Genomic DNA, 57,292 nt, shown 5'->3' on the forward strand with positions numbered 1-57,292 from the left:
ACCTCGGAGGCCTTCCACTTCAGCACGTCGCGCAGGATCAGCACCGCGCGCTGCCGGGCGGGCAGGTGTTGCAGCGCGGCGATGAACGCCAGCCGGGTGCTCTCCCGCGCACCGACGATCGCCGCCGGATCGGTGTGCGCGTGGGTGATCATGGCGTCCGGGATCGGCTCCAGCCACGGCACCTCGGGTAACTCGACCAGCTCGTCGCCCGGGATGTCGCTGGGCCCGCCCAGGCCGGTCGGCAGCGGCCGCCGCTTCCGGTTCTCCAACGCGGTCAGGCAGGTCGTGGTGGCGATCCGGTAGAGCCAGGTGCGCAGCGACGAGCGGCCCTCGAACCGGTCATACGCACGCCAAGCGCGCAGGTAGGTCTCCTGCACGAGATCCTCGGCGTCGTGCACCGAGCCGAGCATCCGGTAGCAGTGCGCCAGCAGTTCCCGCCGGTACGGGTCGGCCTGCGCGACGAAATCATCGGTGACCACGGTGGTGGCAGCCATACCTACGCCCTTTCGGCTCTCTGTCCTGCGACTTTAGAACGCCACCGACCGCTCGCGCGAGCCCCGCCAACGCTCACCAGGACAGTAACCGAGGTCACCGACAGAACCGGAGATCAGCAGCGGCCTTCGCGCCAGTAGCCCATGAACGCGACAGCCTGCTTGGGGATGCCGTAGTCGTTGACCAGCATCCGGCGCAGTCGTTTGATCACGGCCGCCTCGCCGGCCAGCCAGCCATAGAACCGCCCGGGCGAGGCAGAGGTATCGGGGACCTCCCACAGCAGCGAGGTATCCACGTTGATGTCGTCGAGTTCGGCTACGTCGCCGCGCGCTCGCAGGTGCAGCTCGTCCAGTGCCGTGGCGACGCCCGCTTCCAGCAGCCTTCCGTGTGGCACCGTCGCGCGGCGGGCAAACCAGCGCACCTCGACGCCGTCGGGCACGGTCCACTCCTGACGGTCATGCTCCTCGGGCACCTCCAGGCAGACGATGCCCCGCGCGCTCGGCGGCAGAGATTCGACGATGGCGGCGACGGCGGGCAAGGCGGTTTCGTCGCCCGCCAGCACCAGCTGACGGGCCGACGCGGGTGGTGCCCATTCACAACCCCACATGCGACCGGTGCCCGGCCGGTCGGGGCCGAGCAGGCCGATCTCGTCGCCCGGCCGCGCCGTCGCCGCCCATGTGGAGGCCGGGCCGCCGTGGCCCGGGCCGCCGTGCAGCACGAAGTCGACATCGAGTTCCGCGGGCTCGGGTCGGTAGGCGCGGACCGTGTAGGTGCGCAGGTGCGGCCGGATCTCTTCGGGCTGCGCCAGCCACCGCTGGTACCAATCGGGCCCGTCCGGGAAATCCGCCAGGGTGCGGCCGGGTTGCGGCAGCGCCAGCTTGATCCGTTGGTCGGCCCCGCCCGCGCCGAACGAGCGCAGGCACTCCGCGGCGAAGGTCAGCCGGACGAAGGTGGGGCCGAGCCGGTGCACCCGTGCGACCTGGACGGGGAACAGCCGATAGGCCGGCTTGTGCTCGATCGTCTGCCCGGTCCGAGTCGTTGCCATCCGAAACCTCCCGAAGTCAGTTGCTAGGTTAGCCTAGCCTTACAAAATTGGGGAGGTTGGTGTGCGTCACAAGATCCGAGCCGCTACCGCGCTGCTCGTCGCCGCCGGTTCGTTGACGGCGCGCGCTTCGCCCGGTCCAGGCGACCAGCGCGGTCGGCACGCTGGTGCCAGCTATGCCAAGATCATGAGCGAGTTGGCCGACCGACTGGAGGCGCGGCTCGCCCGCTGGGTCCGGGTCCGGGATTTGGTGTCCTAAGAGGACACTTGGGCGATTTCCATTGATTCGCGGCTGGGTCGGCTACCGGTCTGTCAGCGCATGGCGCAGCGCGGTGGTCACCGCGTGCCGGTTGTCCACGTTCATCAGGTGGCCGGCGTTGGGGATCTCACGGTACGTGGCGTGGGGGAGGGCGTCGAGGAGGATGTCCGCCGCTTTGCGCGGACAGAAAGCGTCGTTCTCGCCACCGATCACGGTCACCGGACAATTGATCGCCGCCAGCTCTGGGGTCAGCGGGTTCCCGCGCAGGCCCGCCATCGCGGTTGCCGCGTTGGCATAGCCGCGGCCGTCGCCGATCGCCTCCCCGCGCTTCGCTACCAGTTCGGCGATGTCCACTGTGGAGTCGGTCACCATTGCGCTGGTGTCCTCGCGCAGCGATTCCAGCACTTCTCCCGGATCCGTGGCCTGCTCGGCCCGCCGGAGGTAGAACTCGGCGGCGGTCCGCCCGACGACCGAGGACGTCCCCAGGACGACGACGCCCGTGACCAGGTCCGGTCGTTGCGCCGCGGCCGAGAGCACCACTGTGCCGCCCAGCGAGAACCCCACGCACACCGCTGGTCCGGAAACCTCGGAAAGGAAGGCGACCAGGTCGTCGCGCAGCTGGCCCAGGGACCCCTCGGCTTCGCCGAGCGTGCTGTTGCCGTGTCCGCGCAGGTCGTAGGCGTACGTGCGATGGTCGGCGAACTCTTGCTGCTGATGCCGCCAACTGCCGTGGTCCTCGGCAAGGCCGTGCACGAACACCACGGCGGGGCCGCAACCATTGGTGCAGTAGTGCACTTGGACGTCATTCAGCACGGCCGTCGCGGTCTGCAAGCCCATCAACTCCCGGTGTCGGTTACCGTGTCCGATTCTGCGGCCCGCGCGCGCCGTGGTCCAGTCGCGGATCCAGGAATTCCAGGACGATTTCGGCTTATTTCGGCGGGCTTTTCGAGACCATGCCGTGGCTCGCGTCGAGCTCGTGGACGTCGAGGTCGGGGCGCTGCGCGGTCAGGTAGTCGCGCGGTGGGGACGCTGTTTCAGCCGCAGGGCCGGGTGTGGAAGCGGGCGGCGAGTTCGCTGCGGGAGCGGATGCCGAGCTTGGCGTAGATCCGGGTCAGGTGGAACTGCACCGTCTTCACCGATACGAACAGCTCGACGCCGACCTGCTTGTTGGTCAGGCCCGCCGCCACCAGCTTGGCCACCGCCTGCTCCTGGGGCGTGAGTTCGGTGAGGTCGACGCCGACCCGCTTCGGATGCAGCCCGCCTGCCTTCAGTTCTCGGTCGCAGCGCACCACGTAGGTCGTCGCACCCAGCGCCGCGTAGCCGTCCCGCGCTCGTCGCAGGACGACGTCGGCTTCCTTGCGTTTCCCGGCCCGGCGCAGGGTTTGGCCGTAGGCGAAGTGCACCCGGGCGCGTTCGTAAGGCAGCGGCAGCGTTCTGAGGTGTGCGAGGGAGGCTTCGAAAGACTTCTTCGCAGCGTCGACATCGCCGGTCGCGCCCAGGATCCGGCCGCGTACGTAGCCCAGCCGGGCCAGCGCCGACCGATGTCCGCGCTCGACCGCCAACGCTTCGTGCGGCGCCAGGAACTCATCCGCCTCGGCCACCCGGTTGGTCATGACCAGCGCGTTGCCGTAGACGTCCGGCCACGGCCAGAACCCCGGCTCGTCCACGCCCTGCCGGGGCCACAACTGGGCCACCGGCTCCAGTGCGCGCAGCACGCCTTCGTAGTCGGATCGGGCTTCGGCGAAGTGCGCCCGAGCCATGCACGCCGGGATCACCATGATCTCGTAGTTGTGCGTCGACGCCGAGCCCAGCCGCAGATGGGCTTGCGCCGCGTCGAAATCCCCGCGCAGTGCTTGAATCTGCGCGCCCGTCCAGTGCACCAGCGGTCGCACGAGTTCCAGGCCGGTTTCGGCCAGCTGCACGGCCGCGCGGTTGACCGTTTGCAGCGCTTCGTCCCAGGAGCCCAGCGCGAAGTCGGCGCGCGCCAGCCATGCCTGCGCCCACAGCGAGATCCGCAGGGCACCCATCCGGTATTCGGTGGGCACCGCGATCTCCAGTTCGCGGCGCGCGGTCAGCGGGTCGTCCAGCGCCAGGTCCAGCCAGCCCTTGCCCATCCGCACCCGCTGCGACTGCGCGCCTTGGCTCACCCGCGCCACCAGGTCGTGGTAGGTGTCCTTCGCCTGCTGGATCCGCCCGGTCGCGGCCAGGCCCAGACCCATGATCGCCTCCGACTCCACCGCCGCCGGGTCCTGCGGATCGGCCAGCGTCACCGCGCGCTGCCCCCAGGCGACCAGGTCGGGGCCATGCCAGCGGCTCAGCGAGTGCAGCACCCGCCGCTGGCAGATCAGCGCGGCCGTCTCCGGCTCGCGGCCGGGCCGGCACGCCCCCCATGCTCGGGTCAGCAGCAGCTCGGCCTCGGCCGGGCGGCCCCGCTGGATAGCCAGGTAACCGAGCACGGCGTCGCGCAGCGGGCCGGCCGGAAAGCTCTCGATCTGCGCCGAGAACGCGCTCGCCTGCCCGAGATCCCCGGCGCCCACCAACGCGTCGACCGCGCGGACCAGGCGGTGCTCGCGGTCTGCCTTGGCCGGGCTGAGCCGACTGGCGTCGATCAGCGCTTGTCCGGCCACCGACCATGCGCCGAGCCCGGCCTGCCGGGCGGCGAAGTCATCGAGTTCGTCGGCCAGCGCGGCATCCGGGGCCGGGGCCTGCGCCACCAGGTGCTTCAGTCGAACGGAGTCGTCCTCGGCCAGCTGCGCCGCCGTGCCGTGCAGGCCGTACCGCACCAGCGGGGGCACGTCGTGGTAAATCGCGGCGTGCACCAACGGATCCGGAAACGCCAACGTCATCATGCCGTGGCCCGGCACGGTGTCGACGAGACCGCTCGCGCGGGCCTCGTCCAGCGCCGCGACGGGGTTATCGATGCCGGCGAGTCCGGCGGCTGCCGCGACCGGCACGGTGCCGCCGAGCACCGCAGCCGCCTCGACCAACTTACGAGTCGCCGCGGAACACGCGTGCAACCTGCGGATGACGTCGGCGGCCACGGCCTTGGGCGCGGGTAACCCCGGGTGCCATCCCGACCAGCTCTCCGGCGGGAGCTCGTCGAGCAGATCCCGGATGTGGCGGGGATTTCCACCGGTGTGCGCGGCGAGTTCGTGCGCGGTAGGCACATTCAGGTCGCGCCCGGCGTACACCATCGCCAGCGTCCGCACCTCGGCCGGTGCCAGCGGCCCGACGGGCACGATCACGCCGTGCCGCACCGCGGCGGGCAGCTCGCGCGCGATCAGGATGATCAGGACCTGCTCCGTCGTGAGCCGGCGGAAGACCGACAGCAACGCGCGCAGCGACTCGATGTCCGCCCACTGGGCGTCGTCGACGACCACGATGCCGGGCCCGGCATCGCACCAGGCGAGCAATCCGGCGGCGTCCCGAGGCGCCTCGAATCCGCGCAGCAATTGGTCAATCACGCCGAAGGCGGTCGGCTGCTCCCACGGCAGGCCGACCGCCCGCGCCACGCGGGGCCGGCGTTGCAGGGACAGGAAGTGCTCGACCACGGCGGTCTTGCCGATCCCGGCCGGGCCTTCCAGCACCGCGAAACCGGGCGGCCGCGCGAGCAGCCGGTCCAGGTCGGCCAGCTCGCGCTGCCGGCCGACCAACTCGGCGTGCCCGGTCATTTGTCCAATCTAGTTCGCCGCAGCGCGCTCATCCGAGGTCGCCGCCGGCGACCGGGAGCACGGTCCCGGTGATGTAGGAGGCATCGGGGGAGGCGAGGAACGCGATCGCCGCCGCCTGCTCTTCCAGCGTGCCGTAGCGCCGCATCAGCGACGAGGCGACGGTCTGGTCCACGACCTCGCGATACCACTGCTTCTCTTGGTCGGTCTCGGCCGCCGGCCCGCGCGCGATGCGGCGCGGCGGCGCGTCGGTCCCGCCCGGCGCGGTGGCCACCACCCGGATCCCGTACTCCGCGGCTTCCACGGCAAGGGCCGTGGTCAACGCATTGACTCCGCCTTTCGCCGCCGCGTACGGCACCCGGTTGACGCCGCGAGTGGCCACCGAGGAGACGTTCACGATCGTGCCGTGCCGCTGTTCGACCAGGTACGGCAGAACAGCCCGGCAGCACCACAGGGTCGGCAGCAGCGACCGCCGGATCTCCGCCTCGATCTGCGCCGGCGGGTAGTGCTCGAAGGGCTTCGCCCAGATCGTGCCGCCAACCGTGTTGATCAGCACGTCGATGCCACCATGCAATTCGTGGCTGCGGACCATCGCCGCTTCCGCCCCGGTGAACCGCTCCAGGTCGGCGATCACGGCGTGCGCCTTGCGGCCACCGGAGATCAGCTCCCCGGCCACCTCGTAGACCAGCTCGGCCCGGTCCACCAGCACGACCTCGGCGGATTCGGCGAACAACCGCTCCGCCACCGCTCGGCCAATGCCCTGCGCGGCCCCGGTAACGACCACCGCCAGGCCCGCGAAGCGACCCGCGCTCACCGGCCCACCTCCGCCGCGACAGTGAACTTCTCGGTGTAGAAATTCGCCGGGTTGAGCCCGGACTCCCGCAGGTGGCCGCGCACCGCCTCGACCATCGGCGGCGGTCCGCAGAGGTAGACGTCGACCTCGCCGCCGTGCAGGACCTCCGGCGTGAGCAGGCCGGTCACATAGCCCTTGTTGGGGGCGCTGCTGGTTTCGTCGGCGACGCAGTAATCGAAGCTGAATCGCGGAATCGCCTCGGCATATGCGCTCAGCTTGTCCAGCTCTACCAGGTCGGTATCGCTGCTGACGCCGTAGATCAGGTGTACCGGATGCGTCACTTCGGCGTCGGTTAGCCGTTCCAACATGGACAGCAGCGGCGCCAACCCGGTGCCACCGGCCAGCATCAGGACCGGGCGGATCAGATCGCGGAGGAAGAAACTCCCCAGCGGGCCGGCGAATTCGAGCCGGTCGCCGACCTCGGCACGGTCGCCGAGGTAATCCGACATCGCCCCGCCCTCGGTGATGCGGACCAGGAACGACACCGCCTTCTCGGCCGGTCCGGTGCGAAACGAATACGACCTGGTCGCCTCGGTGCCGGGAACGGTCACGTTCACGTACTGGCCGGGCAGGAACGCCAGCTGATCGCGATCGTCGAGTTCCACCGTGAGGGCAGCCGTGCTGGCCGACAGCCGCTGGAGCTCGATGATCGATCCGGCGTGCGTGGCCGCTCCGGTCTTGGCGAACGCCGAGGTGGCCGGGATCTCCAAGACCAGGTCGCTGTGCGGCGTCATCTGGCACGGCAAGGCGAAACCCTCGGCCGCCTCGTCGTCGGTGAGCGCGTCCTCGATGTAGTCGCCGCCGTCGTAAGCGCCGGAGACGCAACGCGACTTGCAGGTGCCGCAGGCACCATCCCGGCAGTCCAGCGGGATGTTGATCCGCGACCGGTAGGATGCCTCGGCGACCGTCTCATGTGGACCGCAGGTGATGAACCTGGTGACCCCGTCCTCGAAGCTCAACGCCACTTGATAGCTCATTCCCGTCCCCTCACACGTGGTAGATGTCCACTACGTGGTGGATGTAGTCGTTCTTCAGCACCACCCGCTTGCCGGTGATCAACGGTCGCTCGCCGCCGAAATCGATGGTGTAGAACGAGGTTCCGAAGTAGGTGTCGACGTGGTGGTAGCGGTAGTAGAGGGTGAACCAGTTGAACCGCACGTCGACGAGCGAACCGCGTCGCCCGACGATCTCCACGTTGGTGATGTTGTGGCCGGTGCGCGGTTCCGGGATGCTGGTCGCCGCCGACCGGTCGGTGCGGATCCGGAACACCCGGTCCTCCAGGCCGCCTCGGTTGGCGTAGTAGATCAGCGAGATCTCGGTCTGTGGATCGGTGGTCAGCTCGTCATCGTCGTCCCACGCGGGCATCCAGAACTCGGCGTCCTCGTGGTAGCACTCCAGCCACCGCTCGAACTCGCGGTCGTCGAGGTAGCGCGCCTCCCGGTACAGGAACTCGCGGACGGCTTCGGTGGTCACGGTTTCGATCGCGGTAGTCATCTCAAATCCCGTTCCTGGGCTCGCTTTGCTTGGCGGTTCGGGCGGCGGTGCAGGCTGTCTCGGCGAACCAGGCGGCCGCGCTCGTGTCACGGCATCACCGGTTTGCCTGGGCTGCAACGGAATCGACGGCGGCGCGCATCGTGTCGAGCCAGTAGCCATGCTGGATCGGGTACAGGCCCTCGTCCTCGGTGCGTACCCCGCTGGCGATCGGCGCGATGCCGAGGCGTTCGGCGTCCTCGTCGGCACCGGCGATCTGGTGCGCCGCGCCGCGGCTGAGGTCGTTCCACGGGGCGGCGGTGGCCCGGTAGGTGTGCTGGCAGGCCCGGAACTCCTCCAGGTCATCCGGGGTGGCCATGCCGGTGGCGTTGAAGAAGTCCTCGTATTGGCGGATCCGGTTGGTGCGGGCCGCGGCGCTCTCGCCCTTGGGCGCGATGCAGTAGATCGTGACCTCGGTCTTGTCCACCGAGATCGGCCGGAAGTGCCGGATCTGCGAGCTGAACTGGTCCATCAGGTAGACATTCGGGTACAGGCACAGGTTGCGCGAGTAGCCGATCATCCAGTTCGCCCGGTCCGCGCCGTACCGCGCCACCAACTCGTCGCGCTTCTCGTTCAGCGATCGATGGCGGGGGTCGGCCCACTCTGTCCACAGCAGCAGGTGCCCGTGCTCGAAGGAGTAGAACCCGCCCTTCTGCCGCGACCAGGTGCCGGCGTCCATGTTTTTGGTGTTGTTGCTGGATTCCCCCGAGGTGCGGCGGGCGGTGGTCGCGGCGTAGTTCCAGTGCGTGGCCGAGACGTGATAGCCGTCGGCGCCGTTTTCGGCTTGCAGCTTCCAGTTGCCGTCGAAGACGTAGGTGGAGGCACCGCGCAGCACCTCCAGGCCCTCCGTGGACTGGTCGACCACCATGTCGATGATCTTGGCCGCCTCGCCGAGGTGTTCGGCCAGCGGCTTGACGTCCGGGTTGAGGCTGCCGAACAGGAAGCCCCGGTAGCTTTCGAACCGGGCCACCCTGGTCAGGTCGTGCGATCCGGCGGTGTTGAACTGCTCGGGGTAACCGGCGTCGCGCGGGTCCTTGACCTTCAGCAGCTTGCCGTTGTTGCTGAAGGTCCAGCCGTGGAACGGGCAGGTGAGCGTGGTGCGGTTGTCCCGCTTGCGGCGACAGAGCATGGCGCCGCGGTGGCTGCAGGCGTTGAGCAGCGCATTGAGCTGCCCCTGCTTGTCCCGGGTGATCACCACCGGCTGGCGGCCGATGTGGGTGGTGAAGTAATCGCCGATCCCGGGGATCTGGCTCTCGTGCGCCAGGTAGATCCAGTTGCCCTCGAAGATGTGCGTCAGCTCCAGCTCGAAGAGTTCCGGGTCGGTGAAGATGCTGCGCTTGGCGCGGTAGATGCCGCGCTCGGGGTCCTCCACCAGCGCGTCGGCGAGAGTGGTCCGGATGCGTTCCAGCGCTTCGGACATGGTGCCTCCTGTTCCGGCGGGCTGTGGTGCCCGCCTGCGGACGTCGGTGTCCGGGGGTTTGCCGAAGACGCTGGCATGACCGTGGCCTGAATCACGACGGGAAAACACCCAGTCCCGACCTAGGCCCCACTGATATCCGTCGCATACCAATCGATCGCGAATGAGTATTTGTTCGAGCTGAATAGCGGACCTACGCTGGGCTGAACGGACGGCGCTGTGGCCGCGGCCACATGGCAGGAGGTGCGGCGGTGGAGCTGCGACATCTGCGTTACTTCGTCGCCGTCGCCGAGACCCGCCACTTCGGCCGGGCGGCCACGCGGCTGAACATGGCGCAACCCCCGCTTTCGCAGGCGATCCGCCAGCTGGAGGCCGAGCTCGGTGCCGAGCTGTTCGCCCGTACCACCCGGCAGGTGCAGCTGACCTCGGCGGGCGCGGCCTTCTACGAGGACGCGCTGCGCATCCTGAAATCGATCGAGGACGCCGCGCGGCGCGCCAAGCGGCTTGCCGACGGGTGCCACGGCGTGCTCCGGCTCGGGCTGACCGGGTCGGCGTCCTACCGGCAGCTGCCGCGCCTGGCGCACATCGTCAAGCGCGACCTGCCAGGGGTCGAGCTGGAGATCCACCCGGACATGCTCACCCCGGCGCAGGAGAAGTCGTTGCTGGGCAACGGCATCGACGTCGGGATGCTGCGCCCGCCGACCCGGGAGGACGGCATCGTGCACCGCACCATCGCCCGGGAGCCGCTGGTGCTGGTGCTGCCCGCCAACCACCCGCTGGCCGGCGAAACGGAGGTCGGCATGGCGCAGCTGCGGGCGGAGCAATTCATCATGTACTCGGCGTCGCTGCGGTCGGTGGTCAACGACGCGGTGGTGCGCAGCTGCCTGGCGGCCGGGTTCTACCCGCACTGCGCGCACGAGATCGGGGAGGCATCCATCCAGGTGGCGCTCGTCGCCGCCGGGCTCGGGGTGGCGCTCGCCCCGGCCTCGGTGCAGGCGATCCCGCTGGAGGGCGTGGTTTTCCTGCCGGTGCCCGACGCCGAATGTGTCGAATTGGCGCTGGCCTGGCGCGCCGACGACGAATCCCCGCTGCTGCGCAACCTGCTGACCGCGCTCGCCGCCAACGACGTGTTCATCTGCCGCGACATCGACGCCATCGACGACACCGAGGAAACCCGTGAAGATCACGCGAGTTGAGGCGATCCCCTTCGCCATCCCGTACCGCAAGCCGCTGCGCTTCGCCAGCGGCGAGGTGCACGCCGCCGAGCATGTGCTGGTGCGGGTGCACACCGACGACGGGCTGGTCGGAGTCGCCGAGGCGCCGCCGCGGCCATTCACCTACGGCGAGACGCAGGAATCCATCGTCGCGATGATCGACAAGCTGTTCGCTCCCGAAGTAGTGGGCATGTCGGCGCTGGAGCGGGAGGCCATCCATGCGCGGCTGCACCGCACGGTGGGCAATCCGACGGCCAAGGCGGCGCTGGACATGGCGTTGTGGGACGTTATCGGCAAGTCGCTCGGGCAGCCGGTGACAGATCTGCTCGGCGGCTACACCGACCGCATGCGGGTCTCGCACATGGTCGGCTTCGCCGCCCCGGAGCAGATGGTGGCCGAGGCCGAGCGGATCCGCGCCGAATACGGCATCACCACCTTCAAGGTCAAGGTCGGCCGCAGACCGTACACAGTGGACGTTGAAGCCTGCCGGGCGCTGCGGGCCGGGCTCGGCGACGACGTCGAGCTCTACGTCGACGGCAACCGGGGCTGGACCGCATCGGAATCCGCCCGCGCCCTGCAGGAGATGTCCGACCTCGGGCTCACCCTCGCCGAGGAGCTCTGCCCGGCCGACGACGTGCTCGGTCGGCGCTGGCTGGTACAGCGCTGCGAGATCCCTTTCGTGGCAGACGAAAGCGCCACCGACCCGGGCGAGGTCACCCGCGAACTGCTCGGCGGCTCGGCCACCGCCATCAGCATCAAGACCGCCCGCACGGGCTTTACCACCTCGCAGCGCGTGCTGTTCCAGTGCGAAGGGCTGGGCGTGGAAGTGGTGCTGGGCAACCAGATTGACGGGCAGATCGGCACCATGTGCGGCGTCGCCTTCGGCGCCGCCTACCGGCTGACCGCGCAGCGGGCGGGGGAGCTGTCCAACTTCCTGGACATGAGCGACGACCTGCTCACCGAGCCGATCCGGATCAATGGCGGCGCCGTGCCGGTCCGCCCGGGGCCGGGTATCGGCATCGACATCGACCCCGACAAGCTTGCGCACTACCGCCAGGACGGCTGAGCCGGAAAGCAGCATCGACAACGTTGTTGAGCAAAGGAAACAGTGACATGACAACGAACCTCTCCGAGCAGACCGCGACCGCCGCCGCCTCGGGTGCGGCGGCCACCCAGCGCTTCCAGGAGAAGAAGACAACCGCCGCCACCAGCAAGGAGCGGGTCGACGCGCTGGCCACCGAGGTCATCCGGGCGGTGCACGACGTGATCTGGCGGCACAAGGTCACCTACGACGAGTACGACGCGCTCAAGGCATGGCTGATCCAGGTGGGCCAGGACGGCGAGTGGCCGCTGTTCCTGGACGTGTGGATTGAGCACGTGGTCGAGGAGGTGGCCAACGAGGACCGGCAGGGCTCCAAGGGCACCATCGAAGGTCCGTACTACGTGCCGGGCTCGCCGGAACTGCCCGCCGAGGCGACCCTGCCGATGCGCCCGGACGAGCCGGGCACCCCGCTGCTGTTCCAGGGCCGGGTCACCGGCTCGTCCGGCCAGGCGCTGGCCGGGGCGAAGGTGGAGATGTGGCACGCCGATGACCTCGGGTACTACTCGCAGTACGCGCCCGGCCTGCCGGAGTGGAACCTGCGCGGGACCGTGGTCGCCGACGAGCAGGGCCGGTTCAAGATCCACACCATCCAGCCGGCCCCGTACCAGATTCCCACCGACGGTGCGTGCGGCACGCTGATCGCCGCGGCGGGCTGGCACGCCTGGCGTCCCGCGCACCTGCACCTGAAGGTCTCCGCGCCCGGCCACCGGCTGATCACCACGCAGCTGTACTTCAAGGGCGGCTCCCACGTCGCCGACGACATCGCGCAAGCCGTCAAGCCGGAACTGATCCTCGACCCCCGGCCGAAGCCCGACGGCAGCGGCAAGGAGGTCACCTACGACTTCGTGCTCGACCCACAGTGATCGATCAAACTAGAGAGTGCGTCCAGTGCGGGCACAGCTGACCAAGTTGGCAACCGGGGCCCCGCTCGCGACGAATGAATTTGGGAAGGATGAACCGTGCTGTTCGCGGTGCAGATGGACATCGACCTCCCGGTCGAGATGGATCCGGCCGTCAAAGCCGACACCCTCGCGCGGGAGAAGGCTTACTCGCAGGAGTTGCAGCAGGCTGGGGAGTGGGTGCACATCTGGCGCTGCGTCGGCAGGTACTCGAACCTGAGCATCTTCGACGTGGCCGACAACGACCGGCTGCACGAAATCCTCTGGAATCTCCCGCTGTTCCCCTACATGACCATCGAGGTGACCCCGCTGGCGCGGCACCCGTCCGACATCGCTCTGCTCGACTGACCGGCTGCCATCGCCGGGAGCACACCGGCGGTTCGGCGAGAAACCCTTGCCGGACAAGGATGGCAGCCGTCAGGCCGAGAGGGCAGCGCGGATGTCGTCGCCCGGCGCTTCGCCGAGATTACCGAGCGCCGCGCACCTCCAGTGACGCCAGCAATGCCGCCGTGGCCTTCTCGATGTCATCCACCGCCTGCTCGAAAGCGGCAGCGTTGTGCGCGGCGGGCTTGCGGAATCCGGAGATCTTGCGCACGTACTGCAACGCCGCTGCCCGGATGTCACCGTCGGTGACCTCCTCGGCGTAGGGTGGGCGGAGAGTCTTGATGCTGCGGCACATGAACATTTCCTGGGTAGATTTCCCCAGCGTTCGCCAGGGTCGATGACCTGCGGACCGTGACAGCACGGAGCCGTCTCGGTCATGCTAGCGGGCTCATGGCCTCCAGACAGCCGAACGGCATCAGCGTGCGAGGTGGGGCCGGTGGCTGACGTTCGCCGGTCGTGCCGCGAGGCAGTGTCCTGACGTATTCGGGCAGGCGTTCGCATAAGGGGCTTGGACACCGACCGGATCGGCGACTACGTTGCCGATCCGGTCGTGCTCCTTATATTTCAAGTCGCCAGCGCGCATGACTGACACATCGGGCGATCAGCCTTTGCTCTCAAGCGGGTGCTGCGGCGTTCGCGACAGCTCGCTCGGAGAGCGCCCTCTGGGCGGCATCACCGCTTGCCGTGGTTGCCCCGCCACGTCTCCAGAGTCGGCCCGACCAGAGCCCGTCCGAACGAGTAGGTCAGTTCCCACGGAAGCGGATCGAGGTTCTGCCTAACCCCGGGGGCGGGCCGCTGGCTGCTAGTGCCGTCCACGAGGTGCAGCAGTCCAGCCTGGCGGGCACGCGAGGACTGAGGTACAGTGCCATGTGAGGTCCTACGTGTAACACCTTACCTGTCAGATCAAGCGATCTGCGGCCTCGTCGAAGGGAAAAATGCATGGCACGGCCAGGCTTCCATCTCGCCATACCGGTCGATGACCTGGGAAAGGCGCGCGAGTTCTACGGCGGCGTTCTCGGATTTCCTGAAGGTCGTTCCGGCGAGAAATGGGTGGATTGGAACCTCTACGGCCACCAGCTCGTCACGCACGTCGCTAGTGATGGCCGCCAGGTGGTGGCGCGCAACCTAGTTGACGGTCATGCTGTGCCGGTGCCGCACTTCGGGCTCATTCTGCCTATTCCGGCCTTCCGCGAACTGGCGGAACGACTCGAGGCCGCATGCACCACGTTCGTGATCGAGCCGTATCTGCGGTTTGAGGGTGAGCCGGGGGAGCAGTGGACGATGTTCTTCCTCGACCCGTCCGGCAACGCATTGGAATTCAAGGCGTTCCGGGATGAATCGCAGGTGTTCGCAGTATGAGTCGCGGAGTTTTGGTCACGGGTGCGTCCCGAGGGATCGGTCGCGCGATCGCCACGGCGTTCGCGCGGCGGGGCGACCGGGTCGCGGTGCACTACTCCAGCCGTCGGGAGGATGCTCAGGTCACCCTCAGCGGGCTGACTGGACAGGGGCATGTGCTTGTTGATGGCGACCTGAGCGATCCGATGTGCGCGGAGGCTGTGGTGACCGCGTCCATCGAGGCTCTCGGCGGGCTCGACGTTGTGATCAATAATTCCGCGGTGATAATTCCCCACCCGCTTCCCGAGACCTCCTATGCGGACTGGCAGCAGGCTTGGCGGGACACCTTCGCTGTAAACCTGTTCGCAGCTGCCAACGTCAGCTACTGTGCCGGTCGGCACATGATCGATACCAAGCGGGCGGGACGTATTGTCAGCGTAGGGTCGCGGGCAGCGTTCTGTGGCGAGCCCGATCGTCCGGCTTATGGCTCCAGCAAGGCAGCGCTGCACGCGCTCACCCAATCGCTTGCGGTTTCGCTTGCGCCCCACGGCATTGCGGTTGCTGCGGTGGCGCCGGGTTTCGTCGAAACTGAGCGCATCGCCGAGCGGCTTCGTGGCGCTGAGGGCGCGGCCATCCGAGCCCAAAGCCCGTTCGGTCGGGTTGCGAATCCCGAGGAGGTCGCCTCCGCCGTCGCCTATCTGGCCTCACCCTCTGCTACTTGGAGCTCGGGCGCGATCCTCGATATCAACGGGGCCTCCTACCTGCGCACCTGAATTGCACGAGCCGGGGCCAGTTGGAGATCTACCTGGAGGTGGCGTAGCCGGTCGCCTAACCGATGGCTGGCGATGATCTCCTGAGCGTCGATGTCGGCAGACGTTAGATTCAAAACCAATACCTTACGGGAGCTATGATGTCTGTATCGGATGGCCGCCCTGTCACGGGCGTCGTGGATCAGCTTCCGACGCTAGACACTCTTCATGCGCGCGCCAGACGGCTCGCCGACGATTCCGGAGGCAGGGTCGGTTGGAGTTCCATGGGATCGTCGCGACTCGGCGAGGATCTGGGCGTTCTTACCGTTGGTGAGGGAGGACGGCACGCGGTTGTTCTCGCTGGGGTGCACCCCAACGAGCCGATCGGCGGTCTCACGGCCCTAGCCCTAGCGGAACAGCTTTCGAACGATCAGGGCCTTGCGCGGGACCTTGGCTATACCTGGCATATTGCCGTATGTGTGGACCCTGACGCGATGAGGCTGAACGAGGAGTGGCTCGGGCGGCCGCTTTCTCGAACGCGCTACGAGCGTTACTTCTACCGGCCCGCCTCTGCAGAGCAGGTTGAATGGACCTTCCCGCTTACCACTGACGGATACGTTTTCGACAAGCCGTTGCCCGAGACTATGGCGATGATGAGGTTGATCGACGGTGTCAAGCCGGATGTCCTGGCATCGTTGCACGACTGTGAAATGGGTGGAGCGTACTTCTACCTGTCTCGCCCTGAGCCATCATTGTACCCGGTTTTGACAAAAATTTGCGCTGGTGCCGGGGTGCCGATGGACCTGGGTAAGCCGGAGGGTGAAAACGATGAGTCGTTCGCACCAGGCATTTTCAAGTTCGGTCACCCTAGCGAGGCCGCGGCGCGTGGAATGGACCTAGCGGCTGAATGGGGTACCGGCTCGTCAAGCATCCACTACGCGCAGAAGTACGGCGCCCTGGGGATCATCCCCGAGGTTCCCATGTGGAGAAACACCGAGTTCGGTGACCGCACCGTCGCGAGTGTCAACTCCCATCAGGCACGACTCGATGCAGGCAACTCGTTGGTTCAGCGGGGAGAACTGCTCGAGTCGGTAATCGATCAACTTGACGCTTTCGAGCTCCTCGACACACCTGTGTCGCGTGCTGCTCGGAGTCTTGTGCCGACAGTCGCCACGCATGGACGCGAGCTGCTGGCGGCGCGCGAGAATGCCGACGACGGGCCGATAACCGTGGGCGAGCTTGCGTCATTGCAGGCATTCGTTCTCAAACACTCGAAGCGATTCGGCAGCCTTCTCGTCCGAGCCATGGACATCGAGATCCTCGCTGGCCTCGCCCCTCGCGGCGTTCGCGATCTTGCCAACGGCTTGCGAGTCCAGGTCCAAAGGTGGGGAGACGACGTAGACGAAGGCGCTGCATGGCAGTCGGTTCCGATCGACTCTCTTGTTGAGGTACAAGTTAAAGCTGTAATCGCAGCTGCTCGTACGGCATCCCACTGCCGGTAGGCGACCACCGTAACCCATCTGAACAGTCGACCAACATCTCGATGCTGGCGAATCCTGGAAGGGAAGGTGCAGATTCTTGGCCGAAGAAGGTGACCTATCTCTGCGCCGCACACACCCCCGCGCTACTGCGGCGCTGAACGCGCTCATGGCGGAGGGGTGGGCAGCCTCTTCGGCGCCGAAGCTGGTGTCGCAGGCTGTTAAGCAGTCGGCTCTCGGCCGCCGTCGATGAGCAGCACGCCTGAAGCGCATTGCCGCGGCCCGCCGAATGGGCGTTGACCAGACGAGGAAAGAAGAACTGTGACAACCCCGAATCTGACCCGCGAACAAGCCAACCTGCGCAAGTCTCTAATCCGAGTTCAGTCCTACGACGTACATCTCGACTTCACCGACGGTCTCGGGAACCTGTCTACTGACACTTTCAGGTCCGCCACCACCATAGTGTTCGCCGCCGACTCCCCGTCGGCCACTACGTGGCTCGACCTCGTCGCTTACGACATAACTACGGCCACTCTCAATGGTGAGGCTCTGGACGTGTCACGGTATCGGCCCGAGACCGGCATCGTGTTGCCCAAACTACAACGGTCGAACACTGTCACGGTAGAAGCGCGTATTCGATACTCTAACACAGGTGAAGGCATACACCTGTTCGTCGACCCGCTTGACAACGAGACGTACCTCTACTCGCACTTTCAGGCCACCGATGCGAAGCGGGCTTTCGCTTGCTTCGACCAACCCGACATCAAGGCGCCGTACACGTTTCACATAACGGCCCCCGAACACTGGGAGGTCGCATCGAACAGTCCCATTTCGCGCATTGAAGCAAGACATACCGGCGGCAAAACTGTCCATTTTGATCCGACGCTACCTATCAGCTCCTATCTCACCGCGGTCGTCGCCGGTCCTTATCATGTGTGCCGCACGGTGCACGACGGAATTGACCTGGCGCTGTACTGTCGGCGGACTCTGGCCAAAGACCTCGATGCTGACCGGATCCTGGACGTGACCAAGAAGGGGCTTGACTGGTACAACAAGGAGTTCGGCCACCGGTACCCATTCGGAAAGTATGACCAAATCTTTGCTCCCGAGCTGAATGTCAATGCTATGGAGAACGTCGGCGCGGTGACTTTGAGCGAGGATTTTGTGTTCCACGGTCAGGTTACGGATGCGCAATACCAGAACCGCGCGAACGTCATCCTGCACGAAATGGCACACATGTGGTTCGGTAACCTCGTTACAATGCGTTGGTGGAGCGACCTGTGGCTCAACGAGTCGTTCGCCACGTACGCCGCGTCCCTGTGTCAGGCGTCGGCAACTCGCTGGAGCGATGCTTGGGTCACATTCGCGAGCAAGAAGGCAGTCGCTTATGAACAAGATCTTCAGCCGACGGCACACCCCGTAGCAACGGATTCGCCCGACGAACAGGCTGCGGCTGTTAACTATGACGGCATCACTTATGCCAAGGGTGCCAGCGTGCTCAAACAACTCGTCGCCCAGGTGGGTCTCGAAGCGTTCATGACTGGGCTGCGTCATTACTTCGCTACGTTCGCGTATGGCAACACCGATTTGGCCGCATTGCTTTCGATATTGGAGGAGGCGTCGGGTCGCGACTTGTCCGGGTGGGCGACTGTGTGGCTGGAAACGGCTGGCGTCAACACCATGCGCGTCGAATACCAAGTCGACGAGGCTGGCCGCTACACGGCGTTCGAGCTCATCCAAGAAGCGCCGACGGACGTCGTTCGATCAAACACGCTTCGGCCGCACAGGCTGGAAATAGCTTTGTACAACAGTGACGGCGAGCGTCTGGTTCGTACCGACCGGGTCGACGTAGACGTTACGGGTGCAAGGATCGCGGTACCCAAATTGATCGGCGCACTGCAGCCGGACGCTCTACTGGTTAACGACGATGACCTGACCTATGGCAAACCCAGGCTCGATCGGCAGACGCTTGCTACGTTGCGAGACGGTGGTATCGCTCGTATCGATGACCCGATGGCGCGGGCGCTATTTTGGTCCTCGGCGTGGGAGATGACGCGTGACGGTATTGTTGCTGCGCGTGATTTCGTTACTTTGGTGCTGGCTGGTGCCAGCGGCGAAAACGACATAGGCGTCCTTCAGTTGCTAATGCATCAAGCCCAGACTGCACTCGACATCTACGCAACCCGAGACTGGGCGCCTACGGGTTATGGCGCCATGGCACGATATGCATACGCCGCGTTGCGCGGCGCCAAGGCGGGCTCTGACCAGCAGATCGTGTGGGCACGGGTGCTGACATCATGCGCCGGCGACGACAGGCACCTGGACTTCATTCAAGGTTTGTGGCGCGGGACTGAGCAGGTCGCCGGGCTCGTGATCGACGACAGTTTGCGTTGGTCGATCGTCCAGACTCTCGCCGGCCACGGCCTCGTGAATGACGCCGACATTCGCGCCGAGCTCGATCGCGATCCCTCGGCCTCCGCTCATCGAAACGCCGCCACGGCGTATGCGCTGCTCCCAACGCCACAGGCCAAGGCCGAGGCGTGGTACCGATCAGTCGAAGACGGAGCACTGCAGAAAGCAATGCGCCAGGCATTTGCCCGCGGCTTTGCCCACCGCAACCAGGGCGAGATCTTGGCCCCGTACATCGACCGGTATTTCGACGAAGTGCCTGAGCTGTGGCGTCGCAGCGAAGGAGAAACCGGTCAGAAGCTGGTAAAAGCATTGTTCCCTCGGTGGGCATCGGCCATCGACGCAAATACACTCGCGACTGCGGACCGCCTTCTTGCACGAGAAGGTCTGCCGACAGCACTGGTCCGGTTGATAGGCGAGGGCCGCGCCGACGTGTCGCGCGCACTGCGAGCTCGGGCCACCGACGCGGGGTGCGGTACGGGTGCGCAGGAGCAAATGTCCTAATGTGCTGGAGTCAGCATCCCGGCCGACTTGTGTCGTTTAGGTCTCGGGGCTTCGCCGAGTTACGCGCTAATAGCTGCTAGAGATTGCTGATCGTGGCGTGAGGAGGCGGCGGCAGCCGCTGTGGGTCGCGTTCGACAAGTTGTTGAGCATCGGCCCCCTGCTGCCGGTTGTCCCGCACGGTCCTTCGCACGCTGGCACGACCTGGTCGCTGTCTGAACCCCCGCTGGAAGTCCGAACCACTGGCGCCTTACCCCCGGGAGGGGACGCCAGCGGCTCGGCTGGCCCATCTCAGATTTAGCCAGATTGACCGGCTCAAGTTTGAGGGAAAGTAAGGTAAAGGTGTGATACCTTACGTGTTTGTTGATGCGCCGCCGAGCGTCCATGCTCTTCAGGGATGCGGCCGGCCTCAGGGAAGCGTGGCGCGCGACCGCCGTTCGTTAGCGAGCGCTACCAATCTGGCGCGGTATTTGCAGCAGCTTCGATGAAGAAGGGGACGGTCGTGACGGACAACCTCCAGGTCAACCAAGGGAGCGGTGGGTTTCAAGATGTCGCCTCTGCTCAGCGCGCGCACCCGCGTTCCACCCCCGCCCTCGCAGACTTCATGGCGCAGGGCTGGGCGGATCGCTCTGCCGCGCTTATTGGCGACGGCGCCGCGGCGATCCTCGCCCGAGGACGTCGCGAACGCCTCGCAGCTGCCTTCCCTGGCGACCGATTGATTGTTCCCGCTGGTTCGCTCAAGGTCCGATCGAATGACGTCACGTACTTGTTCCGCCCCCATTCGGCGTTCGCGCACCTCACAGGGTTGGGCTGCAAGGCGGACCCGGACTCCGTCCTGATCATCGACGTAGACGAGTTCGGCGTGCACACCGCTGTGGTCTACATCCTGCCGTCGACAGGACCGGGCACCGAAGCCTTCTATATGGACGGAGTTCGAGGGGAGTACACGATCGGTCGGCGACCAACACTCGAGGAGCTGGCAGACTTCCTGGGAGTCGAAGTTCGCCCCTTCGACCAGTACCACGAGCACGTCGCCAAGCCAGTGCAGGGCTGTGTCCGACTCATTCGGGGCGCGTCAGACTCCGTCGACAAGTTCCTCGACTCCCAAGGTCTACTGGCGACCGACGAAATCCACGTCGAATTCGAGAACGCCACCGACGAGTTGCGGCTCGTCAAGGATCCTTGGGAGATCGACCAGCTCGGACGCGCAGTCGACATCACCATCACGGGATTCGCGGATGTCGTCGAGGCGCTCCCGTTCGCCGCTCAGAAGCAGCGCGGCGAACGGGTCATCGAGTCTGTCTTCTTCGGACGAGCTCGCTGCGACGCCAATGACATCGGCTACGGATCGACCGCCGCCGCAGGCAACAACGCCACAAACCTGCACTGGGATGTTTGCGACGGCCCGGTACGGCCGGGAGATCTCCTCCTCCTCGACGCCGGTGTCGAGTTGGACAGCCTCTACACGGCCGACATCACCCGCACCATTCCCGTATCCGGCCGCTTCACCGCTGTCCAACGAATGATCTACGACGCGGTACTCGAGGCGGCTGACGCGGCGTTCGCGGCCGCAGAGGTGGGACGTCCGTTCCAGGACACCCACGATGCGGCCGTCACTGTCCTCGCTCGGCACCTCCGGGCCTGGGGCCTCCTGCCCGTGAGCGTCGAAGAGTCGCTCTCCGACACCGGCCAGCACCATCGGCGATGGATGCCGCACGCCACCAGCCACCACCTCGGCCTGGACGTGCACGACTGCGCCAAGGCGCGTCGGGAATTCTACCGAGGCGCGGTGATCCGGCCCGGAATGGTCTTCACTATCGAGCCGGGTCTCTATTTCAAGCGGGACGATCTGACTGTCCCGCCGGAATTCCGGGGCATCGGGGTGCGAATCGAGGACGACATCGTTGCAACCGACGACGGGCCCATAAATCTGAGCTCCGGCCTCCCGCGCACGGCCGACGACATTGAGAGCTGGATGGCACCGCTTCTCGAATCGGGTCACCAAGCCCTCGCGCTGCGAGACAAGGCATGAGCGCCACCTGGTCGCGACGAGGACTTTGGCTTTTGTTGGCGGTTGTCGCGTGTGCGGCCTTTGCCGGCTCGGGCCCGTTCGCGAAGTCCCTCATGGAGGTGGGGGTAGCCGCAGATCAAGCTGCCTGGCTCCGCCTGACCGGTGCGGCCCTTGTCCTGGTCCCTACCGCGGTGCTGCTCAGAGGCCGCGGTCTCATTGCGTCCCTCAAAGCATCGTGGCCGTACCTGCTTGGCTACGGACTGGTGGGAATGGCGGCGTCTCAGACCCTGTACTTCACTGCGGCGCAGCGGCTTCCGGTCGGGGTTGCGATCCTGCTCCAGTTCTCCGGCCCGCTGCTGATCATTGGCTGGATCCGCTTCGTCCGCCGTCGGAAAGTTCCGCGAACGGCAGTCGTCGGGGTGCTCATCTCGCTCGTCGGCTTGGCCATCGTTGTCGAAGTCTGGGCAGGCATCGGGTTCGACCTCGTGGGTGTACTGGCCGGCGTTGGATCGGCCGGGTGCCAGGCTGCATACTTCCTCATGATCGAAGGGCTGGCCGGCATGACAGACGTGCTCGTCATGACGGCTACCGGAACCGCGGTGGCGTCAGTGTCCCTTACCTTCGTCGCGCTCCCTTGGACAATCCCCTGGCACGTAATCGTCTCGGGCCAGGTCAGGCTCGATGGGGGCAGCGTCCCCGGCTGGTTCCCAACCATCTGGCTTATTCTGATTTCCGCGATTGTCGCCTATCTCGGAGAAGGAGCCGCAGTGCAGCGGCTCTCGGCCGTTGTCGGCGGCGCAGTTGCGTACGTTGAGGTCGTCTTCACAGCCCTGATCGCGTGGGCACTTTTAGGAGAACATCTCGGCGTCGCGCAGATCCTCGGCGGCGCGATGGTCCTGACGGGTGCATTCATTGCACAGCGCCCGCCTGATCCCGCAGATCCGTCTTCTGTGGCGCACCCGGAGCTGGAGGTCCTGCACAAGAAATGACCCCCACCACGCATCCCTGGCGGCGTTCGCCAAAAGCACCGAGGGCGTGTATGTCTCGTGCCAGCGAAGTCGTCCATGACCCCACCCCTCACCGGGAGCGACGAACGCCCAGACGAGACGCGGCAACCTGGCTGTTGTGCGGAGCGGTCGCGAGGATGCCGAACGTGACCAGCCAATGCGTGGACATGAAATCGCCGCCCGTGAGCAGCGGCAGGACAGCGGCGACCTGACGCTCGGCGCCCGCCCGCAAGCGGGCGCCGGTCAGGCTGTCGGACGGCCAGCACGACGCCAGCGACCTGAGCTGCCAGGCCCTCGAGAGGGCCAACCCTGACAGATGTGTGAGCGGGCCGTCACCGCTGTCGTCGACCGGCGGCACGTCAAGAAGGTGAAGATGACGGTCCTCTCCGAGGCCAGGCAGGAACGCTTCGAGCCAGGTCCGGAAGTCATCGGCAGCCAGAACACGCCGCATCAGCTCGGCTTCAGCCAGGCTAGGAGAGAAGACGTCCGTCCCTGAGGGCTCGAAACGCGTATCGATGGCCGTGTCGCTCCCGAACCATTCGAGAGCCTTGAATCGGATGTCATCCGCCAGATCCGAATAGCCGAGACGGATGAAGGACTCAAGGAATATGGCTAGGGCAAACGCTGAGTTCCCCTGCAGTCCGTGCCTTGCTGGCAGTGCCTGGCGCCGTAACCAGGCCGAGGTGAGGTCGGCGATTGTCTCCGTCAGGGGCTCGAGGGCACTCGACCACGTCCGTGCTTCTGGTACCGGGCAGTCGCGGGCCGCGCACATGAGCGCGGTGGCCCATGCCCACCCGTATGGACGTTCGAAGGCGGGTCGTGCGCGGAGATACGCGACTTCGGCCGCGATCGCGTCCGGAGCAAGCCGCTGGTTCAACAGCGGGACGGCCAAGGGATCGACCGCCTTCGGGTGCAGCGTCAGTAGTCGGATCAGCGACCACTGCATGTGCACGCTGGAATGCCAGTCGAACGAGCCGTGAAATGCCGGATGGAGAACATCCGGGGTCACTGCGACGTCGGATGCGTCCAAGGATCTGTGGGCGGCCTCGTATGGATACGGCCGCGTCAGGACCTCGCACGCGATCGCCGACCAAGCTCGGGTGTACTCAGCGATCATGTCGACTCCTCCACTGCTCGGGGTGCGCTGACGCGCGGGGGTTCTGCCAGCACTTCTTCGCCTGGTACAAAACCGGGCACTAACACTCCGGGATCGGCTGATTCCATTCCATCGACGTCCACTATGGACGCTCCCGGGTCGTCCGCAAAGCCCGAGCCGAAGTGTTCACCGGCGGCTATACCCGTAACCCCGAACGGTTCGTACGCGAACACCCCGAACTAGCGGTCCCGTCAACCACCGCCTGGATCAACAAGCCCGACGAACAGGGTCCGCCAGCCGACTCAAAGAAACCTGACCCACCTGCCTCTGCGCCGCAGGGGCTTGGCGTGGGGTGCTGCGGGCCGCCCGGTCACTCCGCAGGCGAACCATTCCTTCACGCCAAGCGCCGCATGCGGTGACAAACGGCCGGCTGCCGGCGTTCCGGGCTCAGAAGGTTTCCCAACGGAGTCACGCCAAAGGGTCAGGCGCGGGCCTCTGACTGCCGGAAATCCCGCTCGCCGCTCGCTGCGAGTTGCGAAGCGACGGCGTCGCAGATAGCCCAGTCCTGGATCCCGAGCCCGACGGACTTGAAGACCGTCCGGCCCCTGCGCACCTTCTCGTTAGCGTTGAGGCGCGGGCTGAGTTCGGTGACCGATCCCAGCGACAGGACGCCGTCGGCGATCGCGTCCATGAGGTCGCCAGCCTCGCTTCGTGCCGCTTCCAAGTCGTCGACCACCACATCCGCTCCGGCGAAGGCGCCGGAAGGCAGTTCGCGCATATTCAACGTGTATGCGCCGATCGCATTGATGTGGACGACCTCAGGGAGGTCGGCGGGGTCGAATACCGGCCGGGTGGATGAGGTGGCGCAGCACACGATGTCCGCGGAACCGAGGTGCGGAGCGGGATCTAGGCCAGTGACGACAGTGAGTTCTGGGAACGCTGAGCGCACCCGATCACCGAGAGCGTCGGCCGACGTCAGCGACCGGGACACGATGACCACGTGCTCGAGATCCCGTACGGCAGCAACAGCCCTTATCTGGTCGAATGCCAGGGTGCCGGCGCCGATGAGGACCAGACGGTGTGCGTCCGGACGGGCCAGCATCTCCGTAGCCACCCCGACCACTGCCCCGGTGCGTAGCGTTGTTACGGCGTGGGCGTCAAGGACGAGTTCGAGATCTTCGGAGATCCAGGTGACTACACCGCGAATGGCTGGGCGCTGCCCCGGCCGCAGGATCACCGATTTAGTGGTCGACGAGCCGGTTGGCGAATGGAACACCGGCATAACCAGGGTGCGGCCGCAGTCGAATGATGTGCGCAGCGGCGAGGAGAACTCGCCACGCGCCAACGATATGAATGCGTCGCGCACCGCGGCAACGGCGACAGGCATTGGCACGATGTTCTCGAGAGCTGCCGGCGGAACGATCTCAAGCGTCGTCAACGTGGGAGTCACTTTCGTTGAGGCCAGCCCAGAGGCCACGCACATGGGTCAGGTGTGTCCGCATGACCGACGCGGCGGCCGCCGCCTCGCCGGCTTCGATCGCATCGAGAAGGGCATCGTGCTCCCTCAGGGAACGCTGGAACGATTCGGACCCGGCGATGCGGTCCAAGCCCCAGAGCCGGCTCTGATCCCGGAGGTTTCCGACGATCTCGACCAGGCGCGGGTTCTCGAGGAAGCGGAGGATGCCCAGATGGAACTGCCTGTCGGTCTCGACAAAGTTCTCCCAGTCCTGCGCCCAGGCGTAGGCCCGGTTCCGCTCACAGAGAGTGCGCAGGTGATCGAAGTCGGTGATCAACGAACGCTCGGTGATCTCCGTTACCGCACCGACTTCGAGCATCGTGCGGATCTGCACGATGTCATCGAGCTCTTCCTCGTTTGGGCACCGGACCACGAACCCGCGGTTGCGGCGCATTTCTATCAAACCGTCCTTGGCGAGGTCGTGAAGTGCTTCTCGCACTGGGGTGATCGAGACATTCAGGCGCTCGGCGATCGCTCCGATGGAGTAAAGGGAGCCGGGCTCGAGCCGACCCGACACGATTTGCGACCGGATGATCTGGCTGGCCTGCGCCCTGTAGCTCTGCCGGTCGACTGTCCGTTCGTCGTCGTCTGACCATTGCAGCGTCGCCATGGATCTCCTTCGAGGTATGACACCCGAACCTTGTGCTCCGACTGTCTGTCTCTTCGAATATTACCCTACCATGGTTGTGAGGTATCACACCTGACGCTAGGCTCCGGGAATGACTTCACATCGGGTTATGGGCCGCTTAGGTGCGGCGACGGCCGCTGTCATCCTGCTCCTCGGCGGCGCCGCGTGCGGCGCCCCAAGTAACGGCCCGGGCTCAGCCAAGGCCGATCAGACCCTGAAGTGGGCGCTGCCAGCTCCTCCTAACAGCCTCGACATCACCAAGGCGATCAACGCCACGTCGTACACCGTGCAAAGCGCCGGCCTGGAAACCCTGGTCCACCCGGAGGCCGGGCAGATCAAGCCCTGGCTCGCCAAGTCGTGGACCTCGCCCGACCCCCTCACCTACGTCTTCGAGCTGCGCGATGACGTGACATTCTGGAACGGCGCTCCGATGACCGCGGATGATGTGGCATTCTCGATCGAGCGCAATATCAGTCCGAGCTCGCTCATCAGCTACGACTTCACAGCGGTCAGCTCAGCGACGGCAACCGGCGCCCACGAGGTCACCGTCAAGCTCAAGCACCCGGACCCTCTGTTCCTGCAGGTGGCCATCGGCACGGATGCCCTTGTCGTGCAGAAGTCCTACGTGCAAGCAGCCGGAGACCAGATCGGCACGCCCGACAAGCTCAACATGGGCACGGGGCCGCTCGAGTTCAAGAGTTTCTCGAAGACCTCGGGTGTCACGCTCGATCGATATGACAAGTACTGGGGCGACAAGCCGACGTTTGCCGGCGTCCAGTTCACGACGATCTCCGATCCCGAGACCATGCGCATCGCGCTCACTCAGGGCCAAGTGGACGGTTCGTTCGACGGAACCGCTGCCCACTCCGACCAGTACAAGAGCAACAAGACGAATGTATCGCTGGCACCGGGCAAGGGATACCTCTACATGTCGATGGACGTTCGTCAGGCACCGTTCAACGACGTGCATGTCCGCAAGGCCATCGCCCTCGCCCTTGACAAGCAGGCCATCACGAAGGCAACGGCCGGCAACGCGGCCCAGCCAGCCGATGCGCTGATGACGAGGCCGCAGTTCGAGACCATGTTCGGCCAGGACGGCGTGGACTTCACGTCACAGGTTCCGAGCACCACGACCAATCTCGATGCAGCGAAGGCCGAGCTGGCCCAGTCGAAGACACCCAAGGGCATCTCGACCTCGGTCCGGTTCAACGCCGACGGCAGGTTGGCCTTCCAGGTCATCCAGCAGCAGCTGGCGCCGCTTGGCATCGTGCTGAATGGTCAGCAGGTGGACGACAACCAGTTCTACTCCGAGATCGGAAAGATCAGCGACCCCCAGGGGCTGCGGATCATCCTCTCCGGCGCGGCATCGACCGATCCCTGGGAGTCTCTGCGTTCGCTGCTCGGCGACGCCGACACCGCCGGCTACAGCAGCGACGTGACGAAGACCAACCTCGACATCCTTGCCAGCACGGCCGACCCGGCACAGCGGAAATCTGCTGTTGTGGCAATCAGCAAGGACATCGCAGACCAGGCTCCGTTCATCCCGCTGTACACGACCAAGCAGATGCTGGTTCTGGGCAAGGAATGGGCCTACGACAATTTCACGCCGCGAGGATCTGGCTGGATCCTGAAGCTGCACCCGGCGAGCTGATGGCTCATGATCCAGAGGAGGAGCAGCCCAGTGCTGGCCTACCTAACCCGTAAGCTCTGTGAGGCGGTGCTGCTGCTGACAGTGGTATCCGTACTCGTCTTTGGGCTGCTCCGCCTCGCGCCGGGGTCGATCGAGAGCACACTTCTCGCAGGTAAGCCCGCAACGCCCGAGACTATCGCGGCGATCCACGCCCAGTACCATCTGGATGATCCCATCTGGGCGCAGTACTGGCAGTGGGTGACCCACGCAGTTCGCCTCGACTTCGGCAATTCCCTGGTGGACGGCACGCCGATCTCGACGATTGTTACGGATCGCATCCCGGTCTCTGCGGGTCTGGCGATCCTTGCCCTTTCGATCACGCTCGTAGTCGGCGTGCCGCTGGGACTGCTTGCCGGCCGACGCCAGGGCACCGCCGCCGACTCCTCGTTGAGTGCGGGCGCGATAGTCCTGCTCTCGGCCCCCGTGTACGCCCTGGCGACCCTGCTGCTGTACGTCTTTGGCATCCAGCTCGGATGGTTTCCGGTCTTTGGGGCGGGCGATGGCTTCGTTGACCAGCTATGGCATCTCGTCCTGCCCGCAATGACCTTGTCGGCGGTGCAGATCGCGGTCGTCTTCCGCCAGGCGCGCGCGGCCGCGATCGATGTCGAACGGGCGGACTATCTGACCTTCGCGCGTGCCCGCGGCCTCGGCAGGATGCGGATCGAGCTCGGCTACCGGCTTCGCAACGCCTTGCTGCCGGTCATCACCGTCAGTGCGCTCCTGCTCGCCTCCAGTCTTGCCGGGGTCGTCTTCGTCGAGCAGATCTTCTCCCTGCCCGGCTTGGGTTCCCTTCTTGTGACGTCTATCGAGACGAAGGATCTGACTGTGGTTCAAGCTCTCGCGCTGTTCAGCGCGTTGCTGGTCTTCGGATTCAACCTGATCGTCGACGTCCTCTACGCGGTCATCGACCCGCGCATCGTTGTGGGGGAGCGGTCATGAGAACCCTGATCATTAGCGCGGTCCGGAGCCCGGTGTTCACCGCCTGCCTCCTCGTCCTTTTCTTCGCGGTGCTGATTACGGCGTTCGGGGCGCTGCTCGCCCCGCAGGACCCCATGTACCAGGACATCGGACTCGGTGTGTCGGGGCCGTCAGTGGCCCATTGGCTCGGGACCGATGAGCTCGGACGCGATGTCTTCGCGCGCCTCATCGCCGGAGCCCGCACGGGGATTCTCGGAGCCGTCGTCACCGCCACGGGGGCAACCCTGATCGGCACGACGATCGGACTGGCGAGCGGCTACACCAACAGGCGGCTCGATACGTTCCTCATGCGCGCAGCGGATATCGTCTGGGCATTCCCGGCGCTCCTGACGATCCTGGTTGTGGTCGGCGTCTTCGGCGGCGGATACTGGCTCGCAGTCGCCATGCTCATCCTTTTCGCATGGCCTATGGAAGCTAGGCTCGTCCGAGGCGCGACCATGGTGCGGAAAAGCCTGCCCTACGTAGAAGCCGCGCATACTCTCGACCTGAGTCACAGCAGGATCGTCGTGCGGCACATCCTCCCGAACCTGTGGCCCTTGGTGCTGACCAATTTCCTTCTGGGCTTCGTTTCGTCGATCGCGGTTCTCTCCGGCCTGTCGTTCCTTGGCCTAGGTGTGGCCCCGGGCACCCCGGACTGGGGCCTCATGATCAACGAGAACCGCCAGGTTCTGGACTCCAACGTCTGGGGCGTGCTGGCACCTGCTCTCTGCCTGATTGCGGTTTCCCTCGCGGCGACGATCGCCGCAGACCGCCTCTACACTACGATCTCGATCAAGTCTGGAGCCCGATGAGCGTCCCAGAAACAACTCGCTCCGTCACCGCCCCCGCGGTGCGCCTCACGGGCCTGAGCGTGAGTGCCCGGCGCGGGAATGACCTCAAACCCCTCACCTTCGACACCAGCTTCGAGGTGGCCCGTGGCGAGACGCTCTGCGTGGTTGGAGAGTCCGGGAGCGGGAAGTCGATCACGGTTCGCGCCCTTGCGGGGCTGCTCCCTCCCGGCCTCGAAGCCGCTGGTTCCGCTTTGGTCGACGGTCACGAGATGGTCAATGTCCCGGAGCGCAGCCTCCGGCATTTGCGGGGCACTACGGTCTCTCTACTCATGCAGGACCCATTCACGATCCTGAATCCCCTCCAAACCGTTCGCGCGCACATCCGGGAGTCCCTGCCCGCGGGCGCCCATGAAGACGAACTTGTCGCCCGGCTGGCCGAGGTGCAGATCAAGAATCCCAAGGTACTTGATCGATACCCGTTCCAGCTCTCCGGCGGCATGCGTCAAAGGGTCGCTCTGGCGACTGCCCTTGCGAAGGACCCGTTGCTCCTGATCGCCGACGAACCCACCACCGCACTAGACGCCACTACGCAGAAGGAGATCCTAGACCTCATCGGCCGTCTCCAGGCCGATCGAGGCATGTCGGTCATTCTCGTGACCCACGACCTTCGGTTGGGCTTCGCCTACAGCGACAACGTGGTCGTGATGTATGCCGGGAACATCGTCGAATGCGGATCCGCCAAGGGCATCGACGCCCGGTCTGCCCACCCGTACACGGAAGGACTGCTCCGTTCCATTCCGCGGGTTGACCTCCGCGCCCAGCTGGTAGGCATCCCTGGGACGATCATCCCAGCTGAAGAGACCATAGGTCGATGCGCCTTCAGCAACCGATGCCAGTGGAACAGTCATGTATGCGTCGAGGCTCAGCCGCCGCTGACCCAAGTGGGTCCCGAGCACTACTCGGCATGTGTCCGGATTGGCGAAATCGACAGCGAGGTGCACGCACGCCAGGTCGCGGTCACTTCTTCGAGCCTGCAGGCTCAGGGCCGACGAGCGGAGGTCCTTCGCGTCACGGACCTGACAAAGGTCTTCCGCGATCGTCGCACCCACCAGGACCACCACGCGCTTAAGGGCGTCAGCCTCTCAATCCGTAAGGGCCAAAGCTTGGGCGTCATCGGTGAGTCCGGTTCCGGCAAGACAACACTCGCGCGCTGTGTCCTCGGCCTCGAGAATGCGACCACAGGCTCGATCCACATCAACAACACTGACGCCTCGGCGTACTCGCGACTCACGGCGGCGGACCGCCGAGCGGTTCGCCGTTCGGTCCAATGCGTGTTCCAGGATCCCTACACCTCCCTCAACCCGGCTCGGACTGTCGGATCGACGCTTCAGGAAGCGCTGGACCTGCTGCCTGCTCAGCGCCGTGGCCATTCCCCGGCGGACCTCCTCGAGCTGGTCCGGCTTCCCCGAACGTATGCCGTTCGAAAGCCTTCCACCCTTTCCGGCGGGGAACGGCAGCGAGCCGCAATCGCCCGCGGACTCGCACTGAACCCCGAACTCCTCATCTGCGACGAGCCCGTTTCGGCCCTCGACGTCTCGGTTCAGGCGCAGATCCTCGGGGTTCTGAACCGAGCGCACGCCGAGCTGGGCACGGCGATGCTCTTCATCACCCACGACCTCGGCGTTGTCCGTCAGGCGACCGATGACGTCGTCGTCATGTACCAAGGCGAGATCGTCGAGGAAGGACCCACCGAGGCCGTCCTCGATGACCCGCGGCACGAGTACACAAGGCGTCTGCTGCGCGCTCTCGAATTCGAGGCGCGCACACGGGTGGTGAGGTGATGCCGCCTTCGATGCCGGCAGACGGGTTCCGAGGGATTGACCTCACTCCAGATCAGACAGCGATGCTAGGCGGCCGAGACGGGGATGGGGTCGCCATGGCTATGCGCGTGATCGTGGCCACCGGCCGGTCCCTCGGCGGCAGCCGCCTTATCTCCATCAACTCATGCCACGTCGACTCATGCCTCTACCACGGGCAGGTGAGTCTCGATTTTGCACGCGGGCTCGAAGCGCGAGGCGCTCGGGTCCGCGTCCCCACCACCTTGAACGTCGGATCTGTCGACCTCCTGCACCCTGCGATGGTGCTGAGGCGAAACCCGGAAGAAGTCAAAGTCTACGAAGACGGCCGAGCGTTGATGGCTGCGTACACCGCTCTGGGCTGCACTCCTTCCTGGACCTGTGCGCCGTACCAGCTTCCGGGCCGCCCTTCGTTCGGCGAGCACATCGCGTGGGCCGAATCCAATGCAGTCGTCTTCGCCAACTCCGTGCTGGGGGCCCGGACAGAGCGATACGGCGATTTCATCGACATCTGCTCAGCGGTCACTGGGTTCGCGCCCTACGCCGGGCTTCACACCGACGAGGGCCGTCTGGCCACCGTCCTCTTCGACTGCACCGGCCTCACCGGCGCAACCCTCGATCACGAACTCACCTACCCCCTGATCGGATACCTCGTCGGGAGCTGGACGGATCAAGGCAACAATCCCGTGATCACGGGCCTTCCTCCTGACACGCCGGAAGACCGCCTCAAGGCACTGGGAGCAGCCGCCGCCTCAGCCGGCGGCGTGGCTCTCTTCCATGCCGTCGGCGTCACGCCCGAAGCGCCGACACTCGAAGCGGTCCTCCACCCATCCGGGCCGATCGCGGTGCACAGGCTTGAGCTCCGCGACCTTGAAGCCGCTCGCGCTGAACTGACCACCCGCTCGACAGGCAAGTTGGACGCGGTGAGCGTGGGCACACCACACGCGTCGATAGCCGAGATCCGCGCCCTCGCTCAGCTGCTCAAGCCCGCGCCCCGCTTCCATGACGAGGTCGAAGTATTCCTCTCCACCGGCCGGAGAACACTGACCGACGCCAAAGCAGAAGGTCTAGTCGAGATCCTCGAACGGTCGGGCGTCCGCATCCTTGTCGACACCTGTACCTACGTCACGTCAGTCCTTTCGGCCAAAGTCCACACGGTGATGACGAATTCGGCGAAGTGGGCCCACTACGCCCCTGCGAACCTTGGCGTCGACGTAGCCGTCGGAACGCTCGAGGAGTGCGTCGAGTCGGCTGTCCGGGGTCAGGTGACGCTCCATCCGATGAGTGAGGTGTCGGATTGATCTGGCAGGCAACCGGAGTGCCCCTCAACCAGGGCCGCGCATCTGGCACCGCACTTGTATTGTCCGAACCACTGTCATTCTGGGGAGGCGTAAACGACCGAGGCACGATCGTCGATGTCCACCACGCCCAGCTCGGGGCCAGCGTCACGCGCAGGGTGCTGTTCCTCCCAAGCGGCCGAGGCTCGAGTTCGAGCTCCAGCTGCCTGGCAGAACTCATTCGCACCGGCCAAGGACCAGCTGGGATTGTGCTGGGACGCCGGGATTCGATTATCGCCCTGGGCGCCATCGTGGCCGCAGAGCTTTACAGCCTCGAAGTGCCCGTGGTCGTCATTCCGTGGTCAGCCGTGAACGACTTGGCAGCCGGGAGTGACGTTGAGGTCTGTGCCTCATCCCAGGAAGCCATAATCCGCTCCCGGTGATAGCGCATCTGCCGAACGGGTCCGGGACACGGACGGGGTGTCAATGTCGACAAACACGACGTCCACGGCATTTGCGGCCTCATCAGGACGCGCTCCTGGCGCGCAACACGACGTGTGGTCCACCACTTCCCGCTCCCACCGTCTCGTGGACGGCCCACGTGCGTTACCTGTGTCGGCGGTCGCTGGGTAGGTGGTCGGTTGCTAATATTGCTTACTTCAGGGAGATCTAACCAGGTTTGGTCTTGATGCTGCGGCACATGCGTGTTCGCCGGGTGGGTTTCTCCAGCGTTTTGCCGGAGTCGATGCCCTGCGAACCGAGACGGCACAGGTGCTGTCCCGGTCATGCTAGCGGCCGTGCGCCTTCGGGGCAGCCAAGCGGCATCGGTGGGGGAGGTTGTCCGAAGCGGACGGAAGCCGCCCTGCCCGGTCGCCAACCCACCCTCCGTCTACTTGGGACATCACGTCGTCGAGAAGACCGGCTCCCCTATAAGGGCTTTTGACGCTGGGCTTCGGCCCGACCCGTTTCCAGACCAAGCCGCCGGCCTGCTACCGAGCCTCGGGACAGCTACCCGGACCGGACTTAAACCGGCAAGCGACGCCGAGCTCACGGCCAAAGGCCCTATACACCAGGCCACCTCCAGTCTGCTAGTCGCGCGAAAACTCTGGGCTAATTCTTGCCCTTCTATGCCCGAACCCTGCCCTTTCGTGCACATCGGGTCGGCCCTCGCGATCGCTGCGCATAGCTTGGTAATCGACGTGGTGCTCGGTGCACCGTCCGTAGGCAGGCAACCACAAGTAGGTCGAGAGTTCTCGAGGGCCCCCGGATGAGCAACAATCCCCTGACGTACCGCGACTATCTCCAATTGCCGGTTGTGCTGAGCTGTCAGCAGCCGCTCGCTGCGCCGCAGGTCGACGACGAGATGCTGTTCATCATCGTCCACCAGGCCTACGAATTGTGGTTCAAGCAGCTGATCGGTGATCTGGAGCGGATCCGCAACGCCATGCTGACCGGTCACTTCTGGTTGGCGCATCACCTGTTCGGCCGGGTGTACCGGATACAGGAACTGCTGCTGGGACAGATCGACGTGCTGGAGACCATGCCGCGCCAACAGTTCCTGGAGCTTCGTGACACCCTCGGCTCCGCCAGCGGGCGGCAGTCGGTCCAGTACTGGGAACTTGAGTTGCTGTCCACCCACCAGGATGTCCCCGCCGTCGAGCGGCTGCCTGGCCTCTCGTCCGAGGAGCACGAGCGACTGACCCGGCGGATGCACGAGCCGTCCCTGTGGGACGCTTTCATTGACGTGGTGGAACGCATGGGTTTGCGGACACAGCAGTCTTTGCCGGACTCGCTCCGAGAGATATCACAGAGCCCGGACCGCTACCCCGACGTATCGGCGCTCGCTGGTGACTTGCAGGAGTACGACGAACGGGCGGCCACCTGGCGGTTTCGCCATCTACAGATGACCGAGCGCTTCATCGCGACGCGGTCCGGCACGGGAGGCACGGATGGCAGCGCGTACCTGAGCCGTTGCGCGGCCAGACGCTACTACCCGCTGCTGTGGGATTCTCCCGAGCGGGCAACGTCATCCACAGTGGACCTTTGCGGTGCGGGGTCGTCCGGTGAGCGCTGACCTGGTGGGCGCGTCGTCGGGCGACCGTGCCCGGGTGGCCGTGGTGGGGGCCGGGATGTCCGGTCCAGTCACGGCGATCTACCTGGCGCGGCGGTTCGGACGGGTGGACATCGTGGATCAGCGTGCGCATCCGGGACACGCCAGCGGCCAGCAGGACAGGCCACGGTCCCTAACGGTGATCTTGTCGGCTCATGGGTGGCGGGTCCTGGATGAGCTGGGTATGGCCGAAGCGGTACGCGACGTCTGTACGCCGCTGAGCGGCAGGCGCGCACACCTGCCTGATGGAACCGAGGTGTTCACCGCTTACGGGCGCGACGGTCAGCAGATCTGGGCCGTGAAACGTGACGAGCTCCACCGTCTGCTGGTCGATCGCGCGCAGGCCACCAGCGGGGTTCGGTTGCTGTTCGGTGCGCGTGTCCTTGATGTGGACGTCGACGAGCCCGCCCTGCTTGTCGAGGGAACCGAGGGCGCACTGCGGATGCGGTACGAGCACGTGATCGGATGCGACGGTGTCCACTCGCGGGTGCGTGCCGCCCTGACGCGGCGCGGCTTTGACAGCCAGGTGCATCGGCTCCCCTGGGGCTACATGGACCTGGATCTGCGGCCCCAGCAGGCCGGCGCCCGGTGGGCCACCGACGCCTTTCACTACTGGCCACGCGGCGGAGCACTGTTCGGGGCCTTTCCCACCCGCGACGGTGGGTTCACCGGGTCGTTGTTCCTTCCGCTGCGCGGTGCCGAATTCTGCTGGGACGCGCCCCGCGACAGGCTGCCGGCGTTGTTCGCCCGTGCCTTCCCGGACCTGGCGGCCTGCGACGACGGCTTGGCCGCACAATTGCTCACCCGTCCGATCAACCCCGTGCACACCGTGCACAGCGACCGCTGGACCTGGCAGGGCACTGCGGCCCTGGTCGGCGACGCCTGTCATGCTATGGCCCCGTTCATGGGCCAAGGCATGAACTGTGCGTTCGAGGATGCTCGGGTACTCGATCAGTGCCTGGGTAGTGGCCTGGAGTGGCCGGACGCCCTGGCCGCCTACGAACGTCGCCGACGCAAGGACGTCGACGCCATCGTCGCCATCTCCCACGAGCACTACCTCACCCTGACCCGACCGCCGGAGCAGGCAGAACCCGCACCCGCCCAGGCGCTGCGGCAGCGGTTGACCGATCTGTTCCCCGAGCGGTTCGTCCCGCTCTACGAGCGCTGCGCCTTCACTCACCAGGGCTATGCCGAGGCACAGCGGCACGAGCAGGCCCTGCACGAGCTGACGGCCCGGCTGCTGACCGAGCACGGCCCAGCCCTGCCGGGTGCCGACGACGACCGGCTGCGGCGGGTCACGGTGGACTCCCTGGCCGAACGGAACACACCCCCGACTCCATGAGAGGTGAACGGCTGTGCTGGTCATTCTCTTTCGCTCCCGCCTGACCGACGAGGCCGGGGAGGACTTCTCGCTGCTGGAAGAGCACCTCATGCAGCGCGTCCAAGCCATGCCCGAATCAGGCTTCGTCAAGCTCAAGAGCTACCAGGCCGACGACGGCGAGCGCCTGGCCGTGGTCTGGTGGCGCGACCGGGAGTCCTTAGAGCGATGGCGCACCGACCCCGAACACCGCCAAGCCCAGCACTTGGGCCGCACCCGCTGGTTCGCGTCCTACGAACTGGAGATCGCCGAGGTGCTCCGAAGCAGTTCCGTAACCCACGACAGCACGGGCGAGCTGAGTCCGGAGGAGGAAAAGTGAGCGGCAGCGTCGGCAAACAGATCCGGTTGGGTCGCATTCTGCGCCCCGACACGGCCCGCACGGTATGCATCGGCTTCGACCTGGCATTGGTCGACGGACCCGCCGGCGGCGGGGTCGATCTACGCTCGGTCATGTCCGAACTCATCGCAGGCGCCCCTGACGGCATCCTGGTCTCCCCAGGCGCAGCTCGCCTGCTGTCCGACTGCTACATCGGTCGGGACGCTCCCGCGCTGCTGGTCCGGCTGGACTGGACCAACGAGTTCCGCGCCGAACTCAACCACGAACAGGCCAGCTCGTGCCTGATCGCCCAGGTCGAAGACGCCGTGGCCCTCGGCGCCGACGCAGTGGTGACCTTCTTGTTCCTCGGCTACGCCGACTCCGCCGCCGAGGCCGACGACATCGCCAGGAACGCCGCGGTCTCGCGCGCCTGCGAACGGTTGGGAGTACCCCACATCGTCCAGGCCATGGCCAAAGGCCGCCGGGCAAAGGACCGCCGACTCGACCCCGCGCTCGTCCAACTCGCCGCCCGGATCGCTGCTGAGATCGGCGCGGATCTCGTCAAAGCCGACTACACCGGAGCCGACAGCTTCGCCACCGTCGCCGCCGGATGCCCCGTCCCGATCCTGGTTGCAGGCGGCCCGGCCCGCGACTTCGACGGGACCGTACAGATGGCCGCCGACGCGGTCGCGGCTGGCGCCAGCGGCGTGGTGATTGGCCGCAACGTACTGCGCGCGCCGCAGCCCGCGCGACTGATCCAGGCCATCCGGTCCGTCGTCCACGACGGACTACCGGCCGACCAGGCCACGCCGTTGACCGCACCGGCACAGCGTTCATTGGCCGACAAGGGGACACCGTTAACCGCATCGGCAAAGCGCTAATTGGCCGACAAGGAGACACCGTTGACACATTCCGAGCTTCTCCCAGCAGTCCGCCGCGCAATCGACGACCTCGGCGCCGCCTTCCTCGTCCCGCTCGTCGCGCTGGGGCGGCGGCTGGGGCTGTGGCAGGCGATGGACCAGGCGGGCCCCCTCACCGCCGAGCAACTCGCGGCGCGCACCAACACCAGTCGCCCGTGCGTGCGCGAGTGGCTGGCGGCGCAGGCCGCCGCCGGGTACCTCACCCACGACCCGGCCGACGACACCTTCGTGCTGCCCGAGGACATCGCCGCCGTCGTCGCCAGGGACGACAGCCCCACCTCTTACGGAGCGGTATATGAACTGTTCGATGCCGTCTACCGTGACCAGGACAAGGTCGAAGCCGCCTTCACCGACTCCGGGGGCTTCGCCTGGCAGGACCGCGACGCTGCGTTCTTCCCCGCCGTCGAACGATTCACCCGCACGACCTACCGTTCCTTGCTGGTGCAGGAGTGGCTACCGGCTTTCGACAACGTCACCAGCAAGCTGACCCGTGGCGCCCAGGTCGCCGACGTCGCCTGCGGCTACGGCACCGCCACCATCCTGCTGGCCCAGCACTACCCAGCCTCCACCGTCACCGGCTTCGACTTCCACCCTGACTCCATCGGCGCCGCCCGCGCCGCCGCGGACACCGCCGGTGCGGGCGACAACCTCAGCTTCGTCACCGCGGCCGCCGACGCCTTCCCCGGGCATGACTATGACCTGATCACCGTCCTCAATTCCCTGCACGACATGGGCAACCCCCAGGAAGTGCTCAGCCACATCCGTCGCGCCCTCGCCGAGGACGGCACCGTCATGCTCGTCGAATCCCAGGCCCGCGATCACCCTAGCCCCGGCCTGGACCCCATCGGGCGGTGGATGTACGCCTTCTCCACCCACTACTGCGTTCCCTGCGCTCTGGCCCAAGACGGCGGCCACGCTCTGGGCAATCAGGTCACCGATGATCAACTACGCGACCTGGCTGCGGAAGCGGGATTCGTCCACTTCCGCCGCGTCGCCGAATCCACGTTCAGCCGCGTGATCGAACTACGCGCCCACTGACAGCTCCGACAGCCACCAGACGACCGGATCAGCGGCAGCGGCCCGCGCAGTCGCGGAAGCGGTCAGTGAGATCGTGGCCGGCCGTTTGGTGATCGGTGGTCGTAAACGGGTGTTTCGCCGAGTCGCGAGGAGACTGTCGGTTCAGAGCGGAGGAGAAATGCCGTAGGCGAGGAGATCCCTCTCCCTCCACTTTCAACTTATAACGGACTGGGGGGCTTGCGGCAAGGCCCGGGTCGTGCCGCAGAATTCGTCGGCCAGAGGCCAGGACGTGGGGAAATGGGATTCAGAAGTGCGTGTGTTGTTGACGACGTGGGGATCGCGCGGGGATGTCGAACCGCTGGCGGGGCTTGCGGTGGCGTTGCGGGAACTCGGTGCGGAGGTGCGGGTCTGCGCGCCGCCGGATGAGGAGTTCGCGGCGCTGCTGGAGCGTGTCGGTGTGCCGCTGGTGCCGCTGGGCCCGTCGGTGCGCTCGGTGGTGACCGGCGAGCGGCCGGACGCGTTCCGGCTCGCGGCCGCGCTGGTCGCCGCGCGGTTCGACACGCTGACCGCGGCGGCCGAGGAGTGTGACGCGCTGCTGGCGACCGGCCTGATGCCGGCCGGCGCACGGGACGTGGCCGCCCGGGTGGCCGAGCTGGGCATCGGTGCGGCACACGAGGGCTCGACGCCAACCGTCGACTCCCTGTCTGCCGCGCTCATCACGGCCCTGACCCCCGAGACCCGAGCGCGAGCCAGGGCCGTGGCCGACACGATCCGAGCCGACGGGGCGACGGTGGCCGCGAAACAGCTCCTCGACGCAGCCAACCGAAAAAGCCGCCCGTAACCGTGTGAACCGGAATCGTCCAGCCGCGCCGCGCGCCGCACAAGCTCAAGATCCAACTGGTAGTCCACGAATCGGTTGCCGACAGGGGTTCCTAGCCCAGCGGGGTGTCGTCGACGACCAGCAGCCAGGCCACCGAGACGACGAGACCGGCTTCTCCTCGGACTTTGCGTCCGGGCTGCCGCAGCGGCCCCGCTGGACTCAACCTTCTGCGCAAGATCTACTCCGGCCACGTCGGCGACTACATCGCCGGTCAGCATGTAGTTTTTCAGTTGCCGCGCATGGCATTGAAGACCGTTGGGGAAGGCGATGGCTGTGGCGTCGAAACTTCAGCTTCGTTGGTCACCGGTGCTGTTGGTGTCCGGGCGCATCCGGGTCGAGCAGGGGCGATTGAGAGAGCATGATCGTTGCGGCGATGAGGAACGCCGTACCGAGGAGAACGCCGATCAGGAACAGTCCGCCCCGGCCGTATTCGCCGAACACCGCAAGTCCCCATGCTACTGACACCAGGGGGTTGACCAGAGTGAACCCCGGCTGGGAGGCGAAGAGGTTGCCTGCGTGCAGCGCGTTTTGGAGAAGGAAGAACGACACAGGACCCAGGACTGCGACGCCGTAGGTCTGCCAGGTCGTGAGCAGGCTGCCGCCGTGGCTCAGTTCCGCGCCGACGCCTGCGATCAGGGCGGAGTTCAATCCGAACGCCGCGCCCGTGGCGATGCCGAGCAGTGCGGCCCGGTGTTCACGTCGGCCGCGGTAGCCCAGCACGACCAGTACCGCGATCGGGGCGATGGTCACTGCGATGCCCAGTGCCCACGCCGTGGTAGATACCCGGGGGTCACCGCCTTCCGGGCTCAGGCAGGCCACGAAGGTGGCGAGGCCTACCGAGGCCATTGCGATGGCCAGCCAGTCCCGGCTCTGGATTCGCAGCCGGAACACCCAGGATGCCAGCAGGAGCGTGAAGGGAAGCTCGGCGATCAACAGTGGTTGTACGAGCGCGATCCGGGATACCGAGATCGACACGCCGTGCAATACGAATCCGGCGGTCATGGTGGCGATGCCCAGTGTCCAGCTGGGATGACGTGCCAAGTCGAGGAGCATCGTGGGGGAGAACGCCGACAACTGAGGTAGTTTCTTGGCGGCGTGGCGTTGCAGCACGGATGCCGTTGCGTTCAACAAGGCCGCAACGAGCATCAACACGACGCCGAGCACAATCACGGCTACCCGAACGCCCTCCGCTTCATTGCGGTCGGTTGCTCCGTGGAGAACGCCCCCAAGCCGAACAGGACGATCATCACGGCCGGGGTGTGCCTACGGGTGGCCGTGATGTCGGGGGTGTTCATTCGATGCGGCTGATGGTAAGCAGCGCGACGTCGTCGGTTGGGGGTTCGGCGCCGACCATTTCGTTCATGACGGTGGTGCATACGGTGGCGGCTGGTGCGGGCGTGATGGCTTTGCAGAGTCGGCGTAGGCCGTCGTCGATCGAGGTGTTGCGGCGTTCGACGAGGCCGTCGGTGTAGAAGCAGACGACTCCGTCTGTGGGCAGTTCCAGTGTGCTGGTGCGGCGGGTGCGGCGGGTGACGCCGAGGCCGATCGGGGGGTCGACTGGTACTGGGGCGAGTCGGCCGTGCTGGGTGGGGCCGGCCAGTGCGGGCGCGAGGTGCCCGGCGAGCGAGACCTGGAGCTGGCAGGTCGCTGGTTGGTACACCGCGTAGCCGACGGTGGCCATCGCGTTCGGTTCGAAGTGGGTCGCTTTGCGGTCGAGTTTGCGGAGGACTTGGGCGGGGTTCTCGTTGTCCAGGGCGTAGGCGCGCAGGGCGCTGCGCAGTCGGCCCATGATGACGGCTGCCGGTAGGCCGTTGCCGACCACGTCTCCGATGACGATGCCGATGCGGCCGGAGGGGAGTGCGAAGACGTCGTACCAGTCGCCGCCGATGCTCGGGGCGGCGCCTGGGACGTAGCGTGCGTCGAGGGTGAGGCCCGTTACGGCGGGCAGGCGGGTGGGCATCAGGCTGTGTTGGAGGACCCTGGCGGCGGTGCGTTCGGTGCGGGAGGTGCTGGCTCGGGTGGCCAGTGCGATGCGGTCGGCGACGAGTTGAAGCAGGTGGATGTCGGGTTCGCTGAAGCGGCGGTGTTGGTAGGCGCCGATGTAGAGCACGCCGACGGTCTCGCCGCCGGTGAGCATCGGGGCACCGAGCAGTGAGCGGATGCCGTGTTCGCGGAGCACGGGTCTGATCAGGGTCGGGTCTTGGGCGCTGTCCAGGATCGGCGGGCGGCGCCGGGCGGCGATCGTGCTGGCGAATGCGCTGTCGACCGGGATGCGAACGCCTTGGAGGACTTCGTCTTCGATGCCTACCGCGGCGGAGGCGATCAGTACCTTGCTGGTGGGTTCGTAGAGCATCACTGCGGCGGTGTCGACCTCTAGTACGTCCCGGACGCGGTGCAGCAGTTCACGCAGCAGGTCGTCGGGCTCGAGGTGCGCGAGCGCGCTGTCGGTGACAAGCTCGATGCGTCGTAGCCGCGTCTGTGTGTCGTCGGACGATTTGGCCGAAGCCCGCATGCGCAACAGCATAGTCCGCTGGGTGTCGGGCGGCGTTGCTCTTGGTTGCGTGGGAGACCACCATGGGGGCATGCCCACGTTTGCAGATTCCAGCGACCCGGCCGCCCCGTTGAGACTGAAGACCCGGTGGTTCGACCGGGTGCTGCTGGTCGAGGTCGCGGGGGAGGTCGAGTTGCTCAACGCGCCGCAGGTCGAGTCCGAGCTCATGGCGGCGCTCGACGAACGTCCTGCGGTGCTGGTCCTGGACATCAGTGGGGTGACGTTTCTGTCGTCGGCGGGTTTGGCCGTGCTGGTGCGCGGTCGGCACCGTGCTGGGGAGCGCACCCGGTTTCGTGTGGTCGCCAATGGTGCGGCGACACTGCGGCCCATCCAGTTGACGGGTCTGGACCAGGAGATCGACGTCGTGACCTCCAGGGAGCAGGCGATGGCTATGGCAGGGGACGCCTGAGGGTCGCATCGCAACGTCTCAACGGATGGGTCCGAGATGGCCGGCGAGTCGGACGTGACAGGTGCGGGTGGCAGGAACTTGGATGGAGCCGCCCCTGACCTGCGTTTTCGGCAGGTCCCCGCGTTCCCGCGCGAGTTGCTCGTTGTCCGCGACGAGTTGGCGGGTTGGGGGCGCAGCGCCGGGCTCGCGCCGGACACCGCCGAAGCGCTTGCACTCGCGTGCTATGAGGCGATGGCCAATGTGGTTGAGCATGCCTATGCGCAATCGGGCGCGATGGATGTGGAAGCGGTGCATGTCGCGACCGAGGGCCGGGTGCAGGTTACGGTGGTTGATCGTGGAAGCTGGGTGCCGCGGGACGGCGATGCCGACGCACGCGGCAGGGGGCTGCCGCTGATCCGCCGTCTGGCCGACGAGGTGGTGGTTCTGCCCGGGGACACCGGGACGGTCGTGCGGATGAGCTGGTCCACCGCCGACCATGTTCGCTGAGCCTGTCCAGCGGTCCGGCGCAATCGGAACGGATTGGACGATCATGTACGCCGGTCAGATCCGATCGGCCGGGCCCGTGGCCTGCTGGCAGACCCCCAGGACGCCGAGCCGCACTTCCGGGCGGCCCTGGCCGACCCAGTGCTGGAACACTGGCCCTTCGAACGGGCCCAGACCCTGCTGGACCTCGCCGAATGGTTGCGGCGCCGTCGACGCATCGCAGAGGCGCGAGCGCCGCTCACCGAGGCCCTGGAGACCTTCCGGCGCCTGGGCGCCCGCCCATGGATCGAGCGCGCCCGGGCCGAATCGCGCGCCGCCGGCCTCGACGTCACAGACTCCACCCCCGACGCGCTCGCCGAACTCTCCCCGCAACAGCAGCAGATCATCAGGCTCGCCGCCCGCGGACTGACCAACCGCGAGATCGGCGAGAAGCTCTTCCTCTCCCCGCGCACCGTCAGCTCGCACCTCTACCGCAGCTTCCCTAAGCTCGGCATCACCGCCCGCTCCCAGCTGCGCGACCTCATCGAGGACACCCTCGCGATGGCCGGCCACCAGGTTGTTGGTCGTGCTACTGGGAGTTGACGAGAACACACCCGGTCCTGGATTGATCCTTTGCGACCCGCTGCCCTGATCCCTGCTGGCGCGGCGTGTCCTCAGCTCTCCTGGCGCGCCAGGAGACGTAGGAGGCCCGGAACCGGAAGTTCTGCTTACTCTGCCCGAAGGTAGAAATGTAATGACAGCAAGCGAAAGTTGCAGTTAACTTGCCGCGTGGCAATGAAGCAGCACCTGGTAAACGCGCGTTCCCGGACTAAGTTCTTGGGCACGTGCCGACACACGCTGCGCTACCCGTCCAATCCGTTCACCGAGGGCCTCTCGCAGGGACAGAGAACCTCCCGGCAGCGACGATCACGAGAGCTTTGAGGTGATTTTGATGGCTGCATCCTCGCCAACAAACACTCCTTCCGAGGTTACGCCTGTGGATCGAACGCAACACGCCGACCGGCGTCGCGCGGCAACTAGTTCGTTCATTGGCACGACAATCGAATGGTATGACTACTTCATCTATGGAACAGCGGCGGCGCTGGTATTCCCGAAGGTCTTTTTCGGTAATCTAAGTGGCTCCGTTGCACTCTTGGTGTCACTCGTCTCCTTCGCGGTAGCCTTCATCCTGCGCCCGGTCGGCGGCGCTGTCTTCGGACATTTCGGAGACAAGCTGGGGCGCAAGAGGATGCTGCTGATCACGCTGATCGGTATGGGTATCTGCACCGGTTTAATCGGCTTGCTTCCCGCGCAGCAGACCATCGGCGTGGCCGCGCCGCTCCTTCTGCTCTTCCTCCGGATGGTTCAGGGCTTTATGCTCGGCGGTGAGTGGGGCGGGGCAGCCCTTATGACGGTTGAACACGCGCCGACGCACCGTCGGGGTCTTTACGGCAGCACTATGCAGGCTGGCGCCCCGGCAGGTTTACTCTTGTCCGCTGGAGCCTTCGCCGCCGTCTCTGCACTGCCACGCGAGCAATTTCTTGCCTGGGGTTGGCGAATTCCCTTCCTGGTCAGCTTCGCACTGCTGGGTCTAGGTCTCTACATCCGTCTCCGCGTCACCGAACCCCCGGTGTTCCGAAAACTGTCGGAGGAGAGCCGGACTGCTACCCTGCCGATTAAGGAGTTGCTGGCCAACGAGAAGCGTAAGATCCTGATACTTGCGTTTCTCCAGACCGCCGCCAACGTCGGCTATTTCCTGATCACTGTCTATGCTCTCACTTATGTGACCGAAGAGGTCGGCATGTCGCCCACATTGGCCTCCCTGGGACTTGTGGTCGGGGCCGCGGTCGACCTGTGCCTTCAGCCGGTCTTCGGATGGGCCTCTGACAGATTCGGTCGACGCCGAGTGTACGCTTTCGGCTGCGCGTTCATCGGGGTCTACGCGTTCCCATTCTTCTTGCTCCTCGATAGCGGCAATGGGGCTCTTGTCATCCTCGCCTTCAGCCTCGGACTCGGAATCGGACACGCTGCGACCGGATCGCTGCACGGCACGATCTTCGCCGAGCAGTTCCCAACCCGCTACCGATACACGGGAGCGTCGGTCGCCTACCAAATTTCCGGTGTGATCTCGAGCGCTCCCACTCCGGCGTTAGCGGCAGTCCTGGTGGCAACTTTCGGAAGCGCGCAGTTCGTTGCTTGGTACGTCGTTCTTGCGGCCGTCATTAGCTTGATCTGCACCCTATGTCTCAGGGAAACGTTCCGAGCGAATCTCTGACTCGCGGGCACCTGTCGATGCTAATTGCTTACAGTCTGGTCCGTTTCGTCGTTTAAAGGAGAAACCGTGCCCAAGATCCTCGCCGAGAACATTGACAGGATCATTACAACCGAACTGCGCCCGACGGGAACGTTGCCCAGGGGAGTGACCGGACGCCTGTACGAGGCCGCTCGGCAGCGCTCGAAGGACCCACTCTGCTACGTGATGGCGGCCGAGCTCAAGGATTGCGTCCGGTCAGGCGACCGCGTCGTCATCGTGACCGGCGCGGGCGGCCCGCCCTATATGCCCAGTGGCGAGATCGACGGTCTTCTGGGCTCGACCGCCCTCGCGCGAATTCTTGCTATCGGGCTCGATGCGGACGTGCACATAGTGGTAGAGGAGCGATTCACGGCGCCCATGACGGCGGTCCTACGCGCCGGCGAGCTTAATGTCCGCGACGGCTCCCCGTGGCCCGGCTCGGTAGCGCTGCATGTCTCGCCCGAGGGTCTCACGCAATCTGAAGACTTTTCGGGACGGCTCCTCGGAGAGCTAGATCCGTCGGCCGTTATCGCAATTGAGAAGATCGGAGTAAACAGCAAGGGGGTCATTCACGGCGTCACCGGCCTTCCGTGGACGGACGTCCACTTCAACGCGAAGCCCCTCTTCGACGGTGCCCGAGCAAGTGGTGCGAGGACCTTTGGAATTGGAGACGGCGGCAACGAAGTCGGCTGGGGTGGAGTAACTGAGGTCGCGGAGATTATGCCGCATGGGAGGGTCTGCCAGTGCGGCTGCGGTGGAGGAATTGCCTGCGCGGTCGAGACCGACATCCTCGTTCACGCTGCGATCTCTAACTGGGGAGGATACGGCGTCGCGGCCATGCTGGGCTACCTGCTACGACGACCCGATCTCGTGCCCGACGCCGACTACGTGGAACGAATTCTGACGACTGCGGCGGCGTCCGGCGCAGTCTGTGGCTGGTACTCACGGCCGATGCTCTCGGACGACGGTGTTCCGCTCAAAGCCCACCGCGCGATTGCCACAATGCTAAAAACCGCGGTCGAGCAGGCGCACATCGAGTTCGCCGAATCATCGTCACATTAGACTGATACGGCTGCGCGAAGCCACCGTCATGGTAAACTGACAGGCCAATGCGCCAACGTTTCTCGCCCGAACAAGTGCGTTGATCATGTGACGCCCGACCTGCCAATTGCGGCTGCCTGGTTTTATCCTTCGCGGCGGACCCGTCTTGTGATGGGACGGCTCGTCACGCGGGGCGGGCGAGCGGGGCAGAGGAGGATCCATCGTGGTCAGCGTCCAAAGACTGTGGCTGCTACAGCAGCTTTCCTCGCTCGGAACGGTGTCCGCGGTGGCCGAAGCGGAGCATATGACCCGACCAGCCGTCTCGCAGCAACTAGCCAAGCTGGAGTCCGAAACCGGTGTGCCATTACTACAGAGGTCTGGTCGGAATGTCGAACTGACTGGCGCGGGGCGCGCGTTGCTCGAAAAGGCTCAGCGGTTGTTCGAAGAGCTCGAACTTGTCAATATTCACATCGAGGAGCAGCGAACCGGCGCTGGTGGTGAGGTCCGGATTGGCGGCTTCTCATCGGCTCTCGTGGGCCTAGCGGTGCCTGCCATGGAAGAGATTCAGTACAGTCTCCCTGGCGTGGCAATTCGGCTCTATGAGATGGAGCCGCGTGAGGCACTGACAGCTCTTATGAACAACCAGATCGACCTGGCCATTGTTCATGATCTGTTCTTCGACAACACCGACAAGAGGCTTGTCGCTCAACAGCAACTCTACACTGACCGATTCTATGTCATCCTTTCGCGGCAGCACAGGTATGCATCCCAGCGCGCGCTGGCGCTCTCGGACCTCGCGGACGAACTATGGGCGTTCAACGTAGCGGCCGAAAACTACTTCGACTTCGTGACCCATGCTCTGCGGTCTGCTGGGTTCGAGCCGACCCTGCTGGGACACTTCCGACAAATGTCCACGGTGCTCCACGTCGTTGCGATGAACCTCGGCGTCACGATCCTTCCCGGCATGTCTTTACAAAGCCTTCCACATGGCGTGATTGCGGTCCCGGTGTCTGAGCGGCTGGAGCGCCAGGCATTCCTCGCACACAGACGAGGTCGAGGGATCCAGCCCGCCGTTAGCGCGGTAGCAGACGCCGTGCGCTCAGTGTGCTCTGCAAGACGCTGAAGCGCCGTTCAAAAGCCGGTCGTGACCGCATCCACGGGCAGCGTGACGCCGGTGATGTGCGACGATGCGGCGCTGGCGAGGAAGACGATCGAGCTGTCGAGTTCGGGCTGCTGGTTCATTCGTCCCAGCGGCACGGTGCGGCAAGGAGAGCGCTTGGGGCTTTCGCCGGGCCTTTCGCCAGAGTGGAGCCCCGGTGCCACAGCGTTGACCCGAATGCCCCGGCGCGCGGTCCACTGCTGGGCGAGGTTGCGCGTGAGCCCGATCACGCCCGCTTTGCTGGCGGTGTGGTCGGACTGCGGCGCGAAGACCTGCATTAGCCCCAGCACACTGGCGACATTGATGATGCTCGACCCCGGCCTCATGACCCGGGCGCACTCCTGGGCCATCCAGTAGGCACCCATGAAATCGACATCCACGATTCGGGGGTCGACATCCGCAACCGGCCGGAAGTCGGCGCTTGCGCACAGCGCGGGGACAGTTCGGCCGACGCCCGAATTGTTGACCAGGACGTCGACCCGACCAAAAGCCTCTGCCGCAGCAGCTGCGAGCGCGGTGCAGTCCTCCGGCTCGGACACATCCGTCTGCACCGCCAGGGCCCGGCGTCCGGTGGCCAGGACGTCAGCGGCGACATCTGCCAGCTGCGCCTTGTGCCGAGCCCCGAGAACGACATCGGCTCCCGCATCGGCCAACGCGCGGGCCAAGCCCGCTCCCAGAACCGAACTCGCACCCGTGACGATGGCGACCTTCCCGTCCAGGCGGTAGGTGTCGACTACGGACATGGAGTTCCTTCTGCATTGGTCGGCATGTTCCCGCAGCTGGTCGTGTGCCTGTGATAACGGCCAGTACGTGCTCGGCCGCGCGGATGGTCTCCTCGGATCGCCGGAGTCATGACCCGCTGTCATGGCGCCCGCGGTGAGCCTCTGCGCGGTCACGCCGAACTTCAAGTGGGCGAACGGGTCAACGACCAGGGGCACGATCCTGCGCGCAGCCTTGCGCGTGGCGGCGCGGACCTCGGGGGCCGGAGCGAGAGTGTGCGACCTCATGCGATCACCTACCGGGGTTTACGCTGTATCAAATTTCTGTACACCGTTCCTTGGCGGGTATGCTAACCCCATGACACGCCCTGCATCCAGCCCCAACAAGCGATCCGCCCCGCGCGGCTCAGGGCCTGCCGACGTCTCCCACGACGACGTGGTGCGTGTGGCGCTCGAACTCGCCGCGGCCAACGGTCTCGACGCGCTATCGATCAGAGGGGTCGCCTCCACGCTCGGCATCTCGCCGATGTCGATCTACCGCTTCGTGGCGTCGAAGGACGAACTGCTCGACGCGATGGTCCTGAAGGTGCTCGACCGGATGGAGATCCCCTACATCGCGGCCACCGACTGGCGTGAGCGGATCGTAAAGACCATGCTCGCCTGGCGGGACCTCATCGAAGATCAGCCAGGCGTCGTTCAGATACTCATCAACCGGCGGATGCCGGCCGGATCGCCGGGCCTGGGACGCCTCGCCGAGCAGGTACTCGCGGCACTCGAGCACGGGGGCATCACCGGAACGGCCGCGGCACGCGCCTTCTGGCACATCTTCTCGTTCACATTCGGGCACATCATCTTCGAACGAGCCCGATCTCAGATCGACGATCAACACCAAGCCGACGCACGCGACGACATGCACCAAACCGCGCGCGACCACGGGTTCGCCCACGTCGCGGAACTCGCCACTCAGCTCACCCAGATCGACGCGCGCGGTCGCCTCGACGATGCGCTTCGGGTACTCCTAGTGGGCCTCACACACCCTGCCGAACAGTGACATTGTCACCGGAGCCGCGCTCGGCCGGTGAGACTGGTCAGGTCGCGTAGTCAACCGTCGCGAGTTCGCCGTGAGAATGGCTGTGAGTGATCACCGGGCTGATGGGTGCTCTGGCTGTCTTGTTTTCTTTGCGGGGCCCGGATTCTGTGGGCTGCTCACGGTGTGATGGGTGCGGGGGAGACCGCGTGGTGGGCAGTGTTTCGGTTCGCCGATCATGTGGCTGTGGTCGTCGACGTGCGCGGCGGGAGCAGTGGATTCACGGCAGGGCTGGGCCGAGTAGTGCTTCGTAGGCCTCGGTTCTCAGTGTTTGGCCCTTGATTTGGGCTGTTGTCTCGGCCGTTAGCAGGCCCGCTTCGGGGGCGTAGGTGGCGCCGTGGGTGGGGCCCAGCGGCAGGGCGATGGAGGGTGCCGCTGGGGTGTAGGCGCTGAGGTTTTGGTCGCCCAGGATGAGGGTTCGGATGTTCGCCGCCGCGATCCTGGCGTGTTCTCCGGCGGCCTTGGCCATCTTGGCTTCGGGTATGGCGGTGACGTCGCCGATGGCGAACACGGTGGGCGCGTCGGGTAGGTGCAGCTCGGGGGTGACCTCGATGGCGCCGGTCGGCGTGCGGGCCGCCTCCAGGCCGCCGGCAAGGTAGTCGCTGTTCGGGCGGATTCCGTAGCAGCGGAACCAGATGTCCGCGGCGATTTCGCGGCCTCGAGTCGTGGTCGCGGTGAACCCCTTGACCTCGCCGGGTTCGGAGGGTGGGTCCTCGTGAAGCGGTGCGCCGAGTACGAGTTCCACGTTCAGCTCCGCTAGTTGGCGGCGCAGTTCGGTCCGGAGCTCCGCTGGGAGGCCGCCGACCAGGATGTCGTGGGCCGGATCGACGATCGTCACCGCTTTGTCCGGCCATGCCGCCTTCAGCTCGCCGGCCAGCTCGAGGCCGACTGGGCCGGCGCCGAGCAGCAAGACGTGCTCGGCTCGCGTCAACTCGTCGTAGGTGGCGCGGATTCTGGCCTTCGCTGAAGCGCTGTCTGCCACGTCGAATTTCGCCGGGAATGGGTAGGTGGAACCGGTGGCCAGCACAATGTAGTCGGCGTCGAACCGCCGTCCGGAATCCAACGTCACGCCCGCTGGATCCACTTTCCTGGCACGGTCGCGGACCACCCGGCCTCGGTTGAGCAGTTCGTCGTAGGGGTAGAACAGTCGGTGCGCCCAGGCGGGATCGACTAGGCCGCGCAGTGCGGCCACGTTGTGGACGAACGCGTCCCGGGGTTCGACGAGGACGACGTGGGCCACGTCGTCGAGGTCCTTGGCTGCGGCGATCCCGGCGTATCCGCCGCCGATCACGACCACGGTCGGATCCATGACCACTCCTAGTTCGCGATACATACCGTTGGTGTCACGAACTAAACTAGTTCGCACCACGAACCGATGTCAACTAGACTGGGCTCGGAGGTGCGGGATGACCAGGACGACCGAGTTGGGGTTGGCCGCCGGGCTCGTGCGGTTGGCGAATCTCGTGAACCGCGTCTTCGCCGACGTCGCCCGCGAGCACGGCATTACCCCGCAGCAGGCGCAGCTGCTGTGCAAGCTCATTCAGGGGCCGGTCGGGATGGCCGAGCTCGGACGCAAGCTGGACTTGGAGAAGTCCAGCCTGACCGGACTGGTCGACCGCGCTGAGCGCCGCGGCTTGGTGCGGCGCGTGCGAGACCGGCGAGACCGGCGAGCCTGCTTGATCGAGCTGACCGACGACGGGACCCGGATTGCCTTCGAAACCCACCAGGTCGTGTGCGACGAGTTGGAGAAGGCTGCCGTCGAGGTGCCCGTCGCCGACCAGGAACGCATGACCGACGTCATCGCGCGGATCGCACCCGATGCCCCGGAGCAGGGGTAGCAAGGCAGCGGGCATCACCCGTCGCCGGTCGATGCCCGTGTGCATGCCGGGACAGTTCGGCCCGTCGAGCGCCGAATCTGTGGTTACCGTCCGATCTGCGCCATCGGTACGGCGGCTTGGCTCGATTCGTTGTGGAAGACGCCGAAGTACGGGTCCCATTCGCTGATCCACAGGTCGGCGACCTGTCCCTCGATCATGAACGGGTCGGTGTCAATGATCGCCTGGGCCGCGTCGCGATCGGGCGCTTTGACAAGCAGCAGTGCTGAGCGGACGTCGGTGCCCACGGTCGGCCCGGAGGCGACGAGTGAGCCGTCCTGGAGCCGGTCGAGAAGCCAGTCGAGGTGGGGTTCGAGGTGTTGTGCCCATCCCTGCTCGTCGGGGTGGCTGTAGTGCACGAGGAAGAAGCTCACGAATGGCCTTTCGGTGGAGTTGAGGAGAGTTCACCAGGCGAAGGACAGCGGCTGGGTGGACTGGCCCGCAGCCGGTACCGGATCGGTGTGCCGGACGAATCCTTTGCTGGGTGCGCCGATCTCGTCGGCGAGCCAGTTGGCGGTGTCGATGAGCCGGGGCAGGTCGATGCCGGTGGGCACGCCGGCCAGTTCGAGCAGTTGCACGGCGTCTTCCGTGCACACGCCGCCGCCCTGGGTTCCTGGCATGGCCGGATGGCCGCCACTGCCCGCGAGCGAGGTGTCGATGTTGCGGATGCCGAGTTCGATGAGGGGGAGAAGGGCGGCGAGGCCCATGCCGCGGCCGTCGTGGATCTGCACGGTGAGGTGGTCCGCGGGGACATGGTTGAGTGCGGCGTTGACGAGTTCGCGGATCTGGGGTGGCGCGGCGTAGCCGGCGGAGTCGGCGAGGATCCAGCGGTCCACGCCGATGTCCAGCAGTCGACGGGCCAGCGGTTCGAGTTCCTCGCCGCCGCGCGCGGGGCCAGTGGGCCCGCCCCAGGCAAAGATGAGGTAGGTGCCAAGCACGATGTCGTGGTCCGCGGCGAACGCCGCCATGCGCTCGAGCGCGGCGAGGGATTCGGCGGTGGACTGGCCGATGTTGGCGCGGGCGAACTCCTCGTCGGCCGACAGCAGGAAGGACGCCGTGTCGGCACCCGCGTCAACCGCGCGGGCGAGGCCGCGGATGTTTCCGACGCAGCAACCCAGGCTGAGCCCGGGTACTCGTGGGATCTTCGCGAACACCTTCTCAGCGTCGGCGAGGCCCGGGACCAGGTCGGGCCGGACGAACGAGGACAGCTCGAACGAGCGGATGCCGGCGTCGAGGAGCCGTCGCACGAGCTCGATCTTCACCTCGGTCGGGACCACGTGATCTTGGAAGGTGAGGCGTGGCGCGATCTCGCGGATGCGCACTCTCTCGGTCTGGGGCATGGTTCGTTCCTCAGGCGTGTCGGGTCGGCTTGAGCCCGGCGGCGTGGGCGTCCCACGCGTCCGCCGGGCCCTGGCCGCGCAGGTCGTTTTTGCGGACCTTGCCGGTCGGGGTGACGGGCAGTTCGTCGACGATCCGGTAGTAGCGGGGGACCATGAAATGCGGCATGGACACGTCGCAGTGCGCGAATAGCTCTGTGAAGTCCAGGTGCTGGCCGGGTTTGAGCTGCAGCACCGCGAGCACTTCGTCCTCGCCCAGCTCCGACGGCGTGCCGACCGCAGCGGCCGCGACCACGCCTGGATAGGCGAGCAAGACCGATTCCACCTCGTGCGAGGAGATGTTTTCGCCGCGGCGGCGCAGCGCGTCCTTCTTGCGGTCGATGAAGTAGAAGTAGCCGTCTTCGTCGGTGTAGCCGAGGTCGCCCGTGTGCCACCACAGGTCCTGCATGGTCGCGAGCGTCGCGGCCGGATCGCGGTGGTAGCCGGAGAACATGATGTGCGGCAGCCGTGGCCGGTAGACGATCTCCCCGGCCTGGCCGGGGGCGGCGCGGTGGCCGGACTCGTCGTGGATCTCCAGAATGGACGATTCCGTCGGCAGGCCGATCGAGCCGACCTTGCGGGCATTCAGCGGGTTGTAGAGGACGTTCTTGATTTCGGTGAGCCCGTAGCCCTCGACGATGTGCACGCCGAAGCGCTCCTCGAAGGGATGCAGCACCTGCGGCGGAGCGGGCGCGGCGAACACCTTCGTGACGTCGTGCTCGCGGTCGCGTTCCGATGCAGGCTGGGCCAGCAACATCGGCAGGATTGAGCCGAGCGCGTTGAACTGGGTGACCCGGTGCGCCCGGATCTCGTCCCAGAACCTGCTCGCGCTGAACCGGCGGCCGAGCGCCACGGTCGCCCCGGCGTAGAGACCATGCAGCGAGAGGTTGACCTGCGCGGCCCCGTGGAAGAGCGGCAGGCACGTGTAGAGCCGCTCGTCGGGTGTCGTGCCCATCTGCGCCGCGCACTCCCGCGCCGCGACCAAGGACATCAGGTGCGGGTACACGACGCCCTTGCTGCGCCCGGTGGTGCCGGAGGTGAGCATGATGGCGACCGGGTCGTCCGGCGTGACGCGGGGGAGTTCGGTCGCCGGGTCGCCGGCTGCGAGCAGCTCGCTCCAGGTACGCACCTCGACTCCGGCCAGCGTGCGACGGGGTGCGGAGTCGTCGAGCAGGACCACTGTTTTCAGGGTTTCCGGTGGTTCCGGTAGGTCTGCGACGAGTTCGAACAGGGTCGCTTCGGTGACCAGAATGCGCACGTCGGTGCTACGCAGCGCGTGGTCGAGGAACGGTCCCTTGTAGGCGGTGTTGATCGGTACCTCGACGAGGCCGGCGCGGGCCGCGCCGAGCCAGCTAAGCACATATTCGGGGCGGTTGGGCAGGAAGATCCCGACCGAGCTGCCCGGGGCGCCGCCTACTGCGGCCAGGCCGCGAGCCACGTCGGTCACTGCCGCGTCAACCTCGCCATAGGACATTTCGGTGTCTTCGAAGACGAGCGCGGCCTTGTCCGGGTGCGCCGCGGCTCGGGCGGCGATGAGTCCGCCGACCGTGCCGTCGGCGAGGTCGTCGAAGCCCGGGGCGCCGGTGCCCCGCGCAATCGTTCCGGTCATGCCAGCTCCTTCTTCGCTCGGGCGAGGAAGCCTTCCAACGCCGGGTCCCAGCCCGCTTCGGCACCGGTGGTCACGAGGAACGCGCCGATACCGAGGTCGCGGTAGGTGCCGAGGGTGTTCAGGATGCGCTCTTCGGTGCCGACGAGCGCTTGGGAGTTGGCGAACCCGCCCAGGAGTTTGGTCAGCCCGGTCCAGAAGCAGTCGTCGTGCAGTTCCTCGGCGGTGAGCGCGAGGGCGCGTTCCCGCCCGATCGAGGTGTCGGTCGACGACGAGCGCAGGAACTTGTTGGTGCCGGCGGCCTCGGCGATCTGCTGTTCCACGGCGCGCGCTTGGGCCCAGGCGTCGTCGTCGGTGTCGCCGACGAACAGCCGCAGGCTCAGCGAGAACCGCATGTCACGGCCGTAGCCCTCGGCGGCGGCGGTGACCCGGTCGATGCGTTCCTTCGTCCCGGCGAACGGTTCGCCCCAGAGCATGTACAGGTCGGCATGCCGGGCCCCGAAGTCCACGGCATCGGCGCTCTCGCCGCCCATGAAGATCGGGACCTGGCCCTGGACGGGCTTGGTCTGGATCTTCACTGCCTCGGCCGTGTAGTACTCGCCGTAGTGGTCGAAAGGCGCGGTCTCGGTCCAGGTACGGCGCACGACGTCGAGGTACTCGACGGCCCGCCGGTAGCGCTCGCTCTTGGGCAGGTCGTCCGACTCGCGGCGCAGGTCCTTGTCGGACCCGCCGACGACCACGTTGATGGCGAGCCTGCCGCGCGCGAGCACGTCCAGGGTCGCGAAATAGCGCGCGGCGGCGACCGGCGACATCACCCCGGGCCGATGCGCGAGGATCGGCGAAAACTTCGGCGATGCCGCGAGCGCGAACGGCGCGGTCGCGTGGTTGTGCGGCCACGTCGAGGAATATCCGACGAGAACGCGGTCGATCACCTCGGAGCGGTCGAGTTCCTGGATCCTGGCGATCATCTGGCCGGGATCAGTCTCGCCGGTCTGGAGGAGCTGCAGCCCCGTAAAGAAGTCGACCATGGCGTGGTCCTCAGCTTTCTGTGTGGATTCCGTTGCGGGGCAAGGGTTGCCGGGCGAGCCAGTCCGCGTGCTGGGCGTAGTGGTCCGGCCGGCGAGTCCGCAGTTCTGCGCGAGCGGTCGCCAAATCCGGCCCAGCGGGCGCGAGCGCCATCCGGGCAGACACCTCCCACCGGCTGCCGGAGTGGGTGTCGATCCAGCCCAGGACCGTGAGTGGGCGCTCAACGGGGACCGGGCGGAGGTAGGAAACTGCCAGGGACTTCGTGACCAGCCGCGGCTCACTGCGCAGGGCGACCATGTTGAGCACGTCGTCAAACACCGCAGCGATCCACCCGCCGTGCGCCACCTCGGGCCCGCCGTGCCAGGATCGGGCGCAGATCACGTCGAACCGCTCGGCGCCGTCCAGCGTGCCGGCAACCTCGACGCCCAGTCGGCAGGCGTTGTCCGGAGCGCAGCCTCCGCACAGCAGCCGGCCCGTTGCGGACGGCTCGATCACGAAGCCATCGGGATCGAACAGCTCAGCCATGTTCCGTTGCCTCCCCGGCCGCGGGGAGTCCGGCCTCGTGGCGCAGGCCCGCGACCACCGCCTCGGGCACCTCGATTGTGCCGCGACGAAGCATCTCCTCGCGGCAGGCCACCGAGCGGTCGAAGGGAACGCGGACGGCGCCGCCGTCTTCGACGGGCCTGGTCGCCCGGATCGAGTCGGCGAAGGCGGCAACGCGGCGGCGGTAGTTCTCCGCGTCGGTCAGCGTGCCCGGATCGACCAGCAAGACGAACAACCCGCAATCCGAAACGCCGGGCGGGTCGGCGGCCGCGCCGGTCATCATGCCGAGCAACTGCACCACCATGGCCAGCCCGGAACCCTTGTGTCCGCCCCACACGCCGAACGCGCCCTCGAGCGCGGCGGCCGGGTCGAGCGTCGAGGCGCCGGTGCTGTCGTAGGCCTGGCCAGGTTCCAGGTCCACACCCAGCCGGGCCTTGAGGATCACCTCGCCATACATCACGGCGGCGGTGCCGATGTCCCAGATGATCGGCGCGGGGGTGGACGGGAATCCGAACGCGATCGGGTTCGTGCCGAACCTGCCTTCGCTCCCCCCGTGCGGCGCCACCATTGCGGGCCCGCTGCCCGCAATCATCCCGGCGAACCCGGCTTGCGCCGCCTTCTCCAGGTAGTAGGAGAACATGCCCGTGTACCAGGTGTTTCGGGCACCGACGACGGCGACTCCCTGGGCACGGGCCTTGTCCATGGCCAGGTCCAGGGCGCGCATGCCAACGAGGTAGCCCACGTGGTCGCCGCCGTCCAGGGTCGCCGACACCGCGGTCTCAGCGACGGCCCGGATGGGGCCCGGAGGCGCCGGTGTCGCGCGGATGCGCTCGACCACCGACAGCGCGCGGGCGAGCCCACCGAACGAGAGGCCGCGCAGTTCGCAGTCGAGCAGGTGGTCGGCGATGATCTCGGCCTCGGCGGGGCTGTGCCGCACCTGGGTCATCGCCGCCGTGATAAGCGCGCGAGCATCGCGCAGGGTCAGGGTGGTCGTGGCGGCACTCTCCTGAGTCATGAACTGGCCTCCGCGGACAGGGGCTCGGTCGAGGGGGACGAGTCGAGATACGGGGCGGACCGGCGCGCGAGGGCAAAGGCGGCGATCGCGCTGACGGCGGCCGCGGCTAGCAGCAAGTAGGCGGGCGAGCGGTTGTCGCCGGTGATCTCCACCAGTGCCTGGCATACGAAGACCGCCGAGCCGCCCAGCACGGCAACCGCAACGTTGTAGGAAACCGCGACGACGCTGCCCCGCACCCGTACCGGCACGAGCTGGATGTAGGTGATCGGCGCGACGCCCGAGTAAAACGCCGGGCCCGCCGAGAGCAGCACGGTGCAGCAGACCACCAGCCACAAGGACGATGCGCTCGCCATCACGGCGAACAACGGATACGTCAGCACGAGCACGGCGATCGAGGTCGCCAGGAGTACGGGCGCGCGGCCCTTCCGGTCGCAGGCCCGGCCGCCGGCAACCACCAGGAAGAGACCGACCAGCAGCGCAAAGGCGATCACCGAGGTGGCGGTGACGGGGGAGAGGTGCAACTGGATGAGGTAGTTCTGCACGTAGGTGTAGACCATGTAGAAGCCGACGACGTGCAGTACCGACACTCCGACGATCAGGAGCATCCGTGGCCACTGCGCTGAGAGTTTCGTGTCCTCGGACACTCGACTGCGCGTCGCAACGAATTCCGGGGTCTCACCGAGGCGGCTGCGCAGGTAGAGCCCGATCCCGGCGACGGGCAGCGCCAGCAGGAACGGCACCCGCCAGCCCCATGCCTGCATCTGCTCCGCGGTGAGCGCCGCGTTGAGGGACAGCACGACCACGGCCCCGAGGAGCAGCCCGGCGAGACTGCCCACCTGGACGTGACTCGACAATTCCCCGCGTCGGCGCGGCGGGGCGAACTCGGCCACGTAGATCAGGGCAGTCGTGTACTCGCCGCCGGCCGACAGGCCCTGGCCGAATCGCAGGAGCACCAGCAGTATCGGCGCGGCGATCCCGATGCTCGCCGTCGGCGGCAACAAGCCGATCGCCATGCTGACTCCCGCCATCAGCAGCAGCGACGCCACCAGGGCGGGCCGGCGACCGAGCCGGTCGGCCAGCGGCCCGAAGACCAGCGCGCCCGCCGGGCGGGCGAGGAATGCTGAGCCGAACACCGCGAACGACGACAGCAGGGCGGCGCCGGGGCTCGAGGACGGGAAGAAGACTTTGGCAAGCACGGTGGCGAGGAAGCCGTAGACCGCGTAATCGTAGGTCTCCACCGTGTTGCCGATCGCGGCCGCGAGAGTCGTGCGTCTCAGCGTCCGGGCCGGGATTTCCGCTGTGGTGCTCATGGCTGGCCTCTCCTTTGAGGTTGCCGGGATACGTTTCGT

At 66.2% G+C, this 57,292-nt stretch carries 54 protein-coding genes and 1 pseudogene (1 of these 55 running past the window's edge); 31 read left to right on the forward strand and 24 right to left on the reverse strand.

Annotated elements, in window-relative coordinates:
- Together BJ970_RS35600 and BJ970_RS35605 are read right to left on the reverse strand one after the other, a co-directional pair.
- On the reverse strand, positions 1-494 hold the 5' portion of the coding sequence (locus tag BJ970_RS35600; RefSeq protein ID WP_184732769.1) for a sigma-70 family RNA polymerase sigma factor. It extends 487 nt beyond the left edge of the window; 494 of the gene's 981 nt are visible here — the first part of the coding sequence; it begins with the start codon at positions 492-494; its stop codon lies off the left edge, out of view.
- A 113-nt stretch (positions 495-607) separates the two neighbouring features.
- Complete coding sequence (locus BJ970_RS35605) at positions 608-1,537, reverse strand: siderophore-interacting protein (protein ID WP_184732771.1); 930 nt, start codon at positions 1,535-1,537, stop codon at positions 608-610.
- A 61-nt stretch (positions 1,538-1,598) separates the two neighbouring features.
- Here BJ970_RS35605 and BJ970_RS35610 point away from each other — a divergent pair, with 61 nt between their 5' ends.
- Positions 1,599-1,793: a hypothetical protein gene (locus BJ970_RS35610; protein ID WP_184732773.1), complete on the forward strand. Its 195-nt coding sequence runs from the start codon at positions 1,599-1,601 to the stop codon at positions 1,791-1,793.
- Between the two features lie 42 nt (positions 1,794-1,835).
- Here BJ970_RS35610 and BJ970_RS35615 read toward each other — a convergent pair whose 3' ends face one another.
- The 6 genes from BJ970_RS35615 to benA form a co-directional block, all read right to left on the reverse strand.
- Positions 1,836-2,630 carry an alpha/beta fold hydrolase gene (locus BJ970_RS35615; RefSeq protein ID WP_184732775.1) on the reverse strand — a complete coding sequence of 265 codons (795 nt, stop codon included), beginning with the start codon at positions 2,628-2,630 and terminating at the stop codon, positions 1,836-1,838.
- A gap of 197 nt (positions 2,631-2,827) precedes the next feature.
- Entirely contained in the window at positions 2,828-5,464 is a 2,637-nt protein-coding gene (locus BJ970_RS35620; protein ID WP_184732777.1) for a helix-turn-helix transcriptional regulator, read from the reverse strand.
- A gap of 28 nt (positions 5,465-5,492) precedes the next feature.
- Positions 5,493-6,275: a 1,6-dihydroxycyclohexa-2,4-diene-1-carboxylate dehydrogenase gene (locus tag BJ970_RS35625; RefSeq protein ID WP_184732778.1), complete on the reverse strand. Its 783-nt coding sequence runs from the start codon at positions 6,273-6,275 to the stop codon at positions 5,493-5,495.
- Positions 6,272-7,291 (reverse strand): benzoate 1,2-dioxygenase electron transfer component BenC, encoded by a 1,020-nt coding sequence (benC, locus tag BJ970_RS35630; RefSeq protein ID WP_184732780.1) that lies wholly within the window; start codon positions 7,289-7,291, stop codon positions 6,272-6,274. Before benC ends, BJ970_RS35625 begins: the two co-directional genes overlap by 4 nt.
- A gap of 10 nt (positions 7,292-7,301) precedes the next feature.
- Positions 7,302-7,808 carry a benzoate 1,2-dioxygenase small subunit gene (gene benB, locus BJ970_RS35635; RefSeq protein ID WP_184732782.1) on the reverse strand — a complete coding sequence of 169 codons (507 nt, stop codon included), beginning with the start codon at positions 7,806-7,808 and terminating at the stop codon, positions 7,302-7,304.
- A gap of 94 nt (positions 7,809-7,902) precedes the next feature.
- Positions 7,903-9,264: a benzoate 1,2-dioxygenase large subunit gene (gene benA / locus BJ970_RS35640; RefSeq protein ID WP_184732784.1), complete on the reverse strand. Its 1,362-nt coding sequence runs from the start codon at positions 9,262-9,264 to the stop codon at positions 7,903-7,905.
- 248 nt (positions 9,265-9,512) lie between these two features.
- On the opposite strand from benA, the gene BJ970_RS35645 reads away from it, so the two are divergent.
- The 4 genes from BJ970_RS35645 to catC all read left to right on the forward strand — a co-directional run bounded on the left by BJ970_RS35645 (position 9,513) and on the right by catC (position 12,824).
- Positions 9,513-10,457: a LysR substrate-binding domain-containing protein gene (locus tag BJ970_RS35645; RefSeq protein ID WP_184732786.1), complete on the forward strand. Its 945-nt coding sequence runs from the start codon at positions 9,513-9,515 to the stop codon at positions 10,455-10,457.
- Positions 10,438-11,541 carry a mandelate racemase/muconate lactonizing enzyme family protein gene (locus BJ970_RS35650; RefSeq protein ID WP_184732788.1) on the forward strand — a complete coding sequence of 368 codons (1,104 nt, stop codon included), beginning with the start codon at positions 10,438-10,440 and terminating at the stop codon, positions 11,539-11,541. The genes BJ970_RS35645 and BJ970_RS35650 overlap by 20 nt, the downstream gene beginning before the upstream one ends.
- Positions 11,542-11,588: 47 nt before the next feature.
- On the forward strand, positions 11,589-12,440 hold the full coding sequence (catA, locus tag BJ970_RS35655; protein ID WP_184732790.1) for a catechol 1,2-dioxygenase: 852 nt from the start codon (positions 11,589-11,591) through the stop codon (positions 12,438-12,440).
- A 96-nt stretch (positions 12,441-12,536) separates the two neighbouring features.
- Positions 12,537-12,824: a muconolactone Delta-isomerase gene (catC, locus tag BJ970_RS35660; protein ID WP_312864647.1), complete on the forward strand. Its 288-nt coding sequence runs from the start codon at positions 12,537-12,539 to the stop codon at positions 12,822-12,824.
- 118 nt (positions 12,825-12,942) lie between these two features.
- Here the strand turns inward: catC and BJ970_RS35665 are convergent, their stop codons facing one another.
- A complete protein-coding gene (locus BJ970_RS35665) occupies positions 12,943-13,155 on the reverse strand; it encodes a DUF2277 domain-containing protein (RefSeq protein WP_184732792.1) in 213 nt (70 codons plus the stop codon).
- A 644-nt stretch (positions 13,156-13,799) separates the two neighbouring features.
- Here BJ970_RS35665 and BJ970_RS35670 point away from each other — a divergent pair.
- The 6 genes from BJ970_RS35670 (at position 13,800) to BJ970_RS35695 (ending at position 22,332) form a co-directional block, all read left to right on the forward strand.
- Positions 13,800-14,219, forward strand: a complete 420-nt coding sequence (locus BJ970_RS35670) for a VOC family protein (protein ID WP_184732793.1) — start codon at positions 13,800-13,802, stop codon at positions 14,217-14,219.
- Complete coding sequence (locus BJ970_RS35675; RefSeq protein WP_184732795.1) at positions 14,216-14,968, forward strand: SDR family NAD(P)-dependent oxidoreductase; 753 nt, start codon at positions 14,216-14,218, stop codon at positions 14,966-14,968. The genes BJ970_RS35670 and BJ970_RS35675 overlap by 4 nt, the downstream gene beginning before the upstream one ends.
- A gap of 137 nt (positions 14,969-15,105) precedes the next feature.
- Positions 15,106-16,446: a M14 family zinc carboxypeptidase gene (locus BJ970_RS35680; protein ID WP_184732797.1), complete on the forward strand. Its 1,341-nt coding sequence runs from the start codon at positions 15,106-15,108 to the stop codon at positions 16,444-16,446.
- A gap of 297 nt (positions 16,447-16,743) precedes the next feature.
- On the forward strand, positions 16,744-19,335 hold the full coding sequence (gene pepN, locus BJ970_RS35685; protein ID WP_184732799.1) for an aminopeptidase N: 2,592 nt from the start codon (positions 16,744-16,746) through the stop codon (positions 19,333-19,335).
- 499 nt (positions 19,336-19,834) lie between these two features.
- Entirely contained in the window at positions 19,835-21,364 is a 1,530-nt protein-coding gene (locus tag BJ970_RS35690; protein ID WP_184732801.1) for an aminopeptidase P family protein, read from the forward strand.
- On the forward strand, positions 21,361-22,332 hold the full coding sequence (locus BJ970_RS35695; protein WP_184732803.1) for an EamA family transporter: 972 nt from the start codon (positions 21,361-21,363) through the stop codon (positions 22,330-22,332). Before BJ970_RS35690 ends, BJ970_RS35695 begins: the two co-directional genes overlap by 4 nt.
- A gap of 88 nt (positions 22,333-22,420) precedes the next feature.
- On the opposite strand, the gene BJ970_RS35700 is transcribed toward BJ970_RS35695, so the two are convergent.
- From BJ970_RS35700 to BJ970_RS35710, 3 genes are all read right to left on the reverse strand, one after another.
- Positions 22,421-23,467: a DUF2891 family protein gene (locus BJ970_RS35700; RefSeq protein WP_184732804.1), complete on the reverse strand. Its 1,047-nt coding sequence runs from the start codon at positions 23,465-23,467 to the stop codon at positions 22,421-22,423.
- A gap of 460 nt (positions 23,468-23,927) precedes the next feature.
- The gene (locus tag BJ970_RS35705; RefSeq protein ID WP_246472197.1) at positions 23,928-24,833 is read right to left on the reverse strand and encodes an ornithine cyclodeaminase family protein; all 906 of its coding nucleotides are present in this window, start codon (positions 24,831-24,833) and stop codon (positions 23,928-23,930) included.
- Positions 24,834-24,870: 37 nt separating this feature from the next.
- Positions 24,871-25,572, reverse strand: coding sequence for a GntR family transcriptional regulator (locus tag BJ970_RS35710; RefSeq protein ID WP_184732808.1), 702 nt, complete (start codon positions 25,570-25,572; stop codon positions 24,871-24,873).
- A 109-nt stretch (positions 25,573-25,681) separates the two neighbouring features.
- Between BJ970_RS35710 and BJ970_RS35715 the strand changes: the two genes are divergently transcribed.
- The 12 genes and pseudogenes from BJ970_RS35715 to BJ970_RS38640 form a co-directional block, all read left to right on the forward strand.
- Positions 25,682-27,241 (forward strand): ABC transporter substrate-binding protein, encoded by a 1,560-nt coding sequence (locus tag BJ970_RS35715; protein WP_184732810.1) that lies wholly within the window; start codon positions 25,682-25,684, stop codon positions 27,239-27,241.
- Positions 27,242-27,271: 30 nt separating this feature from the next.
- A complete protein-coding gene (locus BJ970_RS35720) occupies positions 27,272-28,219 on the forward strand; it encodes an ABC transporter permease (RefSeq protein WP_312864648.1) in 948 nt (315 codons plus the stop codon).
- Complete coding sequence (locus BJ970_RS35725) at positions 28,216-29,049, forward strand: ABC transporter permease (protein ID WP_184732814.1); 834 nt, start codon at positions 28,216-28,218, stop codon at positions 29,047-29,049. The genes BJ970_RS35720 and BJ970_RS35725 overlap by 4 nt, the downstream gene beginning before the upstream one ends.
- Complete coding sequence (locus tag BJ970_RS35730) at positions 29,046-30,869, forward strand: dipeptide ABC transporter ATP-binding protein (RefSeq protein WP_184732816.1); 1,824 nt, start codon at positions 29,046-29,048, stop codon at positions 30,867-30,869. Before BJ970_RS35725 ends, BJ970_RS35730 begins: the two co-directional genes overlap by 4 nt.
- A gap of 11 nt (positions 30,870-30,880) precedes the next feature.
- Positions 30,881-32,185 carry an aconitase X gene (locus tag BJ970_RS35735; RefSeq protein ID WP_184733050.1) on the forward strand — a complete coding sequence of 435 codons (1,305 nt, stop codon included), beginning with the start codon at positions 30,881-30,883 and terminating at the stop codon, positions 32,183-32,185.
- Between the two features lie 17 nt (positions 32,186-32,202).
- Positions 32,203-32,604, forward strand: coding sequence for an aconitase X swivel domain-containing protein (locus tag BJ970_RS40310; protein WP_376775190.1), 402 nt, complete (start codon positions 32,203-32,205; stop codon positions 32,602-32,604).
- Between the two features lie 824 nt (positions 32,605-33,428).
- A complete protein-coding gene (locus tag BJ970_RS35745) occupies positions 33,429-34,235 on the forward strand; it encodes a tryptophan 2,3-dioxygenase family protein (RefSeq protein ID WP_184732818.1) in 807 nt (268 codons plus the stop codon).
- Positions 34,225-35,613 carry an FAD-dependent oxidoreductase gene (locus BJ970_RS35750; RefSeq protein WP_184732820.1) on the forward strand — a complete coding sequence of 463 codons (1,389 nt, stop codon included), beginning with the start codon at positions 34,225-34,227 and terminating at the stop codon, positions 35,611-35,613. Before BJ970_RS35745 ends, BJ970_RS35750 begins: the two co-directional genes overlap by 11 nt.
- A gap of 13 nt (positions 35,614-35,626) precedes the next feature.
- The gene (locus BJ970_RS35755; RefSeq protein ID WP_184732822.1) at positions 35,627-35,968 is read left to right on the forward strand and encodes an antibiotic biosynthesis monooxygenase family protein; all 342 of its coding nucleotides are present in this window, start codon (positions 35,627-35,629) and stop codon (positions 35,966-35,968) included.
- A complete protein-coding gene (locus tag BJ970_RS35760) occupies positions 35,965-36,846 on the forward strand; it encodes a class I fructose-bisphosphate aldolase (protein WP_184732824.1) in 882 nt (293 codons plus the stop codon). Before BJ970_RS35755 ends, BJ970_RS35760 begins: the two co-directional genes overlap by 4 nt.
- Before the next feature lie 21 nt (positions 36,847-36,867).
- On the forward strand, positions 36,868-37,923 hold the full coding sequence (locus tag BJ970_RS35765) for a class I SAM-dependent methyltransferase (RefSeq protein WP_184732826.1): 1,056 nt from the start codon (positions 36,868-36,870) through the stop codon (positions 37,921-37,923).
- Between the two features lie 289 nt (positions 37,924-38,212).
- Positions 38,213-38,548, forward strand: a pseudogene (locus tag BJ970_RS38640) (glycosyltransferase); the annotation flags it as partial.
- A 286-nt stretch (positions 38,549-38,834) separates the two neighbouring features.
- Here BJ970_RS38640 and BJ970_RS39305 read toward each other — a convergent pair.
- From BJ970_RS39305 to BJ970_RS35780, 3 genes are all read right to left on the reverse strand, one after another.
- Positions 38,835-38,957, reverse strand: a complete 123-nt coding sequence (locus tag BJ970_RS39305) for a hypothetical protein (RefSeq protein ID WP_281399740.1) — start codon at positions 38,955-38,957, stop codon at positions 38,835-38,837.
- 125 nt (positions 38,958-39,082) lie between these two features.
- A complete protein-coding gene (locus tag BJ970_RS35775) occupies positions 39,083-39,928 on the reverse strand; it encodes a DMT family transporter (protein WP_221468605.1) in 846 nt (281 codons plus the stop codon).
- A gap of 145 nt (positions 39,929-40,073) precedes the next feature.
- Positions 40,074-41,294: a PP2C family protein-serine/threonine phosphatase gene (locus BJ970_RS35780; protein WP_184732830.1), complete on the reverse strand. Its 1,221-nt coding sequence runs from the start codon at positions 41,292-41,294 to the stop codon at positions 40,074-40,076.
- Positions 41,295-41,364: 70 nt separating this feature from the next.
- Between BJ970_RS35780 and BJ970_RS35785 the strand changes: the two genes are divergently transcribed.
- The 6 genes from BJ970_RS35785 (at position 41,365) to BJ970_RS35810 (ending at position 46,661) form a co-directional block, all read left to right on the forward strand.
- A complete protein-coding gene (locus BJ970_RS35785) occupies positions 41,365-41,742 on the forward strand; it encodes an STAS domain-containing protein (protein ID WP_184732832.1) in 378 nt (125 codons plus the stop codon).
- 36 nt (positions 41,743-41,778) lie between these two features.
- The gene (locus BJ970_RS35790; RefSeq protein ID WP_184732834.1) at positions 41,779-42,228 is read left to right on the forward strand and encodes an ATP-binding protein; all 450 of its coding nucleotides are present in this window, start codon (positions 41,779-41,781) and stop codon (positions 42,226-42,228) included.
- Between the two features lie 33 nt (positions 42,229-42,261).
- Positions 42,262-42,807, forward strand: coding sequence for a helix-turn-helix transcriptional regulator (locus tag BJ970_RS35795; RefSeq protein WP_221468585.1), 546 nt, complete (start codon positions 42,262-42,264; stop codon positions 42,805-42,807).
- Between the two features lie 349 nt (positions 42,808-43,156).
- Entirely contained in the window at positions 43,157-44,479 is a 1,323-nt protein-coding gene (locus BJ970_RS35800; protein ID WP_184732836.1) for an MFS transporter, read from the forward strand.
- Positions 44,480-44,545: 66 nt separating this feature from the next.
- On the forward strand, positions 44,546-45,559 hold the full coding sequence (locus BJ970_RS35805; protein ID WP_184732838.1) for a glutamate cyclase domain-containing protein: 1,014 nt from the start codon (positions 44,546-44,548) through the stop codon (positions 45,557-45,559).
- A gap of 202 nt (positions 45,560-45,761) precedes the next feature.
- Positions 45,762-46,661 carry a LysR family transcriptional regulator gene (locus tag BJ970_RS35810; RefSeq protein WP_184732840.1) on the forward strand — a complete coding sequence of 300 codons (900 nt, stop codon included), beginning with the start codon at positions 45,762-45,764 and terminating at the stop codon, positions 46,659-46,661.
- Positions 46,662-46,669: 8 nt separating this feature from the next.
- On the opposite strand, the gene BJ970_RS35815 is transcribed toward BJ970_RS35810, so the two are convergent.
- Positions 46,670-47,440 carry an SDR family NAD(P)-dependent oxidoreductase gene (locus BJ970_RS35815; RefSeq protein ID WP_184732842.1) on the reverse strand — a complete coding sequence of 257 codons (771 nt, stop codon included), beginning with the start codon at positions 47,438-47,440 and terminating at the stop codon, positions 46,670-46,672.
- A gap of 334 nt (positions 47,441-47,774) precedes the next feature.
- Between BJ970_RS35815 and BJ970_RS35820 the strand changes: the two genes are divergently transcribed.
- A complete protein-coding gene (locus BJ970_RS35820; protein ID WP_184732844.1) occupies positions 47,775-48,467 on the forward strand; it encodes a TetR/AcrR family transcriptional regulator in 693 nt (230 codons plus the stop codon).
- 256 nt (positions 48,468-48,723) lie between these two features.
- Here BJ970_RS35820 and BJ970_RS35825 read toward each other — a convergent pair whose 3' ends face one another.
- On the reverse strand, positions 48,724-49,812 hold the full coding sequence (locus tag BJ970_RS35825) for an NAD(P)/FAD-dependent oxidoreductase (protein ID WP_184732846.1): 1,089 nt from the start codon (positions 49,810-49,812) through the stop codon (positions 48,724-48,726).
- A gap of 97 nt (positions 49,813-49,909) precedes the next feature.
- Here BJ970_RS35825 and BJ970_RS35830 point away from each other — a divergent pair, with 97 nt between their 5' ends.
- Positions 49,910-50,341: a MarR family winged helix-turn-helix transcriptional regulator gene (locus tag BJ970_RS35830; RefSeq protein WP_184732848.1), complete on the forward strand. Its 432-nt coding sequence runs from the start codon at positions 49,910-49,912 to the stop codon at positions 50,339-50,341.
- A gap of 83 nt (positions 50,342-50,424) precedes the next feature.
- Here the strand turns inward: BJ970_RS35830 and BJ970_RS35835 are convergent, their stop codons facing one another.
- The 7 genes from BJ970_RS35835 to BJ970_RS35865 are packed head-to-tail and all read right to left on the reverse strand — an operon-like array spanning position 50,425 to position 57,253.
- Positions 50,425-50,751, reverse strand: coding sequence for a YciI family protein (locus BJ970_RS35835; protein WP_184732850.1), 327 nt, complete (start codon positions 50,749-50,751; stop codon positions 50,425-50,427).
- A 30-nt stretch (positions 50,752-50,781) separates the two neighbouring features.
- Entirely contained in the window at positions 50,782-51,717 is a 936-nt protein-coding gene (locus BJ970_RS35840) for a hydroxymethylglutaryl-CoA lyase-like TIM-barrel protein (RefSeq protein WP_184732852.1), read from the reverse strand.
- A 10-nt stretch (positions 51,718-51,727) separates the two neighbouring features.
- Positions 51,728-53,362, reverse strand: a complete 1,635-nt coding sequence (locus BJ970_RS35845) for an AMP-binding protein (RefSeq protein ID WP_184732853.1) — start codon at positions 53,360-53,362, stop codon at positions 51,728-51,730.
- Positions 53,359-54,387 (reverse strand): LLM class flavin-dependent oxidoreductase, encoded by a 1,029-nt coding sequence (locus BJ970_RS35850; protein ID WP_184732855.1) that lies wholly within the window; start codon positions 54,385-54,387, stop codon positions 53,359-53,361. Before BJ970_RS35850 ends, BJ970_RS35845 begins: the two co-directional genes overlap by 4 nt.
- A 10-nt stretch (positions 54,388-54,397) precedes the next feature.
- Entirely contained in the window at positions 54,398-54,910 is a 513-nt protein-coding gene (locus BJ970_RS35855) for a PaaI family thioesterase (protein ID WP_184732857.1), read from the reverse strand.
- Complete coding sequence (locus tag BJ970_RS35860) at positions 54,903-55,943, reverse strand: Ldh family oxidoreductase (protein WP_184732859.1); 1,041 nt, start codon at positions 55,941-55,943, stop codon at positions 54,903-54,905. Before BJ970_RS35860 ends, BJ970_RS35855 begins: the two co-directional genes overlap by 8 nt.
- Positions 55,940-57,253: an MFS transporter gene (locus BJ970_RS35865; protein WP_184732861.1), complete on the reverse strand. Its 1,314-nt coding sequence runs from the start codon at positions 57,251-57,253 to the stop codon at positions 55,940-55,942. Before BJ970_RS35865 ends, BJ970_RS35860 begins: the two co-directional genes overlap by 4 nt.
- Positions 57,254-57,292 lie beyond the last annotated feature (39 nt).

Source organism: Saccharopolyspora phatthalungensis, from assembly GCF_014203395.1.
GTDB classification, from domain to species: Bacteria; Actinomycetota; Actinomycetes; order Mycobacteriales; family Pseudonocardiaceae; genus Saccharopolyspora; species Saccharopolyspora phatthalungensis.

Coding starts and splice junctions, on each gene's coding strand:
- BJ970_RS35605 (WP_184732771.1), bottom strand. CDS start 1,537: ATGGCAACGACTCGGACCGGGCAGACGATCGAGCACAAGCCGGCCTAT.
- BJ970_RS35615 (WP_184732775.1), bottom strand. CDS start 2,630: ATGGGCTTGCAGACCGCGACGGCCGTGCTGAATGACGTCCAAGTGCAC.
- BJ970_RS35620 (WP_184732777.1), bottom strand. CDS start 5,464: ATGACCGGGCACGCCGAGTTGGTCGGCCGGCAGCGCGAGCTGGCCGAC.
- benC (WP_184732780.1), bottom strand. CDS start 7,291: ATGAGCTATCAAGTGGCGTTGAGCTTCGAGGACGGGGTCACCAGGTTC.
- benB (WP_184732782.1), bottom strand. CDS start 7,808: ATGACTACCGCGATCGAAACCGTGACCACCGAAGCCGTCCGCGAGTTC.
- benA (WP_184732784.1), bottom strand. CDS start 9,264: ATGTCCGAAGCGCTGGAACGCATCCGGACCACTCTCGCCGACGCGCTG.
- catA (WP_184732790.1), top strand. CDS start 11,589: ATGACAACGAACCTCTCCGAGCAGACCGCGACCGCCGCCGCCTCGGGT.
- BJ970_RS35665 (WP_184732792.1), bottom strand. CDS start 13,155: ATGTGCCGCAGCATCAAGACTCTCCGCCCACCCTACGCCGAGGAGGTC.
- BJ970_RS35670 (WP_184732793.1), top strand. CDS start 13,800: ATGGCACGGCCAGGCTTCCATCTCGCCATACCGGTCGATGACCTGGGA.
- BJ970_RS35675 (WP_184732795.1), top strand. CDS start 14,216: ATGAGTCGCGGAGTTTTGGTCACGGGTGCGTCCCGAGGGATCGGTCGC.
- BJ970_RS35680 (WP_184732797.1), top strand. CDS start 15,106: ATGTCTGTATCGGATGGCCGCCCTGTCACGGGCGTCGTGGATCAGCTT.
- BJ970_RS35695 (WP_184732803.1), top strand. CDS start 21,361: ATGAGCGCCACCTGGTCGCGACGAGGACTTTGGCTTTTGTTGGCGGTT.
- BJ970_RS35700 (WP_184732804.1), bottom strand. CDS start 23,467: ATGATCGCTGAGTACACCCGAGCTTGGTCGGCGATCGCGTGCGAGGTC.
- BJ970_RS35705 (WP_246472197.1), bottom strand. CDS start 24,833: ATGCCTGTCGCCGTTGCCGCGGTGCGCGACGCATTCATATCGTTGGCG.
- BJ970_RS35710 (WP_184732808.1), bottom strand. CDS start 25,572: ATGGCGACGCTGCAATGGTCAGACGACGACGAACGGACAGTCGACCGG.
- BJ970_RS35715 (WP_184732810.1), top strand. CDS start 25,682: ATGACTTCACATCGGGTTATGGGCCGCTTAGGTGCGGCGACGGCCGCT.
- BJ970_RS35725 (WP_184732814.1), top strand. CDS start 28,216: ATGAGAACCCTGATCATTAGCGCGGTCCGGAGCCCGGTGTTCACCGCC.
- BJ970_RS35730 (WP_184732816.1), top strand. CDS start 29,046: ATGAGCGTCCCAGAAACAACTCGCTCCGTCACCGCCCCCGCGGTGCGC.
- BJ970_RS35735 (WP_184733050.1), top strand. CDS start 30,881: ATGCCGGCAGACGGGTTCCGAGGGATTGACCTCACTCCAGATCAGACA.
- BJ970_RS35745 (WP_184732818.1), top strand. CDS start 33,429: ATGAGCAACAATCCCCTGACGTACCGCGACTATCTCCAATTGCCGGTT.
- BJ970_RS35775 (WP_221468605.1), bottom strand. CDS start 39,928: ATGCTCGTTGCGGCCTTGTTGAACGCAACGGCATCCGTGCTGCAACGC.
- BJ970_RS35780 (WP_184732830.1), bottom strand. CDS start 41,294: ATGCGGGCTTCGGCCAAATCGTCCGACGACACACAGACGCGGCTACGA.
- BJ970_RS35785 (WP_184732832.1), top strand. CDS start 41,365: ATGCCCACGTTTGCAGATTCCAGCGACCCGGCCGCCCCGTTGAGACTG.
- BJ970_RS35790 (WP_184732834.1), top strand. CDS start 41,779: ATGGCCGGCGAGTCGGACGTGACAGGTGCGGGTGGCAGGAACTTGGAT.
- BJ970_RS35800 (WP_184732836.1), top strand. CDS start 43,157: ATGGCTGCATCCTCGCCAACAAACACTCCTTCCGAGGTTACGCCTGTG.
- BJ970_RS35815 (WP_184732842.1), bottom strand. CDS start 47,440: ATGTCCGTAGTCGACACCTACCGCCTGGACGGGAAGGTCGCCATCGTC.
- BJ970_RS35820 (WP_184732844.1), top strand. CDS start 47,775: ATGACACGCCCTGCATCCAGCCCCAACAAGCGATCCGCCCCGCGCGGC.
- BJ970_RS35825 (WP_184732846.1), bottom strand. CDS start 49,812: ATGGATCCGACCGTGGTCGTGATCGGCGGCGGATACGCCGGGATCGCC.
- BJ970_RS35830 (WP_184732848.1), top strand. CDS start 49,910: ATGACCAGGACGACCGAGTTGGGGTTGGCCGCCGGGCTCGTGCGGTTG.
- BJ970_RS35840 (WP_184732852.1), bottom strand. CDS start 51,717: ATGCCCCAGACCGAGAGAGTGCGCATCCGCGAGATCGCGCCACGCCTC.
- BJ970_RS35845 (WP_184732853.1), bottom strand. CDS start 53,362: ATGACCGGAACGATTGCGCGGGGCACCGGCGCCCCGGGCTTCGACGAC.
- BJ970_RS35850 (WP_184732855.1), bottom strand. CDS start 54,387: ATGGTCGACTTCTTTACGGGGCTGCAGCTCCTCCAGACCGGCGAGACT.
- BJ970_RS35855 (WP_184732857.1), bottom strand. CDS start 54,910: ATGGCTGAGCTGTTCGATCCCGATGGCTTCGTGATCGAGCCGTCCGCA.
- BJ970_RS35860 (WP_184732859.1), bottom strand. CDS start 55,943: ATGACTCAGGAGAGTGCCGCCACGACCACCCTGACCCTGCGCGATGCT.
- BJ970_RS35865 (WP_184732861.1), bottom strand. CDS start 57,253: ATGAGCACCACAGCGGAAATCCCGGCCCGGACGCTGAGACGCACGACT.